The following is a 44,445-nucleotide window of genomic DNA, read 5'->3' as shown; positions in this document are numbered from 1 at the left end:
GCGACGCTCAGCCATGTCGATGTGGCGGTAATGATGGCCCAATGTTATATCTCGCTTTTGAAGAGGCGACTGATTTGGTTGATCATTCGCACTTCAAAATAGAGTCCACCGCGCTACACGTAAAATACGCATAATATATGTTATGGGAAATAATGCGTAGGCACTAAGGGCGCGTGCCGGGTCACGCACACCGTTTAATCAGATGATGGGTCAATGCCTTAAGCGGGACACCGGCTCTGACAGTTTGAGCGCCGCCTGCATATGGCCGGAGGCAGCGCAGGCCGCCGCATCAACCACGGCATCAAACGCATCGGCCAGCGCCATTTGTTTTGCCGCCAGCGCCTTGAGCATCTGACGCACATAATAGCCGATGACGGCCATGGCATAGTCGGTCTTGCCGTCAATCTGGCTGGCGATGATTTCCACCAGTTCAAGCTCGGCTTCTTCAGGCGGCAGGTCCCGGCGCGTAAAGGCGCATAGCGTGGCACCGACCGCACGTTCAATCAACGACGGATGGGTCTGCATGGCACTCACTCGAAAACAGAGTGAAATTATGCCACTGTTTTTATAAAAAATCTATCCACAGGCGCGTTTACCCTGTGGGGCTCACCCGATGTGAGTCAGCCCGCCCATATAGGGTTGCAGCACGCTCGGAACAGCGATGCGACCGCCCTCGTCCTGATAGTTTTCCATGATGGCCACCAGGGTGCGGCCGACCGCGAGCCCTGAGCCATTCAGCGTATGCAGGAAGCGCGTGCCCTTTTCGCCGGCCTTGCGCGTGCGGGCGTCCATACGGCGGGCCTGAAAATCCCCGCAGTTGGAGCAGGACGAGATTTCGCGGTAGGTGTTCTGCGACGGCAACCACACCTCAAGGTCATAGGTCTTGCGCGCACCAAAGCCCATATCGCCGGTGCACAGCAGCATGGTGCGGAAGCTGAGGTCGAGCTTTTTGAGGATGGCTTCGGCACATTCGGTCATGCGCTCGTGCTCCGCCGTTGACTGTTCCGGCGTGGTGATCGAGACCAGTTCGACCTTCTGGAACTGATGCTGACGGATCATGCCCTTGGTGTCGCGGCCCGCCGAACCGGCTTCGGCACGGAAGCAGTTGGTCAGGGCCGTCAGACGCAACGGCAGTTCCTCTTCCGCCGTGATGGCTTCGCGGACAAGGTTGGTCAGGGACACTTCGGCGGTGGGGATGAGGTAGTGGCCATTGTTGATATTTATATTTGAAAAATGCTGTCTTGCACTGAACAATTCATGCATAGCAGATTGAAAATTAGCCTCTTCTTCGTGATTCACGAGTTGCTGCGTGCGATTTTCATACAAAGATTGAAATTGCTGATCCGCGTTAGCTAAATTACGATACGCCTCGGCGTATGCAGAATGATCAAGGCTTTCAGTCTTAAACAAATCTTCTTCAAATTTGGGCAATTGGCCCGTGCCAAACAGCGCATGATCCTTCACCAGAACCGGCGGATTGACCTCGGTATAGCCGTGCTCGCTGGTCTGGGTGTCGAGCATCCACTGACCGATGGCGCGCTCAAGCCGCGCCAGTTGCCCCTTGAGCACCACAAAGCGTGAGCCGGACATTTTGGCCGCCGCTTCGAAGTCCATCAATGGGCCAGTTGGCCCTTTGAGCGCTTCACCCAGATCGGCGTGATCCTTGGCCGGGAAGCTGAGGATATTCGGCGCGCCGTGTTTGCGGATTTCGACATTGCCCGCCTCGTCTTCACCCAGCGGCACGTCGTCAAACGGAATATTGGGCAGTGAGGCCAGCAGGGTGCGCAGATCCTCTTCGGTCTGACGCTCGGTTTCCTGTGCCTCGGCAATCGCGCCTTTCAGGCCCTCGACCTCGGTCATCAGTTCCGCAGCCCGCGCCTCGTCCTTTTCCGCCTTGGCCTTGCCGATTTCGCCGGACAGCTTCTTCAACTGCGCCTGATTGGTCTCGAACGCCGTCTTGGCGGCGCGCAAGGCCTTATCCAGAGCGAGCAGCGCATCAACATCCGCTTGTGCCGACTCGCGGCCCCGCGATGACCAGCCCTTGACATAGGCTTCAGGTGTTTCGCGTAAGGCTTTGATATCGTGCATGGAAGTGTCCTCAAGGTCTCGATGGACAGGTCGCCCCACCCACCTCTTCGCGGTCCCCCTTCCCCGCTGCGCCGGGAGGGAGGAAAAATCCTTCCCCGTTTACGGGGAAGGTGGATTTCTCGTCAATGCTTCATTGACGAGAAAGACGGAAGGGGGATGGGTTAGCTTACGATCGACGGCTCTTTACGCCGCCATTCGATCACCCGCACGCACAGGATCGAGATTTCGTACAAGAGCACGATCGGGATGGCGAGCATCATCTGAGAGATGGGGTCCGGCGGCGTGACCACGGCGGCGACGACCACGATCCCCAGAATGGCGTAGCGGCGGCCGGACGACAGCATTTTGGACGTCACAATCCCCGTCAGGCCCAGAAGCGTCAGAATGATCGGCAACTGAAAACACGCGCCGAAGGCCAGCATCAGGGTGGTGACCAGCGACAGATATTCCGACACCTTGGGCATCAGTTGCACCGTCACGGCCCCTGCCCCCAGAATTTGCTGGCTTAAGGAGAACCACAGCACCATCGGCAGGATGATGAAATAGACGAGCAGCGCCCCCAGAACGAACAGCACAGGCGCGGCGATCAGGAACGGCAGAAAGGCCATGCGCTCGCGCTTATAGAGGCCGGGGGCCACGAAGCGATAGAGGTGCCAGGCGATCACCGGAAAGCTGAGGATCACCGCGCCAAAGCCCGCCATCTTCATCTTGGTGAACAGAAATTCCAGCGGCGCCGTGGTGATCAGCGCCACGCTGTTCTTGGCCTGCGGCACCTCTTTGAGGCCCAGAATAATCTCGATCAGATCGAACGGCCCGGCCCCATGCCCACCGTGGGCGCGCGACGCCTCGAACATGCGGTTGGCCATCTCATAGGGATGGGTCAGGAAGATGTAGATGGGCTCGGCAAAGCCAAAGCACAGCAGAAAGGCCGCCACAAAGGCCACGACCATCCAGATCAGGCGCGAGCGAAGCTCGATCAGGTGGTCCATCAGCGGCGCGCGCGACGCCTCGATTTCGGCCTCGTCCGGGTGGAGGTCGTCTTTGGTCACCAGATCGTTCATGACGGGAGAGTCTCAGTCGTCTTCTTGGCGCGGCTGCGCCTGGGCTTGGCCGCAGGTTCGTCTGTCTCGGCAATAACCGGTGCGTTTTCAGAGGCTTCGACGGCTTTCTTCGCGCGCGATCGGCGCGGCTTTGCTGCTGGCTCCGCCGTGGTCAGGTCAGGCGCGGGATTGGGCACTTCGGGTTCGTCGATGTGCGCGGGCTTGCCAAAATCCGCCGGCGTTGGGGCCTGATAAGGGTTATGATCGTAAGCATCCGGCGACGGCACATCGGTGCTGCTGCTGTAATAATGCCCCTTGGGCGGGATCGTCTCGTTGATCTCGCCCTCAATGCGGCGCATGTCTTCGCGGATGTCGTCGATGACGGGCGTGGTCACATTGCCGGAGCGCAGGGCCTCAACCTCCTTGCGCAGATCGTCGAGTTCCGACTGCCGCGCCATGTCGTCGAAGGAGGTGCGAAATTCGTCGGCCATGGAGCGCATCTTGGCCGTAAAGCGGCCCAGTTGCCGCAACAGCTTCGGCAAATCCTTGGGCCCCACCACGATCAGGGCGACCACCGCAATGACTATGAGCTCAGAGCCCCCAATACCGGGCAGCATTCAAATTACGCCTTAGGGTCAGAACATGAAAAAGCAACCGCCCCTTTTCAATGAGAGGCGGTCACGCAGAAACCAGCGAAAAAGGCTCAGGCCGCGTCTTTATCGGTGACGGTCTTGGCCGTGTCGGCCTTCGGCTCGTCCTTCTTGACGTCTTCGTCCTTGAGGCCGTCCTTGAACGCCTTGATGCCCTTGGCGGCATCGCCCATCAGGCCCGACAGCTTGCCACGGCCGCCGAACAGCAGCAGCGCGACAACCGCGACGATGGCCCAGTGCCAGATGCTCATGCTACCCATGTCAGATCTCCATACGCGCGGCGCTGTCTTTCGACGGCGCATCTTCGGGATACAAGTATTACTCTCTTATAGGCGTATTGTCGGCGTACATCAAAGCGAAAATAAGCCCTTTTTGCTGGACTAGGGTCCAAACCCAATCAGGTTTCGGACGTTACGCGACGTGACTTTTGTGTCCGGACAGGAGATTGGCGCGCCGTGGAGTGACCTCCACAACCGACAACCGACGCCTCCGGGCGCAAAAGTCACCGCGCCCCGAAGGGGTATGGCGCAGATCGCCCCGTTTGGCGTCGCAAAATCTTGAAAGGGGTCACCCTTCCTGTGATTTGCCTCCTGAAACGGAACGATCTGCGCTCATATCACGCCGCAAATCCTGATTGGGTTTGGACCCTAATGCGCTTCGCCCTCGGCGCTTTCGAAGAAATCCTGTGCAAATTCGACCTGTTCCATCTCCTCAAGGCCGATGGGGTCTTCGACCTCACGCGCGCCGCCAGGTTCGGGGATGACAAAATCAGCCGGGACATTGAGATCGAGCAGACCCGCCGCGCGCATATCCGCCGCGCCGGGCAGATCGTGCAGGCTGGGCAGGGAAAACACCTCGAGAAAATGCTCGGTCGTGCCATAGGTGACCGGACGGCCCGGTGAACGCCGGCGGCCACGCAGGCGGATCAGGTTCATCTCATGCAGCACATCCAGAGTGCCGCGCGACAGGCCGACGCCGCGAATCGTCTCGATCTCCGCCCGCGTGACCGGCTGGTGGTAAGCGATGATAGCCAGAGTCTCCAAAGCCGCCTTCGACAGACGGCGCGGGTCTTCGCGTTCTTCGACCATCAGGTAGCCGAGATCGGGCGCGGTGCGAAACTGCCATTTGTCAGCCACGACGTCTAGGGTAACGCCCCGGTCAGCGTAACGGCTTTTGAGCGCCGCCAAAGCCTTGCCCACATCCGCCCCCTCCGGCAGCCGGCGCGCCAGATCGGCCGCCGACAAAGGGGCGGCGGCGGCAAACAACAGCGCCTCAATGGCGCGTTCGATATCGAGTTTGGCAGTCAGGTCGGGGGTCATCGTCCCTCCATCAGCGGCGGGCGGCGGCGAAGGTAAAGCGTGTCGAACGTGCCCAGTTGCTGCACCTGCATCAGGCCTTCTTTCGTCAGTTCCAGCCCGGCCGACAGGGTCGAGGCGACGTAGGAGGCACGGCGCGGACCGCCCTCGCCCACCGGCTGCGGCGCGATCTCATCGAGCGGCGTCCAGTCCGATAACTGCGGCAGCACATCGCGCAGATGGTCGCGGGCATCCTCCAGCGGGAAGGCCTCTACGCGCATGGTTGGGTCGTAATGGCGGGCGATTTCGCGCTGCCTCTGGGTGACGTAGGCCCCCATCAGGTCGAACAGCGACACATCCAGCCGCGACGATGCCAGGATGACCGTGGCCTGCGGATCACCGCGCGCAAACACGTCGCGTTTGAGCTGAGGGCGCGAGGTGATGGCGTCCACCGCCTTGCGGATGGCCTCCAGCTTTTTGAGACGAAAGGCCAGCGCTGCCGCCAGTTCTTCCGGTTCCGGCTCATCGCTTTTCTTACGCTCCGGCACCGGCAGCAGCAGACGCGATTTGAGATAGGCCAGCCACGAGGCCATCACCAGATAGTCGGCGGCCAGCGAAAAACGCAGACGTCGTGCCTGCTGGATAAAGGCCAGATACTGCTCGGCCAGCCGCGTGATCGAGATTTTCAGAAGATCAACCTTCTGCTGTCGCGCCAGTTCCAGCAGCACGTGCAGAGGGCCTTCGTAGCCATCGAGATCGAGCAGAAGGGCGTCGTCGGCCTCGATCTCCGGCGCGGGCGCGGCATCGGCGGTGAAATCGAGGCGGTGCTGAAACACCTCGTTTTCAAGCCCCGGCAAAGCGCCCCCGCGCCCGTTCACGGCTTAGTAAACCTCCTGATAGGCGGTCGGATCGACGAAATCCTCGTACTCTTCGCGCACGGTGACCGGACGGTGCAGCAACACCTGAAGGCGACCACGCGCCTCTTCGACGTTCAGCGGCTCGACCTTGTGCTTCAGGCGCGCCAGAGCGCGGTCCAGACGCACCTGAACCTTGCCCCTTATCACCGGCACAAAGACCGACACAGCCTTCATTTCCTCAAGGTCGCCGCTGCAATGCAGGACGATGTCGCACCCGGCGCGCAATGCCGCGCGGGCACGGGCCGCGACCAGCCCGTTGAGCGCACCCATACAGATGTCGTCGCTGAGCAGCAGGCCGTCGAAGCCGATATCTTCGCGGATCAGCCTGATCACCTTTTTGGAGGTGGTGGCCGGGTTGCGACGGTCGAGCGCCGTGTAAACGACGTGCGCTGTCATGGCCAAAGGCATATCGGCATTGACGGCAAAGGGCAGGAAATCAACCTTGTCCAGTTCCTCACGGCGCGCCTTTACGACCGGCAACTCATGATGCGAATCGACCTGAGCGCGGCCATGACCGGGGGCGTGCTTGATAACCGGCAGGACGCCACCCGACAGTAAGCCCTCGGCGGCGGCACGCCCCATGACGGCGACGGTTTCGGCGGTCAGACCGTAGGCGCGGTCACCGACCACATCGTGGGTACCGGCCTGCGGCACATCCAGCACTGGCGCACAATCGACATTGACGCCCAGCGCGCGCAGATCGTGCGCCATCAGTTGCGCGCCAAGGCGCACATACTCGCGCTGCTCGAACGGCGAATTGGCCACGGCCTCATAAGCGGCGGCGGGTGGATAGGACGGCCAGTGCGGGGCTTTGAAACGCTGCACGCGGCCGCCTTCCTGATCCACAAGGATCAGCACGTCGGGGTGCCCGGCGGCGGCTTTCAGCGCATTGATCAGGGCGCGGACCTGCTCCGGCTGGTCGATATTGCGCTTGAACAGGATGAAGCCCAGCGGCTTTTTGGCGGCAAAAAATGCCTGTTCAGCGGCGGTCAGCTCAAGCCCGGCGCAGCCATAAATGGCGGCGGAAACCTTGGCTTTCTGTTTGATATTCAGCATGTTTTACCGGACTCTTACTTCACGAAACAGGTCTTGCCAGCCGATTTCAGCGCATTGCAGAACTGCTGCGCCTTATCCTTGGAGGCAAAGCCGCTAAAGGAGGTTCTGTAAAAAGTCGATCCGTCGCGATCGACCTTTTCGACCACCTTGCGCGTCCCGCCGACGAACAGGCCGTAGGAGGAGGCGAGCGCGGAAAATTCACGGTCGGCAATGGCCTGCGACGAGAAGGCGCCGATCTGCACCGATGCGCCGCCGGAAGCGGTCGCAGCGGGCTTCGGTTCAGGCTTGGCCTCGGCGGTCTTGACCGGTTCGGCGGGCTTCGCGGCCACGGGTGCCGGTTGCGTTGGCTTGGCCACCGGGGCTGGCTGTGCGGCCGGCGGGGCGGTGACCTGACTGGTCTGGGCAGGCGGCAGCAGGTTTTCGTTGGCGGTGGCCGGCGACGGTGCCACCGCAGAGGCCGCGTCACGCGCCTGCGGGGCCTCGGTATCATTGGCGAAGACCGGCGCAGTGGCAGAGGCATGAGCCTCCTGATTGACCGCCGGGTCGAGCAGATCTTCGTCGCTCAGCGGCTTGGCCTCTTCGATATTGCCATCCTTATAGGCCGTGAGCGGGTCGCCCACATCGGTCACCTTGCGGGTATTGAGGCCCGAATTATAGAACAGCACGACCGCCAGCAGTAGAACGACCAGCACGATAAACGACGCGATCAGGGTGATCGGGGTCTGATCCCGCTTGGGTGCGGGCCGACGATTGTCGTAGCTCAGATGATCCTCGGTCGGCGGCGTGTAGGTGCCGCGTTCGTTGTCTTCCACCATGACCTCAAAAATCCTGTAGTTGCGCGTTCACGAATCGTGGGCAGCGAAGCACGCCATTTTGGCAGGCTTAAGTCCATACGAAAAGGGAGAGCGGTCTAAAAAGCGCTCTGCGGCATTTATACACAGATGTTTGCGCGCACGGCGGGCCACCGACACCGGCGATAACCGGAGCGTGACGCCACTATCGGTTGTGATTTGATAACTATTTTCATGTTATACCAACCGGCGGAGGATAGAATGGCGCAGTCCACGGAAAGGGAACGGCTGATCTTCATGGCGCGCAGCGATTTGCGCGTGATGATCCTGCGTCCAATCGGTCGGGTGGCGGCAGAAGATCTTATCGAACAGTTTTTTACGTCTCTCTCGCGCGTCGAACAGCCGTGGCTTTATCACCGTCTGGTGGATGTGCGGCGCTATGAAGGCCATTTCAGCGCGGAACACGTTGCCACGGTGGCCAAACGTTGGCAAACGCTGCGGGGGCGCCATGCCAGCTATGCCCATGTGGCGCTGGTTTCGCCACACAGATGCGATCGCTGGCACGAAGCGAGTCCCCTGCCCGGCTTTCCGAATGAAACCCTTTGCCGGTTCACCAGCTATCCGCACGCCTTCAACTGGCTCACTGCTGCGGACCGTCATGCCTATCTGGCTCAGATCACCAACGCGCCAGCCGACAACGGGGAGAAGCTGCGTCCCTCGGCTCTGTCGGGCGATATCCTTCTGGATTGAGATCAGGCGGCGGTCTGAGCCATTTCGGCCGCGAAGGGCTGAGGCTTCAGGGCCCCCTTGCGTACCAGATAGACGATACCGAGGATCAGCACGAGCGATGTTATGACGCTGCCTTCCGGGCCGAACTTGCCACCCGTGATCCACCAGGCAGCGCCTGTCGATTTGAGATCGGTGACGAGCGGCAGGACATCAAGGTTTTGACCGCTGACTTCGACGCCGAACCCGGCCCCCAGCAGGAAATTCCATGCGCTATGCCACGCACAGACGCCCCAAAGCGAGCGTTCCTGAATGGCGTAGAGGCTGAAAAAGATACCCACCAGAACGATATTGGTCAGACCCAGCAGCAGTTCCTTCGACGGCGGGATATTGGCGGCGTGCAGCAGCGAGAAGACCAGCATACTCACGCCTATGCCCCAGTAGATGCCGTGACGCGACGCCACGACCTGCATCAGATAGCCCCGCATGGCGACTTCTTCGGTCGCGCCCTGCACCATAAAGCCGATAAACACGGCGGCGATGGGAACGAAGGTCATCAGGCCGGGCTTGCCCCACGCGCCGAGACTTTCGACGGTATAGCCTCCGGCCAGCCAGATACCGGCAATGGCCGCAGCGGCAAAGCCGAAGCCGATAACCAGCCCCCTCAGATAGCGTTTCAGACCATCCCGGTTGAAGCCGAGCGCGGCTATCCCTCGCCGCTCGAACACAAAGGTCCAGAGGAAAAAGATCAGGGCTATCGGCGCAAAGAACACCAGCATCAGCGCGTCGGCGCGCCAGTCGATCCCCGTCTCCAAAGGCATCTTCAACCACGTCATCGCTATCACGACGGGGATCTGCCCCAGAATGATGAAGACGATCGTGAGCACAATCGCCGCCCACGTCCAGGTACGGCGCGCCTTTGCCGGACGCGGCGCGTAAAGATCAATTCCGGCCATGTTGCCCCCTCTGATTTGCAACAGACAGTCTCATCAAATGAAACTTTCGACAAGACTCATCTCACCGCAACGAGGGCCTCCAGCGCGTCCAGCCTATCGGCCTCCTGTGCATGCTTGTCCCAACGGATGCGGTTGATGCGCGGAAAGCGCAGGGCGTAGCCGGACTTGTGGCGTTTGGAAGGATTGACCGCATCGAAGGCCACCTCGAACACCAGTTCTTTTTTCACCTCGCGCACCGGCCCGAAACTGTTCAGCGTGTTGTGGCGCACCCATTTGTCGAGGTCTTTCAACTCGGCGTCGGTAAAGCCGAAATAGGCCTTGCCGACGGGCAGGAGTTGATTGCCCGCCCACAGGCCGAAGGTAAAGTCCGAATAGAAGCTCGACCGCTTGCCCGATCCGCGCTGCGCGTACATCAGCACCGCATCGACCAGCTTGGGGTTGATCTTCCACTTGTACCACGGTCCGGTCGGCCGACCAGCGACATAGGCGCTGTCGCGGCGTTTCAGCATCAGGCCCTCGATGACCGAGGCGTTATCGACGCTGGCGCGCAAGGCCTCCAGTTCGGCAAAATCGCCATAGGGCAGTTGCGGCGACAAACGGATGCCTTCGGGCCGATGACGCTCCAGCGCGGCCTGCAACAGGGCGCGGCGCTGGTCATAGGAGCAGGCGCGCACATCCTCACCCTCCAGAAACAGCACGTCATAGGCGACAATCGCCGCCGGATAGTCGGCCATATATTTTGCCGAAGGGGCCTTGCGCCCCAGCCGCTGTTGCAGATCGTTGAACGTCCCCGTCTTTTCGCCGCGCTGCACCAGCAGTTCGCCATCCAGCACCGCATGAAAATTCAGATGCGCCAGAACGTCCGGAAATGAGCCGGAAATATCGTCACCTGTCCGCGTAAACAGGGCACGACCGATACCCGAATGCACGACCTGCACGCGGATGCCGTCATACTTCCATTCGGCGGCATAGGTGTCGGGCATGATCAGGGCGTGGTCTCTGGCCTCCAGCGGATGGGCCAGCATGACCGGCGTAAAGGTCAGGCGCTCGGTGACGACCGGTTCCGGCCCCCGCCCTTCCAGCCAGTCAAACAGGGGGAGATAGGGTGGGTCTATGCCGTGCCACAGGCTCTCGATGCGCTCGACAGGCTGATCGCCGAATTTCGCCAGTACCTGTTTAAGCAGGCGCGCCGACACGCCGATGCGCAGGGCCCCGGCCCCGATCTTGAGCAGGGCCCAGCGTTCGGGCGAGGTCATGCGATCGAGCAACCCCGCCACATAGTCAGGCAACTGCGCTTTGGGCGTATGGCGCAAGGCCTCAACCACTTCATGCAGCCGCGGCAGGTCGCTCTGTTCGGCTTGCGGCGCGGGCCACAGATGGGCGACGGTTTCCGACAGTTCGCCGACATAGTCGTGGCTGAGGGCCAGAAGCGTTGAATCGACGCGGGCGCGGATCAGCTCCAGCACCATTGCGCGCCGGAAATTGGGCAGGGACAGGTCTCCCGCGATGATCGCCACCGCATAGCCGCGGTCGGGATCGGGCGTGGTGCGCAGATAGTCGAGCAGCAGCCGCGTCTTGCCGAGCGTCGAGGGCTCGTAATAGAGGCTTTCCAGCAGACGGGAAAATGCTTTCATTCTGCGTCATCCTCGTAACCGATCAGGTGCAGGGCTCGGGCCTTAAGCCCCATCTGTGTCGCCTGATGCACCAGCGCGTCGTCGCGGCCGTGCGTCACCCACACCTCCGGCGCGCCGACATCGGTCAGGGTCTGGATCAGTTCGTCCCAGTCGGCATGGTCGGAAATCACCAGAGGCAGTTCAACGCCCTTCTGTTTGGCGCGCGCCCGTATCCGCATCCAGCCGGAGGCCGCCGCCGTCAGCACCTCCGGCAGTCGCCGTGACCAGCGGTCCTTGAGCGCCGAAGGCGGGCACAGGACGATCCGCCCCGCCAGAGTCCGGGCGTTTTCCGCCGTCACCGGCTCCAATGCCCCCAGATCGACCCCAAGCGATTGATAAAGCTCGCACAATCGCTGCATGGCGCCGTGCAGATAGACGGTCTCAAGATAGCCCGCCGCGCGCAGGGCGCAGATCACGCGCTGACACTTGCCCAGAGCATAGGCCCCGACGAGGTGGCAGCGATCCGGAAACTGCCGCAGCGAAGCCAACAGGCGCGCAATCTCGTCTTCCAGCGGCGGATGACGAAACACCGGCAGGGCAAAGGTTGCCTCGGTGACGAAGACATCGCACGGCACCGGCTCAAACGGCACGCAGGTCGGATCGGCCCGGCGCTTGTAATCGCCGGAAAAGACAATGGTGGCTCCGTCGTATTCGAGCCGCGCCTGCGCCGAACCTAGGATATGACCCGCCGGGTGCAGGCTGAGGCGCACGCCGTTGATGTCAACGCTTTGCCCATAGGTCAGCGGGTGTTCGGCGTCGCTGAAATGGTTGTCGCCATAGCGGCTGCGCATAATAGCGAGCGTTTCCGGCGTCGCAAACACATGCCGGTGACCGGCGCGCGCGTGATCGGCGTGGCCGTGCGTCACAACGGCGCTTTCGACCGGCTGCATGGGGTCGATAAAGAAGTCACCGGGCCGGCACCATACGCCTTCAGGCCGCACTTCGATCCAGTCACGCGGGTGGGTCACTGATCACCCCCGCGATCCTGAACGTAACAGGCGGCATAACTGCCTTTTTATGACCGTTCACGTTAAAAGCGTCCCATGACGATACCTGATGCCTTCCAGTCCTGGTTTACCTCGCAAGGCTGGACCCTTTTGCCGCATCAGCGTGAGATGACGGCGCGCTTTGCCGCAGGGCGCTCGACGCTTCTGACCGCGCCTACCGGCACCGGAAAGACGCTGGCGGGGTTTTTGGGGTCACTCATTGATATTACGCAGACGCGGCCAAACGGTTTGCATACCCTGTATATTTCGCCGCTGAAGGCGTTAAATTACGATATCGAACGCAATGTCACGGCGATGATTGAGGCGCTCAGCCTTACCGTGCGTGTGGAAAGCCGCACGGGGGATACGTCGCAATATCGCCGCCAACGCCAGCGCGCCAAACCGCCGCATATTCTGCTGACGACACCGGAGTCGCTGATGCTGCTGCTCTCCTATCCGGAAGCGGCACAGATGTTCGGCACGCTGAAGGCCGTCATTATCGACGAAATCCATCAGGTGGCGGCGTCACGTCGCGGCGACCTTATCGCGCTGGCGCTGGCGCAGCTTGAGGCCTTCAGTCCCGGCTTTCGCCGCATCGGCCTGTCGGCCACGGTGGCCGAGCCTGAGCGGTTCTGCGACTGGCTGGGGCGCGAGGCTAACGCCGTTGACCCTCTCGACAGCCGCACCCTGGGCATGGCCGAGGCCGCCCCGGAGGTCACCATATTGCCGACGCGCAAAGCGCCGCCCTATAACGGTTTCATGGCGCAATACGCGGTGCCGGAAATCCTGTCCGAGATCGCAAAGGCGCGCACCGCCATCGTCTTCGTCAATACGCGCGCACAGGCCGAACTGTTGTTTCAGTTCCTGTGGGAGGCCAATGAAGAGTCCCTGCCCATTGCCATCTACCACGCTTCGCTGACGCGCGAGATGCGCCTGAAGACCATCAGCCTGATGGCGGCGGGCAAGCTCAGGGCGCTGGTCGCCACCTCGGCCATCGAACTGGGCATCGACTGGGGCGATGTCGATTTGGTCATACAGGTCGGGGCCCCCAAGGGCGTCAGCCGCCTCTTGCAACGCATAGGTCGTTCAAACCACCGCGTCGATGTGCCGTCGAAGGCCTTTCTGTGCCCGGCCAACCGCTTTGAAGTGCTGGAATGCGAAGCGGCCATTGCCGCTATCCGTGCGGGGAAACTCGACGGCGATGTGCCGCAGCCGGGGGCGCAGGATGTGCTGGCGCAATTCATCCTCAATGCGGCGTGCAGCGCGCCGGTGACGCCCGAAGCCCTGTATGCCATTGTCCGCACCGCGTGGTCCTATCGCGACCTGAGCTATGAACAGTTCGAGACCCTGTTCCGCTTCGTCGTCGATGGCGGTTATGTGCTGAGAAACTACGACCGCTGGCACCGCCTGAGCGAAACCGAACAGGGGTGGATACCGGCCTCCCCCCAGATCGCCCGCCGCCACAGGCAAAATATCGGCGTCATTATCGAGGCCGGAAAGCTCAAGGTGCGGCGCCTGCACGGGCGCGGCGGCAAATATCTGGGGGAAATCGAGGAACAGTTCGGACAGTCCATGCGACCCGGCGACACCTTCTTCTTCGCCGGTGAGGTGCTGGCCTTCGAGCGCATCCACGACATGACGCTGGATGCCCGCCCCAGTGCCGCTAAGGAGCCATTATTGCCCACCTATTCCGGCGGGCAGATGCCGCTTTCGACCTTCCTCGCCGACGGAGTGCGCGGCCTGTTGCAGTCGGAGGACACGAGGGGCGAATTGCCCGCTGAGGTGCGCGACTGGCTGAGGTTGCAAACGCGCTTTTCGCGTCTGCCCGACCGTCAGGACCTTTTGATCGAGAGTTTTCCGCGCGGCAAGCTCTATACGCTGGTCCTCTATACGTTTGAGGGCCGCCGCGCTAATCAGACGCTGGGAATGCTGCTGTCGCGACGCATGGAGCGCTATCAGCTTCATCCCTTGAGTTTCACCGTCACCGATTACGGGCTGGCCATCAACAGCGTCGAACAGGTGACCGACGGCATGATCCATGACCTGTTTTCGACCGATATTCTGGCCGACGAGCTGGAGGAATGGCTGGCGGACTCGCCCATGCTCAAACGCTCCTTCCGCCGCGTGGCGACCATTGCCGGTCTGGTCGAACAGAACAATAATGCGGCGCGCAAGACGCTGAAACAGGTGACCTTTTCAACCGATCTCATCTATGATGTGCTGCGCAAGTACGAGCCCGGTCATGTCCTTTTGCGGCTGTCGCGCGCCGATGCCGAACGCGAACTTCTGGACCTCGACCGTTTGACCGACCTCATCCTGACCTTCCGCGAGCGGATCGCCTTTTGCGACCTGCCGCGTCCCTCGCCCCTGTCCCTGCCCGTTATTCTGGATGTGCGGATCGAGCGCCTGCCCGGTGGCGGTATCGAGGCCCTGTTGCAGCAGGAAAGCGCCGAAGCGGCGGCCGAACGCCTGATGCAGGAGGTGGTCGATGGCCTCGACGGCTGAGGTAGAGTTTGCGGGCCACCGCATGGTGCTCGATGCCGACCTTGCCCTGTGGTGGCCGGCGCACAGCCTGCTGGCCGTATCGGACCTGCATTTCGAGAAATCGACCTTTCTGGCGCAGTTCGGATCGGCCATCGCGCCTTACGATACGCTGGACACGCTCAAGCGCCTCGAAGCCCTGATGGTGCGTTATCAGCCGCGTACCCTTGTCCTGCTGGGCGACAGCTTCCACGATCGCGGTGCCTGGCAAAGGCTGGAGCCCAACACGCGCACCCATTTGCTCAGCCTGTGCGGCACGGTCGAGTCGTGCCTGTGGGTCGAAGGCAATCACGATGTCGGCCTGATCCGCGACGACTGTCTCACCTTTGTGGACGATCATGTGGTGGAGGGTATCGCCTTCCGCCACGAGGCCGAGCCGACGGATTATCCGCAGATCATCGGCCATTTCCACCCCAAGCTGACGACGCGGGTACGCGGTCACAAGGTCAGTGGCAAATGCTTTGCGCTTAACCGCAATCGCCTGATCCTGCCCGCCTTCGGCAGCTTCACCGGCGGCCTCGATATCCAGCACGCGGCCCTGACCGAAGCGGCGCAGGGCGAGCCCTTCACCCCTTATCTCATCTATGGACGCACCATCCTACCTATTCGCACATGAACATCCTGCGCCGCCGGATCGTATCTTTACACGTGCACCGGCAAGCTGATCACAGATATGGAGACCTGCATGAAACCGCGCGACTACGCCCTGCCCCTCGCCCTCGCCTCTGCCGCCCTTCTGGCCCTCAGCGCTCAGGCCGTCACCGCCATGCCGGTGGGTAATCCCAACGTGCCCCAACCGGCCAAGCCGGTGGAACTGACGCGCTATCTGGGCCTGTGGTACGAACTGGGGCGCTATGAGAACCGCTTTGAGAAGGACTGCGATCAGGTCACGGCGCAGTACAGTCTGGCCGAAGACGGCAAGATCAACATTCTCAACACCTGCGGCTGGCGCAAGGGCGAACCCGGTAAAGCCTCCAAAGGCAAGGCGAAGATCGTCAGCGACAGCGGCAATGCCAAGCTGAAAGTCTCCTTCTTCGGGCCTTTCTATGTCGGCGATTACTGGGTGCTGGATCACGCCGACGACTATAGCTGGTCCATCGTCGGTGAGCCGTCGGGCAAGTATCTGTGGATCCTGACCCGCGCGCCATCACCCGCCTTCAAGGTGCGCGAAGACCTGCGTAACCGCGCGCGGGAATTGGGGTACAATACCGATCTTATACGCTGGACGTCCCAGACGCCGAATACTGCTCAAAAGCCATAAGGGCGTCGGCGGCGTACATCAGGGACGGTCCGCCCCCCATATAGATGGCCATGCCAAGCAGCTCTTCGATCTCCGTCTTACTGGCCCCCAGCCGCACCAGTGCCTCGGCGTGATAGCCGATACAGCCGTCGCAACGCGTAGCCACCCCAATGGCCAGAGCGATGAATTCCTTCATCTTCTTGTCCAGCGCGCCGTCTGCGGTTGCGGCCTTGGCCAGAGCCGAGAAACCCGCCATGGTTTCGGGAATATCCTTGCGCAAGGTCTTGATATTGGCCGAAAGGCGCGCGGTAATCTCAGGGTAGGGCTTGCTCATTTGAACACCGCCCCCGCCCTGGCGCCCAGGGCGCGGAAGACCATGGCCGCCGGACAGAAACCGGTAAAGGCCAGTACGATGAGATTGGCGCCGGCAAAGACGGTCAGCCACATAAAGTTGGGATGCACAAAATGCGTCAGGGCCACGGACACCAGTACGACGGTCCCCGCAAAGGCCAGAACGAGACGTTCAAGAGACATGCTCTTACTCCATGATAGGGACAAACCTAAAAAAGGCTTGCCCGTAATTGCCTATTATCTTAAATACGAAATAGTCAAGCCTAAAGTTTTCGAGGTTGCCCCATGTTCGGCCTGTTCAAACCCCAAACACCCATCACCAACCTGAGCCCGGCCGAAGTGCACACGGGGTTACAGACCAAAACACTCCTGCTGATTGATGTACGCGAACCGTCGGAATTTGAGGCCGAACATATTGAGGGTGCCGTCAATCTGCCGCTGTCTCGCCTGTCGTCTGAGGCGCTGCAAACCGCGATCGTCGCGGCAGAGGCGCGCACGGTGGTCATGCAGTGTCTGGCGGGCGGCCGCTCGGCGCAAGCGGTTAAGGCCTGCCGCGACTTCGGGGCGGCGGTCGATCATCACCTTCAGGGTGGTATCAATAGCTGGAAGAGCGCAGGCCTGCCCACGATTCGTTGAGACAATCGCGCCATCCTCGCCGGGTATTGTCCCGCTTGCGACGTCACCGTCTTTTGTCTCGACCGGATTGACCCTATTGGCTATGTCTTTTGCCCTTACAGACGACGCCCGTGAAAGTGTTGAGTCATGACCGTCACCGCCCAGGACCTGCAAAACCTGAAGCCGAACGTGCAGCGCGCGACGCGAATGCTGAAACTTCTGGCCAGTGAGCATCGGCTGATGATTCTCTGCCGCCTGTTCGAGGGAGAGGCCAGCGTCTCCGATCTGGCCGACTATCTGGGGCAGGCGATTGCCGGCACGTCACAGCATCTGGCCAAGATGCGGGCGGAGAATCTCGTGACCACCCGCCGCGACGGTCAGACCATCTACTATTCCATCAGCGATCCGGCGGCGCAAAGACTGATGGAGACCCTGTGTAAGATATACAAGGCATAGGCGCGAATCTCCGTATAGACCGTTGATACACCGACCAAATACCGATAGGTTTTGCGTCATGAAACGGGCTGCGCGATGACAGACACCCCTCCTGCCAAAGTCAAGATGACGGATATCGCCCGTCTGGCGGACGTATCTCTGGCCACCGTATCGCGCGCTCTGGCCGACAGTCCGCTAGTACCGGAGCCTCAGAAGCGGCGCATCATCGCCATCGCCGAAGCGCACGGCTACGCCGTCAATCAGGCGGCGCGGAACCTGCGGATGCAAACGACGCGGACCATCGGTCTGGTCCTGCCGCTGGGGCACGAAACCGGTCAGCAGATGACTGATCCCTTCCTGCTCGAACTGGTCGGCTATCTGTCGGAAGAAGTGTTCCGGCGCGGCTACGACCTGCTGGTGTCGAAAAATCTGTCGCCGCAAAGCGGATGGCTGAACACGCTGGTCAAGTCGCACCGTTTCGATGCCATGCTGGTCCTGGGGCAAAGCGATCAGCACGAAGAGATCAACGCCATCTCGACTCACTATAATCCGATGGTGGTGTGGGGCGAGCGGCTACCGGATCAGGGCTATTGTTCGGTCGGCGTGGACAATGTGCATGGCGGGCGTCTGGCGGCGGAGCATCTGCTGAGTAAGAGCCGCAAGCACGTCCTGTTCCTTGGCCCGGCTCAGGTGCCCGAGGTGGCGGCGCGTCTGAAGGGCTTTGGCGAAGGGCTCGCTCAGGCGGGGCACAAACTGACGCCCGCGCAGATCATCGAGACGCACTTCACGCCGGATTCGGCCTATGAGACGGTCAAGGGCCTGATCGCCTCGCGCCGGCGCTTCGATGCCATATTTGCGGCGTCGGACGTCATCGCCCTGGCCGCTATTCATGCCCTGAGCGATGCCGGGCGGCGCGTGCCGGAGGATGTGGCTGTTTGCGGTTTCGACGACGTGGCCATGTCGAAGACTATGTCCCCGGCCCTGACGACCGTGAAGCAGGACTTACGGCTGGGGGCGCAACTGATGGTCGATCTGCTGTTCCGGCGACTGGCGGGAGAAAAGACCTCGTCCGCCGTTCTGGCCGCCGGACTGATCGAGCGGGCCTCGACCTGATCAGTACTCGGAATTGAGCGCCTTAAGCCGGGCGCCCGCCGGGTCATGACGGTGGTTGAAGATCAGCGCCACAAACAGGATCAGAGCCAGACCGGTGGCCAGCACAAACCCGTACTGCGCGCCGCCAAACAGGTCCGACACCGCGCCCATGGCCAGAGGGGCGACGACGGCGCTGAGACAGGTGAAGAACAGGATCACGCCGCCGGCCGCGCCGTGCTGCGCCTTGCGGAAGCCCGATATGCCCTTGGAATTGATCGTCGGGTACATGACCGACATGAACAGGCCCGACAGGGGCAGGCTATAGACCGCCACCGCCTGCCCGCCGATCAGGGCCGCTACGAAGCAGGCCAGAATGGCCCCGGCGCACAGCAGCAGGACCAGCGTCCATTTCAGACGCGCAAGCATCCACACCCCCAGAAAACGCCCCGCCGCGCGCAGCACAAAGAAGACGCTGAGTGCATAAAGCGCCAGCCACACGGCCGGCCCCTGATACCCCTTAAGCAAGGTTGGCATCCATACATAGATGGCGGTTTCCACCCCGACATAGAGCATGGCGAGAGCCGAAAATGAAAGGGCATAGGGATCACGCACCAGACCCAAAGAGGCCTTAAGACTGAAGCCTTCGCTGGTCGAAGTCTGCCGTTCGGGGTAGCGCACCACAAAGGCCGTCAGGATAAGCAGGCTGCACAGCGTCCCGGCAATGACGTAGAGCCACTTCCACGACGCGCCCGACACCAGAAGCTGCGTAACGATCAGCGGGCCGATGATGGCACCCACGCCGAAAAAGCCCTCGACCATATTCATGACGCGCGTATGGCTTTCGGTCGAGGTGGAGATGTCGCCGATAAGGGCCAGCGCCCCGGTTTTGAACACCCCGATGGCCAAACCCGAGATGAACAGCAGACAGGCAAAGAACAGAAAATCATTGCCAACGGCAAACAGGAAGGAGTTGAGCGCAAACAGGCTCAGGCCCAGAATGATCGTCCATTTGCGCCCCAGACGATCGGCCAGAAACCCCAGCCCCAGACCGGCAATGGCGATGCCCCCCATGGTGGCATAATGGAATGCCCCGGCTTCGGTCATGCTCAGGCCGTAGTCGCGGATGACTTCGGGGATGATGACGCCCACCGCATCCGTCGTCATGGCGAACATCATGAACATCAGATAGGTCAGCCCGGTGATCAGGGCGATATTGGCCGGCCGGGTCAGACTTGGCGAAGATGTCGTCATGGAGCGGTTCTCTGTATTTTGTTGTTATACGTTCAGAAGCCGTAGGCGAGAAAAAAAGAACGGGAGCGGGCCGCAGAGGGGATGCGACCCGCTCCCGATGCCTTCACGCCAAGGCATTTTTTGACGCCTCATGTGTATCCCAAAAGTGGTGTCCACTTTTTGGCATGAGGCTTTTTTCACGCCTCATGTGTATCCAAAAAATGGCGCCCACTTTTTGGTATGAGGCTTTTTTCACGCCTCATGTGTATCCAAAAAATGGTGCCCACTTTTTGGCATGAGGCTTTAGAACCGATACTTCAGGCTGATCGTCGAGGTGCGGCCATTGATAGCGCGGGCGCGCACGTAGTTGGTCGCATTGTCCGTGATCGCGCCTTCTTCGACCTCGGTGATCCCCAGAACGTCAAAGGCATTGTTGACGTTCAGCGAGACCGTCAGGTCCTCGGTCAGGCTGTAGTCGGCAAACAGGTTGGTCTGCACATAGCCCGGCATGACCAGCTTGTTGTCGTCCTGCGCGTAGGCGTCGGTGGTGCCAACAAAGTTCGCGCCGAATTCCAGCTTGTCTATCTTGTAGGTCGGCGTGAACTGGAACACCCACTCGGCCTGACGGCGCGGACGCTTGCCGACCGCAGTCGGGCTCAGGGCGTCCTTGGTGATTTCGGCCTTGGTGTAGGTGGCCCCACCATTGAGGCTGAGATTGCCGATACGATAGGCCCCTTCAAACTCGATGCCCTTGGCTTCGTACACGCGGTCAAAGAACTTCTGCGAGGTGGCTTCGAAATTCTGCTCCTCGGTCGTGGCGGCAAACGCCGTTGCAAACAGGCTGAGCGGACCGCTGCGGTACTTCACACCGGCTTCGGTCTGCTTGACGAAGTCGATGGCGTCTTCACGCGACACCGAGCCGTCGTCGCGCACCTTGCCGAACAGCAGACGGTCGGCATTGGCGCGCGCGCCCTTCGAATAGCGGGCGAAATAGGACAGGTTGTCCGTGGCGCGGTAATTGGCCCCCAGCGAGTAGGAGGTGTAGCTCCAGTTATAGTTGACCGGCTTGGCCGCTGCATAGTTGACGAAGGAGACGCTCTTTTCCGGATTGGAGATCACGCCGTCGCCATTGACGTCGAAATTGGCCATCTGGGTCGAGGCGGCATAGGTGCCGCGCGCCTTGCCTTCGTCCTGACGCACCGAGGCTTCGAGCGTCAGCTTGCCCCATTCGCCGCTGGCGATCACATAGGGAGCCACGATGTCGTACTGCACATCATAATGACGGGTGCAGCAGTTGCCCCACACCGGCACGCCATAGGCGAACAGGCCGTTCTGCGACAGGTTGGTGTTGCCGGCATAGAGGTTGAGCAGGCGCGCATTGTCACCGGCCACTTCCATGGCATAGCTGTTCCACACCCAGTCCATATTGATCGTCTGCGACGAATTGTAGAGACCGAAGGTCAGGTCGATCTTCGAACCCATGGCGTCAAACGTCTTTTGCAGCTTGAGGTCGTTGGCCGAATTGTCGAGGCTGTTCAGGCGGGTGTTGAAGGTGTGCATGATCATAGCCAGACCCGTGTAGGTCGCACCGGCGTTCGGTCCATTGGCCACCACAAGGCGCGTCCCCGCCGTGCCCAGAGCCGCGTTGATGCCCGACACGACGTCTGCCGAGGTGCCGACCGTCGCCGGGAAGGGCGCGATAAAGTTGGCTTCGGTCTTGGCGAAGCGGAACTTGTCGTTCAGCGTCCAGCCGCCGCCGACATCGAACTGCGCTTCGCCATTGAAGACGAGGCTTTTGGGGGCCATACCGTCGCGCACATTGGTCACAGAGCGATTGTTGCTGCCGTTCAAACCGGCGTCTTGCATGAAATAGACCGAGTGGATGGTGTCAGACTTGGCATCCAGACCCGGTGCCGATGACCATTTCGGATCGCCATTGGTGCCCGTCACCTTCATCGGCATGGGCAGGTAACCAATCGCTTTATCGTTCAGATATTTGACGCCCAGACGCAGGAAACCGTTATCGAACTTGCGCGTGATATTGGCCTTGATCTGCCCGCCCTGATTGGCGGTATAGCCCGCCTTGCGCGGCCCTTCACCGGAGCGGTAGAAGCCGCCGATATGGAAGTCGATCTTGTCCGACAGCGCGCCACCAAATTCGAAATCGCCGCGCGTCTGACCGAAGTCGATGCCCTGCGTCAGTTGCAGCGTGCCGCCTTCCTTCGCGCCGGTCTTCGAGATGATGTTGATGATGCCACCCGGCGAATTGGAGGCCAGGGTCGAGGCCGTACCGCCGCGGATGGCTTCGACGCGACCGACGCTCAGATCGGTGCGCAGGAAGATGTCGGCATTACCAAAAGCAATATCGCCGAACTCCAGAATGGGCAGCCCGTCTTCCTGAAGCTGGAGGAACTTGGCGCCGCCAGCCGCGACCGGCAGACCGCGCACGGCGATGTTGGCATTGCCTTCGCCGCCCGTCGATTCGGAGCGCACGCCGGGGATGTTGCGGAAGACTTCGGCGGCCGAACGCGGCGCAAACTTCTGCATTTCCTCTACCTGAATGGCGCTGACCGAGATCGAGCTGTCGAGCTTGTTGGCCTTGCGCGCCACACCGGTGACGACCACTTCGGTGACCCCCGAATCGGCGGCCTGATCCTGCGCCAGAGCGGGAGCGCCCACCACGGCCATGAGTGCCACCAACGAAACGCCGCCGGTCGTCCAGATCGACTTAGACATATCAATTCCTCCTGATGAAGCGCGCAGCTTCCTGCTTTTTTGCTTACGCCGGAGCGACGACGAGTCAGCTCCTGACTTGGATAACAGGACATCACCAAATGTAATCGATTACAAGTTAATTATTGGACTTGGGACACAGAAGGACTGGATTTTTTGCCAAAAATGACTTTTTTGCCACACAAAATGCCACGGCGGCGTCTAAAACCTTCCCTTTTTGATAGATTTTTCTTGTAATCCTTTTCATTTTCGATTTATCTGAAGTCGGAACGCTCTGCGATCCAATCTTCCCTATCCTTGCCTAGTGCCGGGCCGCCCGCGTTACGGCGGCCCGCCTTTTTCATCGGGACCCTGGAGCGCGTTTCGTTCATATTAACACGAAGTATCGCTCTAAATTTTTGATGTTCACGCGCTTTTTCATCTGAAAAGTGCGTCAAACTTTTCGGAAAGCGCTCTGATGGCCGATACGATCCATGCCTCTGCTGATCTGTCCTGCGACCCGTTGTGGCGTCAGGCGGAGGCCTGCCTGCGCACGCTTTATGGCGATGATCACCGCTTTGAACACAGCCTCATCGATCTGAAAGCCCGCGTGGCCGATGCGTGCAGCGCGCGTCCGACCGCTCTGCGTCACCTCGATATGACGCGCGCCAATACGCCCAACTGGTTCCTCAAGCCCGGCCGCCCGGCCTATTGCACCTATATCGACCGTTTTGCCGGGACACTGGAAGGCACGGCGCAACATCTCGATTATCTCGAAGGGCTTAAGGTCGGCATCTTCCACCCCCTGCCCCTGCTGAAACCACGCGAAGGCAATTCGGACGGCGGCTTTGCCGTGGCCGATTACCGTGAGGTCGATCCGCGTCTGGGGACGATGGAGGATCTGCGGGCGCTGGCGGCTGAGCTGCGGGCGCGCGATATGTCGCTGGTGCTAGATATGGTATGCAATCACACGGCGCGCGAACACCCCTGGGCGCAAAAGATGCTGGCCGGTGACCCCGCCTTTGCCGACTTCTATATCGTGCTCGACTCAGCGAATGAGGTCGCCGAATGGGAAGCGGCGCTTCAGGACGTCTTCCCGGACACCGCGCCGGGCAGCTTCACCTATGACGCCGGAGCCGGTGGCTATGTGTGGACGACCTTCTATCCGTTTCAGTGGGACCTGAACTACGCCAATCCGCGCGTTTTTGTCGAAATGGCTGACAGCCTGTTCTTTCTGGCCAATGCCGGGGTGGAAGGTTTCCGTCTCGATTCGACGGCCTATCTGTGGAAGCGCAAGGGCACGATCAGCCGCAACCTGCCGGAAACGCACCTGATCCTTCAGGCCCTGCGCGCCCTGCTCACCCTTGTCGCGCCTTCGACCTTCCTGCTGGCCGAAGCCATCGAATCGCAGGCCTCGGTCCTGCCCTTCTTCGGTACGCCGCAGGCGCGCGAATGCGATCTGGCCTATAATAATGGCGTCATGACCGCCCTGTGGGGGGCTCTGGCCGATCAGAAGGCCGGCGTGCTCAAGACCACGATCGCGCGCGCCGGGGAAAAGCCGGCGCATGGCCACTGGCTGAACTATGTGCGCTGCCATGACGACATCATCTGGCTGGCCCTGTCCGATACGGCCGCGCCGGAACGCCTCACACACTGGTCCGATTTCTTTGCGGGTAAGGGCTCCTATGCGAAGGGCGAGGCGTTTCAGGCCCCGGAAGGCTTCCCGGCCTCCGGTTGCGGCATGGCGGCCAGCCTGTGCGGCGGCAAAGATGACCCGCAGATGCCCGCGCGTCTCAAGCTGCTTTACGGTCTCACCTACGCGCTGGAAGGCGTGCCGCTGCTGTATATGGGCGATGAAATCGCGCTGGAAAATTTCGACGCCTATCGCGACGATCCGGACCTGAAGGACGAGGTGCGCTGGTTGCATCGCCCGGTGATGGACTGGGACACGGCCGGGCGTCGCCATGCGCCCGGCTCCGTCGAACACGACATGTACGCCTTCCATCGGCAACTGGCCGACACCCTGTCGGCGATTGATTTCAAGCCCGGACAGTCCGTGTGTACCGAGGCCGAGGAGCGGCTTGTGATCATCGAACGCCCACTCGCGGCGGGCCGTTTTGTCTGCGTCGCCAATCTGAGCGCCGAACCCGTCATCCATAAGGTCGCGGGCCGCGTACTGATAGGGTCGGATAACGACACCCTCCCGGCCTACGGGCTGCGCTGGTTTATCGAAGAGTCCTGATCATGCCCTATTTCGCAGCCCTTGAGGTGGGCGGCACCAAGGTCAATGTCGCCGCCGGTTCCGGCCCCGACGACCTTCAGACCCTGCGCATCCCCACGCGCGCGCCGCAAGAGACGTGGCCGGAAGTGCTGCGGGCGCTGGAAACCCTGTCGCAAGGGCGCGCCTTCGACGCCATCGGCATAGCCAGTTTCGGTCCCATAGACGTCAATCCCCAGAGCCCCACCTTTGGCCGCTTTCGCAAGACGCCCAAGCCGGGCTGGAGCGGCTTCGACCTGCTGAGCCCCCTAACCGAGGCCTATCCCGAAGTACCGATTGGCCTCGATACCGACGTTAACGGCGCGGCCCTCGGCGAAAAGCGCTGGGGCGGGGCCAAGGACCTTGACACCTTTGTCTATGTGACGGTGGGCACGGGTCTGGGGGTCGGGCTGGTCGTTGCCGATCAGCCGGTGCATGGCCTGTTGCACCCCGAAGCCGGGCATATCCGCGTGCGCCGCCACCCGGACGACACCTATGCCGGCCATTGCCCCTTCCACGGCGACTGCTGCGAAGGCTTAAGCTCTGGCCCGGCCATCGAAGCGCGCACCGGGCAGAAGGCCGAAACCCTGCCGCCAGTCCATGGTGTCTGGGGCATGGTGGGCGACTATCTGGGGCAGTTGTTCTGCAATCTGGCCCTGATTACCTCGGCTCAGCGAATTCTGGTCGGCGGCGGTGTCGGGCTGAACGAACCGGTCCTGCGGGCGTCGCGTCAGACCTGCCACCGGCTGCTCAATAGTTATCTGGAGGCGCTAGAGTCTGCCGAGAGTATGGACATTTATATTCAGGGCGCACATCTGGGCGATCGCGCCGGGATGCTGGGGGCCATCGAACTGGCCCGCCGGGCATTAGACTAAGCACATCCTTACGCCTGACCTAAAGGCGCGCAGTGCGGTCTTACGCGGCCTCGTACTAGGCTGACCTCCTGATCCGGAGGTCCGTTATGGCGCTTCGCCCCTACTGGAGCGGCAATCTGCGACTGTCGCTCGTTACGCTGCCTGTCAATGTCTATTCGGCGCTCAACCGTTCGCGTCAGATTCCGCTGAAAGAAATCTATCGCAAGACGGGCGAGCGCGTGCACCGGCTCAATGTCACCGAAGACGGCACCGAGGTCGAACGCGACGAGATCATCAAGGGGTATGAGGTTGAAAAGGGCGAGTACGTTTTGATCGAGCCGGACGAGATCAAGGACCTGAAAATCCCGTCATCGCGCACACTTGATATCGTGCAGTTCGTCCCCGCCGAAGAGATTGACGACCTCTATTTCGACGCGCCATACTTCGTCGCGCCGCAGAAAAACGCCGATCAACAGACCTTTGCCGTCATTCGCGACGCGCTAAGGCAATCAAAGACGACCGGCATAGGGCAACTGGCTATCGCCGGGCGTGAGCGCCTGTGCACCATCCGGCCGTGCGGCTCAGGCCTGATACTCCAAACCCTTCGCTACGAAAATGAGTTGCGCGACTCCGACCCCTATTTCGACGACATCACGAAAAAGGCGGCGGCCTCCGAGGAACTTGATCTGGCGCGCGAACTGATCAAGCGCAAAACCGCGAAGTTCGATCCGGGTCGCTTCCACGACAACTACCGTGAAGCTTTGCAAGAGCTGATCGAGGCCAAGGTGGAAAACCGCGAGCCGGTCGCTGTTGAAGAGGACCGGCCGGCAGCCAAGGTCATCAACCTGATGGATGCCCTGCGCAAGAGCCTGAAAGACCCTGAACCGGCGCCGCCAAAGGCCGAAAAGGGTACGCCCAAAACTTCTGCCAAACGCAAAAAGACCCTCGCAAAGACGGCCGCCCGCGAGAAGGCCAGCTAGATGGGTCTCGACCTTTACAATCAGAAGCGCGACTTTGCCAAAACCGCCGAACCCGAGGGCAAGCCGGGGCGCAAGGGCGGCAACCGCTTCCTCATCCAAAAGCACGATGCCACTCGTCTGCACTACGATTTCCGGTTGGAACTGGACGGCGTGCTGAAATCGTGGGCGGTAACGCGCGGCCCAAGCCTCAACCCGCAGGACAAGCGGCTTGCGGTCGAGGTGGAAGACCATCCCGTCGCCTATGGCACCTTTGAGGGCACCATTCCCAAGGGCCAGTACGGCGGCGGCACGGTGATGATGTGGGACGAAGGCACCTGGGAGCCGCTAGACGATCCGCATAAGGGGCTGAAAGCGGGCAATCTCAAATTTCGAGTACATGGCAAACGGCTCGGAGGCGAATGGGCATTGGTGCGTATGAAGCCGCGACCCCAGGACGGCGGTCGCGCCAACTGGCTCTTGATCAAGCACGACGATGCGGCGGCGCGCGAGGATGCGGCCGAGGCGTGGCTGGAGACACAGGCGACCAGCATCACCACGGGACGCCGCATGGAAGAGATCGCTGCCAATACGCACAGCGAGTGGCGATCACGACCGAGGGACACGCCACCCAATCGCCAAAAGATCAAATCAACACTTGAATTTATTGAGCCAGAACTGGCGACACTGGCGTTATCGCTGCCCAGAGGCAAGAATTGGGTGCATGAGATAAAGTTCGATGGCTACCGCACGCAGGCCCTGATCGAAAACGGCGAGGTGCGGTTCCTGACGCGCACGGGTCTCGAATGGACGCACCGCTTCCGCCCCCTGCCCGACTATCTGGCGCAGATGCGGGTCACAAGCGCCATACTGGACGGCGAGATCGTCGCGGTAGACGAAGGGGGCCGCGCAGATTTCAAGAGCCTGCAGGCCACCCTGTCCGGTGAAGCCGACGTGCCGCTGCAATATTATGTCTTTGATATTCTGCACAGGGATGGCGAGGACCTTCGCGGCCTGCCACTGATGGAACGCAAGGCTCAATTACAAAAGCTTTTTAAAGGCAGGGATTTCGGCGGACGTATTCATTACAGCGAACACTTTACGGAGGACGCCGCTGACCTGAAAGACCGGCTGTGCGCGCTGGATCAGGAAGGCCTGATCTGCAAACGTGCCGATGCCCCTTACCGCTCCGGGCGCCATCGCGCGTGGCTGAAGGTCAAATGCCACAAACGGCAGGAATTCGTCATCGGAGGCTTCACCCTGTCCAAGGCGGGGAGGCAGGGGATGGGCGCTCTGCTGATCGGCTATTATCAGGAGGGACGCCTGACCTATGCCGGTAAGGTCGGGACGGGCTTTACTCAGGACAGCGCCATCGACCTGCGCCGCAGACTGGACTTGATTGCTCAAAAAGACAATCCGTTCAGTGATATTCCGGCGGAATTTAAACGCGGTGCCCACTGGGTCGAACCCCACCTTGTGGTCGAGGTGCAGTTCGGCGAATGGACCTCCGACGGCCGCCTGCGCCACCCCTCGTTTCAGGGGCTGCGTGAAGACAAGCCCGCGCAGGACATCCACCGCGACCGCCCGCTCAGGCCAACCGAAGTCCGCAAAACCGAAGACGAACCGACGGCGCGTAAGCCCAGACGCCGCGCGCCGGTCTCGAAAACATCGGCAAAAGACGAGGTTGATGGGGTCGCCATCTCGTCACCGGGTCGTGTCGTTTTTCCGGGCTCCGACATTACCAAGAAGGATGTGGCGGAATACTATCTCAGCGTCGCCCAACAAATCCTGCCGCACATTGCCGGGCGTCCCATCTCGATGATCCGCTGCCCGGAAGGCATTGGCGGGCAGTGCTTTTTTCAGCGCCACCTCACCCAGGCCGCCGTTCCTCACGTCAAAGACACGGGTATTCAGGTGAATGGCCGCGAAGACGACTTTGTGATGATCGAGGATGAACGCGGCCTGATCAGCCTGACCCAATGGGGCGTGATGGAGATTCACCCCTGGGGCTGCCTAGCCGCCACGCCCGACCGTCCGGACCGCCTGATTTTCGATCTCGACCCCGATCCCGAAGCCAACTGGGCCGATGTGGTGGCCGGAGCGGCGGAGGTGCGCGAACGTATGGCCGAGTTCGAGCTTCAGAGCTTCCTCAAAACCACGGGCGGTAAGGGCCTGCACATCGTAATCCCAATTCAGCCTGAGCACGACTGGGACGCCATAAAGGCCTTTACGCGCGCCGTGGCCGAGTCCATGGCGCACGACAGCCCGCAACGCTTTGTGGCGCAAGCCTCAAAAGCCAAGCGTAAAGGCCGGATTTTTGTCGATTATCTGCGCAATGACCATACCGCCACCGCCGTGGCCCCCTATGCTGTGCGCGCGCGTCCCGGTGCGCCCGTGGCCATGCCCGTAGCTTGGGGCGCCCTCAGCCCCGACCTCGATCCGGCGGGCTTTACACTTGAAAACACGCCCGCGCACCTGAAACGGCGCAAGGCCGATCCGTGGGCCGATATGACAACCTTGAATCAGCGCCTGTCGGGCCACATTCTCAAGGCCTTGAATATTCTGTAGGTCTGACGCGCATAACCGATGCGGTTTTAAATTACCCTGCGAAACGCCCTGCCCCTTCCCGAATGTCGAAAATGCGGTTAGCGTTACGGCAATATCAAAAAACAAGGGGAGTAAACACATGCGTTTAAAGTGGATGGCGGCGAGCGCCCTTCTGCTGACCGGGGTGTCGAGCGTCGCACTGGCGCAAACCCAGGCGTGGTTCGATAAGTCAAAGTCGGCCGATGAGCGCGCCAGAGCGGCCGTTGCGGCCATGACCCTCGACGAAAAGCTGACCCTGATCCTCAGCTTCACCGATCCGGAGCAACTGGCCAAACAACCCGACTCCATCGTGTCGCCTGAGGTCAAGGCCATGGTGAACAAGGAACATATCCGGGGCTCGGCAGGCTATGTGCCGGGCATTGCACGACTGGGGATTCCGGCCCAGTGGCAAACCGACGCCTCGATCGGCGTGCGGGTGCAGGGCATGGCGCGCACGGCGCTGCCCTCGTCTCTGGCCACCGCCGCCAGCTTTGATCCGGCTGTCACCGAGGCCGGGGGCCGCATGATCGCGCAGGAAGCCCGTCTGTCGGGGTTCAACACCTTTCTGGCTGGCGGCGCCAATCTGGCGCGTGAACCACGCAATGGCCGCAATTTCGAATATGTCGGTGAAGATCCCTGGCTGGCCGGGCAGATGGCCTCTGGCCTGATCAATGGTATTCAGTCGCAGCATATGGTTTCGACCCTGAAGCATTTTGCCGTCAACGATCAGGAAAGCCAGCGCACAACGGTCAATGTGACCATCGCCCCCGAAGCCATGCGTCAGTCGGACCTGCTCGCCTTCGAATTCATCCTTGAGCAGTCCAATCCCGGCTCAGCCATGTGCGCCTATAACCTCGTCAACGGGCGGTGGGCCTGCGAAAACGAGTACCTGCTGAACAAGACGCTGAAACAGGACTGGGGCTTCAAAGGCTATGTCATGGCCGATTGGGGCGCCGTCCATTCCACCGTTGACTCGGCCAATTACGGGCTCGATCAGTTCACCGGCTTCCCCTGCTGCGGCGACCGTCAGCCCTATTTTGCGCCGGTGAATGTCAAGGTGGCGCTGGACAAGGGCGATATTTCACAAAAGCGCCTTGATGATATGGCGCAGCGCGTCCTGTGGCCGCTGTTCTCCACCGGCGTTTTCGACAACCCGGCCAAGGTCGGGCCGATCGACTTCAAGGCCAATGCCGCCGTATCGCAAAAGGCCGCCGAAGAGTCACTGGTGCTGCTGAGGAACGAGGGCAATCTGCTGCCGCTCAGCGGCGTGAAATCGGTGGCGATGATCGGCGCGCACGCCGACAAGGGCGTCATGTCCGGCGGCGGTTCATCCGGCGTGACGCCGGTGGGCGGCAACCCGGTCGAAGGACAACTGGAACCGAAATCCTGGCCCGGCCCGGTCAGCTATATGCCCTCGTCTCCGGTCGAAGCGTTGAAGGAGGAACTGCCCAAGGCGAAGATCGCCTATGCCGGCGGTGAGGATATTGCCGCTGCCGTGGCTCTCGCCAAATCCTCGGAGGTCGCCATCGTCTTTGTCACCCAGTGGATGGGGGAAGGCATGGACGGGACGCTGGAACTGAAAGGCAATCAGGACGCGCTGGTGGCAGCGGTCGCGGCCGCCAATCCGCGCACCATCGTGGTGGTGCAGTCCGGCGGGGCCATTTTCATGCCGTGGAAGGACAATGTGGGGGCCATCCTTCAGGCCTTCTATCCCGGCATCCGCGGCGGGCAGGCCATTGCGCGCATCCTGACCGGTAAGGTCAATCCGTCCGGCCACCTGCCGATCAGCTTCCCGGCGTCGAATGCGCAACTGGCGCACGACACCATTCCGGGCTTCGGCAAGCCGGATGGCGTGGCGGTCAACATCACCTATCACGAAGGCGCGGCGATCGGCTATAAATGGTATGATGTGAAGGGCTACACGCCCCTGTTCGCCTTCGGGCACGGCCTGAGCTACACCACGTTTGCGGTGTCTGACGCCAGGGCCACGGTCGAAAAGGGCGAACTGACCATCTCCGCCGCCATCCGCAATACCGGCAAGACCGCCGGTAAGGGCGTCATTCAGGTCTATGTTGCCCCTGCCGACTATAAGGCCGTGGGCTGGGAAGCCCCCAAACGTTTTGTGGCCTTCCGTAAGGAAGCCGTCGCGCCCGGGGCCACATCAGGCACCTTCATGCAAAAGATCGACCCGCGCCTACTGGCCACCTATGAGGTGGCGGACAATAGCTGGCGCATCCGGGCGGGGACCTATCAGGTCCTTTTCGGTCAGGCGGCAGACGACCTGCCGCAATCGGTGACGATCACCCTGTCCGACCTCACCTGGAGCGCGGCACACAAGTAAAACCCCTATATCCGATGAACGCTCAACGCCTCCGCCCGCAAGCGGGGGCGTTTCTTTGAGCCTATGGCCTTGCTGCTTCCGGCGAAGGCCATATGGTGGACTTATCTCCGCCTTGATAGAGCTTTAGCGTCCGTGCGTGAGCCCTTACGTCGAAGAGAATCCCGCCATGCGTCTTGTCCCTGCCCTCCTGCTCGCTCTGATGGCGGTTGCCGCCCCCATTCTGGCCACACCGGCTCAGGGCTTGCGATCCAGCATTTCCCGTACCCGCGCCGCCAGCTCCTCGATACTGAACGGCTTACCGATCAGCTCGACTCCGGCATCGACCACCCCATTATGCACGACGGCATTGCGGGTATAGCCAGAAGTAAATAGGACCTTCAGATCAGGTCTTACCTTCTGCGCGGCATCGGCCAGCTTGCGCCCGTTGATTTCCGGCATGACAATATCGGTGAACAGCAACCGGACCTCCGGATGCTCGTCCAGCAGGCGCAAGGCCGTCGCCGCCGAGTCGGCTTCCAGCACGCGATAACCCAGCTCGGTCAGGGCATCGCAACTGAAGCGACGCACCACGGCTTCATCATCAACGACCAGAATGACATCGCGCGCCTCTCCGGGCAGCAAAATGCCCTCGGACGGCCCGTTATCGGGGGCCACCGCATCGGCGCCGGTGAGGCGTGGCAGGTAGATCTTGACCGTCGTTCCCTGCCCCGGTTCCGAATAGATGCGCACGTGGCCGTTCGACTGCTTGACGAAGCCATAGACCTGACTGAGGCCCAGACCGGTCCCTTTACCGACGCCCTTGGTCGTAAAAAAGGGATCGAAGGCGCGGGCCATGACGTCCGGCGGCATGCCGCAGCCCGTATCGGTGACGGCGATCAACACATACTGACCGGTCGCCACACCGATCTCTTCGGCAACGTAGCGCGAATCGAGGTGAGCGTTCTGGGTTTCGATGGTCAGACGCCCGCCGTCAGGCATGGCGTCGCGCGCATTGACCCCCAGATTGAGCAGGACGTTCTCAAGCTGGTTCGGATCGACGTGCACAGGCCACGCCCCGGCGGCCAGCACGGTCTCAAGCTGAATGGCCCCGCCCAGCGAATGGGCCAGAAGCTCCGACATACCGCCCACCAGACGATTGACATTGACCGTTTCTGGCCGCAGCGGCTGCTGACGCGAGAAGGCGAGCAGGCGCTGGGTCAGGTTGGCGGCCCGCTTGGCCCCCTCCAGCCCCTGAGTCACATAGTGGCGGGCGCGCACGTCTTCAGGCCCGATGCGCCGGTTGAGGAGTTCCAGCGAGCCCATCACCACGGCCAGCATATTGTTGAAGTCGTGCGCAATGCCGCCGGTCAGTTGCCCCACGGCCTCCATCTTCTGCGACTGTCGCAACTGTTCTTCGAGCTGGCGCTTGGCGGTTACGTCGATACCGACGCCGATGCGGCGCACCGGTTTGCCATTTTCGAAATGGGTATGGCCGCGCGACAGCACCCAATGTACCGAGCCATCCGGGTGGATCAAGCGGTATTCCAGCTCTATATCGCCCTGCCGGGTCAGGCCTTCGGCCATGGTGGCGCGCAAGGCGTCGCGGTCTTCGGGATGCACATGCGCCAGAAACGCCTTGCGACCGATCCCGCTCAACCCCGCCTTCGGGTCGAGCGCGTAGACGCTGGCAATGCCCTCATCATAGTGGAACAGGTCGCTGGCCACATCGTAGGTCCACACCCCGATGCCATCGACCGCGCCAAGGGCAAGACGCGCAAAGTCGCGGCTGTCCTCCAGTTCGCGAGCCCGTCTGATGTCCTCGGTAATGTCGCGAGCCACGCAATAGAGGAGGCCGTTTTCCTCATTCGCCGTCCACGAAAAGGTGCGATACTGGCCTTCGCGGTCACGCAGGCGGTTTTCAAAACGCCAGGTGTTACCGCCGGCAGACAGGGAGCGCAGCTCGATCCGGGTCTTTTCGTGATCGTCGGGATGTTCGAGCCAGTGCGAGGTTTTCCCAATCAGGTCTTCGGCTGTCCAGCCCAGAAGCCGCGTCCAGGCGCTGCTGACCTTGAGCCAGCGCCCGTCGCTGTTGGCAATCAGGAACGGGTCCTGCGACAGCGACCACAGCCGGTCGCGCTCCTCAAGCTCGCGCACGGTTTGTAGCAGGATAGCATCCTGCTCCAAACGCTGGGTGACGTCATAGGCGAACTGATAGGCGCCGATAATCCTGCCCTCCGTGTCGTAGAGGGGAGCTATGCGGATTTCATAGGCCCGGCGCTCCCGCCCTTCGCCACCAAATTCGTCTATTGTGACAAGATTTTCGCCAGCAAGGCCGCGGTCCCACAAGGCGCGTACATGACTAACCGCGTCGGGGTGCGCGGACAGAACCTCAAGAAGGTTACTCCCTACGCGCGGCGTGACCCCAAACAGGTGCTCAAATTCGGCAATGGTCGCGCGGTTGATGGCCCGCCAGTTATAGTCGGTGTCGATCACGTGGATAAAGGCTTCGGTCGCTTCGACCACATCGGCCAGAATCTTGCGTTCGGCCAGAGCCTGCGTCACCCGTTCTTCGAGGGTCGCATTGAGCGCCTTGAGGGCGTCTTCGGCGCGTTTGTGTTCGGTAACGTCATAGCCCCCGACAAAGATGCCCGTTACCGCGCCCTTGTCGTCGAACACCGGCTGATAGATGAAATCAATATAGCGCGTTTCCGCCTGATTGGAGAGGTCGAGGGGGAAGCTGCGCGATACGAAGGGTTGTCCGCTGTGGTACACCTGATCCAGCAGTTCATAAAAGCCCTGACTGGCCACATCGGGGAAGATGTCCCGCACCGTATGGCCCAGATAGTCGCGTGCCCCGGCAATGGTGCGGTAGGCTTCATTGACATAGGTGAAGACGTGATCCGGACCGTCCAGCGTCGCAACGAACCCCGGCATGTGGCGAAGCGACCGCGCCTGACTTTCGCGTTCGGCAGCCGCCGCGCGCTCGACAAGCACCTTGCGCGTCGTCTCTACGACAATGGCCAGAATACCGACCGCCGCCCCGTCGGAATCGCGCACCGGGGAATAGTCGATATCAAACCACACCGACTCGGGCGTGCCCGATCGGTTGAGCGTCATTTCCAGATCGCGGAAGGCCAGGGTCTGACCGGAGAGCCCGCTATGGATAACGTGATCGTTGAAGTCGGACGCTTCCGGCCACGCCTCTCGCGCGCCCATCCCCAGAATCTCCGGATGACGCCCGGCGGAAATTTCGGCGTAGCCGTCATTATAGATCAGCAAGCCCGACTGGCCCCACAGCAGGGTCATCGGCACGTGCGACGCCACGATCAGGCTGACGCAGGTTTTCAGGCTGGGGGGCCAGTCTTCGATGGGCCCCAGTTCGGTCTGGGACCAGTCTTTTTGCGCGATCAGGCGACCGCAGGCACCGCCGACGGTAAGAAGACTGCGGGCATAGCCGCCATCGGATCGGGGCGCAGGGTGTGCGTCATCGCAGGCGGGCATTCAGACCTTGGAGGGGAAGAGTAAGGAAGCCTCATTGCTAATATGGCGTGCATAAATTTTCAATCATGCCTGAGAGGGGAAAATCGGCGGAAAAGGTTTCGCCCTTCATCTTGATAAGGGACAGTCTCTTTCGGAGTTTTTTCATGACCGCTGCCCGACCGCTGCGCGCCCTTCCTGCCGCCCTGCTGCTGATGCTGGGCGTTATGCCCGCTGCTGAAGCGCGCGAAGCCCGCACCTACTATTTCGGCAGCGACCTGTCCTATGTGAATGAGATGGAGGATTGCGGGGCGACCTACAGCCGCGACGGCAAGCCAGAGGACGTCTATGCGCTGTTCAAGTCATCCGGGGCCAATCTGGTGCGCTTGCGGCTGTGGAATGATCCCAAATGGACGGCCTATTCCAATCTGGCCGACGTGACCAATGCCATGAAACGGGCCAGGGCCGCCGGTCTGCCCGTCCTGCTCGATTTCCACTATTCCGACGACTGGGCCGATGGCGACAAGCAACTTGTGCCCGCCGCCTGGGCCCATCTCAGCACCGATCAGCAGGTCGAAGCCCTGTATAAATTCACCTACGACACGCTGATGACCCTCAACGCGCAAGGGCTGATGCCGGATCAGGTACAGGTCGGCAATGAAACCAATGGCGAGATGATGGGCTCGGTGACGTGGAAACAGGGCGATCCGGTCAAGCCGATCAACTGGGAGCGCAATGCCCGCCTGTTCAACGCCGGTATCCGTGCCGTCAAGGACGCAGGCGCAAAGGCCGGTAAGACGCCGCGCATCATGATCCACATCGCTCAGCCGGAAAACGTCGAAGACTGGTTCCTCAAGGCGACGAGGGCCGGGATCGCCGGTTATGACCTGATCGGCATCAGCTATTACAAAAAGTGGTCGAAAATGGACATGGCGGGCCTTGGGGCGGTTATCAACCGCCTGCGCCACACCTATCCGGGCAAGGATATTGTGGTGGTCGAAACCGCCTATCCCTATACCGACAAGCATATGGACGAAAACGTCAACCTTATGGGCGAGGATTCAACCTTCCCCGCCTATGGCTTTTCGCCCGAAGGTCAGGCGCGCTACCTGCACGACCTGATGCAACTGACGCTCGACAACGGCGGCGCGGGCGTTGTCTATTGGGAACCGGCGTGGGTGTCCACCCAGTGCAAAACGCGCTGGGGCAGCGGCTCCAACTGGGAAAACGCCACCTTCTTCGACTTTACGGGCAAGGCCCTCCCCGCGCTGGACTGGCCCAAGGCCCAATACGTCTATCCGGTCGAAATGACCTTCCGGGTGAAGGACGAAGGCCAATCGGCCCTGTTCGTCAGCGGCGACTTCACCGGCGGTCTGGCCGTGCCCATGACACGCGAAAAAGGCTGGTTCGTCTATCGCAGCTGGCAGCGCCCCGGCACGTCCCTGCTGGCCGGGGCCGCCGAAACGCCTGAGGCCCTGAAAGACGCCCCCGCCTCTGAAATCACCGTGCCGACAAAGGCCGCCGTGGCGACTCTATCGACAAAATAATCACACAAGGCGCTTCGCGCGCTTATTATCATACAATTATCTGGCCAAACAGAGCCTGACGTGCTTACTCTGTGAGACAACCTCGCCTATAGACGGGGACCCAGGGAGTGCCACAGTGTTCATGCGAGTCGCCATTTGCCAAAAAATGTGCGCTGACGCGGCGGAAACGCGCCGCTCGTGCATTTTATACCGTAGAGACGTTTGCCGGGCGGGCCTTGCATGAGCGCGCACGACGAACGTCTGGCTTTCATCGGGACGCACATCCTGCCGCATGAGGCCGGGTTGCGGCAGTGGTTGTCACGCGCGGGGCTTTCGCCGTCCGAGCGCGACGATCTGGTTCAGGAGGTCTATTACCGCCTGCTGCGCCAGACCAGCTACGCCCATATCACGGACCCGCGCGCCTATCTGTACCGGATGGCGCGCAATCTGATGCTGGAGCAGATCAGGAAAACCCGCGTCGTGTCGATCACCACCGTTCATAATCTCGATGAGCTGGGCCGGGCGGACCTGTCGCCCACACCGGAGCAGGCCGTATCAGCGCGTCGCGAATTGTCGCGCGTCATGGCCTTCATCGAAAGCCTGCCCGCCCGCTGCAAGGCGGTGTTCGAGTTGCGCAAGGTGCACGGCCTGTCTCAGGCCGAAACCGCCGCGCGGCTAGGCCTGAGCGAGAACGTGGTGGAAAAGGAAACGGCACGCGGCCTCACCCTGATCCTGAAGCAGGTCGCCGAAGGCGATGCGCCCGCTCTGGCACCGATTCAACCCGCCCGGACCCGGCATGTCGGCCATTGACGAACAGGCTGCGGCCTACATAGCGGCACGCGCCGCCGGGGGCTGGAGTGAGGCCGATCAGGCCGGGCTTGAGGCGTGGCTGGCGGCCGATACGCGGCATCAGGGCGCCTTTTTTCGCGCCGAAGCCGCCTGGGCGATGCTCGACCGCGCCAGTGTGATGGGCGCGGGCGTCGCCGCCGACACCGTTTACAGATCGCCGTTCGAGCGCCTTGCACCGCAACCCCGCAACCCCACCCGTCGCCAGTTGCTGGCGGGTGGCGGCCTGATCGCCGCGTCCGTGGCAGGGGCCGCGCTGATCCTGCCCGCATTGACGCACCAGCGGCTTCAGACCGAAGTGGGCGAACTGCGCAAAGTACCGCTGAAAGACCGCAGCGTGGCCAGCGTCAATACCGACACCGCGCTGGACGTAGCGCTGGGGGCGAAACGCCGCGATATCCGCCTGATCCGGGGCGAAGCGTGGTTTCAGGTCGCCAAGGACAAGGCCCGTCCCTTTGTGGTGGAGGCCGATACGGTGCGTGCCCGCGCGGTGGGTACCGCGTTTGGCGTGCGCCGCTATCCCGACGGGGCCGAGGTCATGGTGAGCGAGGGCGTGGTCGAGGTGTGGAACACGCAGGCTCCGGACACCCCGGTGCGACTGGAAGCCGGGGGCCGGGTCTTTGTGCCCTATGCGCCGCAGCCGATCCGCGCGGAATATGCCCCCGATGCGGTCGATCGCCGTCTGGCGTGGCGCGAAGGGCAGATCGCGCTCGATAATGACAGCCTGACCCACGCGGCGGCCGAGTTCAACCGCTACAACAGCCGCAAGATCGTGATTGCCGATCCGGCTTTGGGCGAACAGAAGCTGGTAGGCTGGTTCCGTGCCGATCAGCCGGACACCTTTGCCCATTCGGTACATCTGGCGCTGGATGTCCCCGTGCAGATCGACGACCAGCGCATCGTCATCGGCAAAGAATAAATAAGATAAAAATATCGAATGAGGCGGCGGAAAGCGTTTTCAGCTTCATCTTGGATAGCAGGAGGGGTGAATGCCGCCAGACCGGCACACCCGATAAAAAGCAACCGCAGTCCGACTCCACGGCGCGGTCCTACGGGAAACACCACCATGATCCAGTTCTCCGGTGCCTCACAAGCCGCCCTGATCGCCGCGCTCAGCGTGAGCGCCGCCTACACCGCCCCTGCCTTTGCCCAGAGCAAGGCCTTCGCCATTCCGGCGCAGCCCGCCGCCAGAGGGGTGCAGGCCTTCGCCCAGCAGTCCGGCCTTCAGGTGCTGGCCAGCGCCGATGACCTGAACGGTCTGCGCACCAATGCCGTCGAAGGCACGCTGGCCGTCGATCAGGCCCTCAACCAGTTGATCAGCGGCACGGGCCTCAGCATCAAATCGAACGATGGCCGCGCCGCCGTACTGATACGCGCCTCTGCCGCCAGTATTGAACGCACCGCCGACACCGCACAGGCCGAAGTGGCCAATAGTGAGCCCGAAGAAGTCACCGTCGTCGGTATCCGCAAGTCGCTGCGCGACGCCATCGACCAGAAGCGTTCCAGCGCCGGGGTTGCGGAATTTATCTCGGCCAAGGAAATCGGCGTGCTGCCCGACGTCACCATCGCCGAATCTCTGGCGCGTCTGCCGGGCGTGACCACTTCGCGCGATCGCGGCAACGACAGTCAGGCCTCGATCCGTGGCATCGGTCCGCGCATGGTGCTGGGCACGGTCAATGGCCGGGAAGTGGCGACCTCCGAGCCCGACCGCAACGTCCGCTGGGAAATCTATCCGTCGGAAGTGGTCGCCGGGGCCGCTGTCTATAAATCCTCCGAAGCGCGTCTTCTGTCGGGCGGCATTTCGGGCACGGTCGATCTGCAAACCATCCGTCCCCTCGCCTATTCGGGACCGCAGTTCGTGGCCCGCGCCGGGGCCGTCTATTACGACGGCGGCAAGGCGTTTCCGGGCTATGACGGTCTCGGCTGGCGCGCCTCGGGCTCATGGGTGAAGAAGGTCAATGACCAGTTCGCCTTTGTCCTCGGCCTGACGGGTCAGAAGCAGAAGAACGGCTATGAGAGCTTCCGTGGCTGGGGCTTCAACGACGACTCGATCCGCGCCGGTAATTCGACCGGTCCGGTCGTCGCCGGTGGGCCCAAGGTGCCGACGCCGTGGGGCGCGGGGTCCGAAGCCAAATTCCTCGATGCCGACCGCTATTCGGCCTCGCTCGGCGCGCAATACCGCCCGAACGCGCAGTTCGAGCTGACCTACGACCTGCTCTATTCGAAATACAAGATCAAGGAAGACCAGAACCAGACCTGGTACGGCGAAAACAACTGGGGCAACTGGGCCGGCGGCAATACGGGCAGCTTCAGCAATCCGGTCATCGTCAATGGCGATCTGGTCGGGGCGACGAACGCCTGGTCGCGTCTGATGCCGGTCGTGGCGCGCTATGCCGAAGACAAGTCGCTGCTGGTCACCGGTCTGAACGGCAAGTGGACCAGCGAAAAGTGGACCGTCACCGCCGATCTCTCCTACTCGAATGCCGAGCGTGAAAACACCTGGCGCGCCATCAAGATGGAATATTATCCGTCCAGCATGACGTGGCTTTTGAGCGAAGACCCGTTCATCACTGTCACGCAGCAACCGGAAACAGCCACCCTGTCCACCGTGGCCGGGACCAATGATGTGGGTAAGGTCAAGGACGAACTGACCTCGGGTCAGCTGGATTTCCGCCGGGAATTCAGCGGTGACTTCTGGACCTCGTTGCAGTTCGGCGCCCGCTATGCCGACCGCACCAAGTCGGAGGCCACCGGCTATACGCAGGCTGCGGGCCCCGTTACGGCCAGCCTGAACGCCTCGACCCTGACCGCCTACAAGCTGGAGAATTTCAACATTCCGGCCATGCTCAAGGGCAGTTTCGACGCCCTGCGCACGCAGGTCTATGGGCCCAACGCCTTCAGCCTGTCGCCGGATCAGATCGCCTACAATTCCGAAGTCTCGGAAAAGGTTGGCGAAGCCTATGTGCAGGGCAATTTCGCCTCGACCGTCATCGACGCCCCGGTCACGGGTAATGTCGGCCTGAGGGTCGTCAATGTCGATAGCCAGTCGTCAGGCGATTCGCGCACCAGCGTCTGGGTCGAAGCCACCCCCGGCAACTGGGTTGAGCGCGTGACCCTGACCCCCACCACGGGCGGCGTCAGCTACACCAAGCTCCTGCCCTCGGCTTCGGTCAAGGTGCAGGTGATCGACAACGGCTTCCTGAAGCTCGGTCTGGCCCGCGTCATGTCGCGCGCGCCGCTGAATGAGCTGAAGGCCAATCGCGCCATCTCGACCTCAGCCCCCTATACGGGATCGTCCGGGAACCCCTATCTGAAGCCGTTTGAGGCCGATCAGATCGACGTCTCTTATGAATACTACTTCCGTCCGGACTCGCTGTTCGCGGTGGCGGGCTATTACAAGACCGTCAAGAACTATGTCGGCTATAACCAGCGCACCGAAACGATCAACGGCAATGTCTATACCCTGACCTCGCCGGTCAATTCGAGCAAGGGCGGCTTCATTTCGGGCGTCGAATTCACCTTCCAGACGCCGTTCGACACCTTCCTGCCGAACGTGTCGTGGCTGGACCGCTTCGGCATCTATTCCAACCTGGCTCTGGTCAATTCCAACATCAAGGAATTTGTCCCGGCGGGTAACCCGCTGCCGATGAACGGCGTGGCCGACACCACAGCCATTCTGGATCTGTGGTATTCGGACAAAAAGTTCGAAGCGCGTCTGGGGGCCAAGTACCATTCGGAATACACCGCCATCCTCGGCTGGGATTCGACCAATCTGGTGCGCGTGATGCCGGAAACGACGCTCGACTTCTCGGCGGGCTATAATATCAACTCCAGTGTGTCGCTGCGCTTCCAGGCGGGCAACCTGCTGGATACGCCGATGAAGGTCTATACGGACTATAAGTCAAACCGCGTGGGCGACATGTCCTATTATGGCCGTCGCTTCCTGTTCGATCTGACCTACAAGTTCTAATCGATTTCACAGGATTAAGGGGCCGGGTTTTCACTTGAAGACCCGGCTTTTTTATTTGTAAGATAATTTCAAAACCAGAGGAAACCGTCATGACCGATCTCAACCGCCGTCGCCTGCTGCAAACCGCTGCCGTCACCGGGGCGGCCCTGACGGCAGCGCACGCCGTAGCGGCCCCGAAGGCGACCGAGCCCGTCATCGACTTTTTCCCGAAAGACGACCTCGGCCCGCGTGAGCGTCTTTCGCTTGATCTCGACTGGCGCTTCACCTTTGGCCACGCCAGCGATATGAGCCGCGATTTCGATTACGGGCTGGCGCTACGTACCCACGCCAAGCAGGGCGCGCGGGTCGCCACCTGCGTCGGTGCGGATTTTGACGATTCCAAATGGCAAAAGATCGACGTGCCCCACGACTGGGCGGTCGCCCTGCCCTTTGCGCAAGGCGTCAAAGGCCCCATCGCCAATGGCGAGGATGAACCCGACATGCTGGCGGCGCACGGCTATAAACCCATCGGACGCGACTTCCCCGAAACCTCTATCGGCTGGTATCGTCGCGTGGTGCCGGTGTCGCCGGCGGATAAGGGCAAGCGTCTGTGGATCGAGTTCGACGGCGTGTTTCGCAACGCGCTGATCGTCTTCAATGGCTTTATCCTGAAGCGTCACGAAAGCGGTTACACCTCGTTTCAGGTCGATATCACCGACTTCATCAATACCGACAGCACCCCGAACATCCTGACCGTGCGCGTCGATGCGACCGAAGGCGAAGGCTGGTTTTACGAAGGCGCGGGCATCTATCGCCACGTCTGGCTCATTAAGACTAACGCCGTACACGTCCCGCAATGGGGCGTCTGCGTGCGCGGAAAGACCGACGGGACGGTCGAGATTGAAACCACGTTACGCAATGCCTCCGCTCAGCCGCGCAGCGTCAAACTCACCTCGGCCATCGGGGACAAGGCGGCGCAGGCCTCGGTTACGACCGAGGTCGCGGCGGGCGAGTCCGCCACGGTGCGCCAGACGCTGAAACTGAGCGATCCTGTCCTGTGGTCGGTGGATAGACCGCACCTCTACCGGCTGGAAACAACGGTTGAGGCAGACGACGGCGCTCAGGACAGGGTCGTGACCTATTTCGGCCTGCGCGATATCCGCTTTGACGCCGAAAAAGGCCTTCTGCTCAATGGGAAGCCGGTCAAACTTAAAGGCACCAACAACCATCAGGACCACGCCGGGGTCGGCGCCGCCATCCCCGATGCTCTGCAAGTCTGGCGGTTGCAGCAACTTAAAGACATAGGCTCCAACGCCTATCGCTGCTCGCACAATCCGCCGACGCCCGAAGTGCTCATGGCCTGTGACCGGCTGGGCATCCTCGTCATCGACGAAACGCGCAAAATGTCGTCGTCGGAAGACGGTCTCTATCAACTCGACGCCATGATCCGCCGCGACCGCAACCATCCATCGGTCATCGCCTGGTCGATCTGCAACGAAGAACCGCTGCAGGGCACCGAACGCGGCATCGAAGTCGCCAAAACCATGAAGGCCCTGTGCAAGCGCCTTGACCCCACCCGTCCGGTGACGGCAGCACTCGACAATTCCTACGGCAGGGGCATCACTTCGGTCGTCGATGTGCTGGGCTTCAACTACCGCCACAAGCTGATGGAAACGTTCCACGCCGACTATCCGACCATTCCCATCTATGGGTCGGAAACCGGTTCAACCGTTTCGACGCGCGGCGAATACGTCAACGACCCGTCACGGTCGGTTATTCGCGCCTATGACACCGAGCATCCGTGGTGGGCTTCGACCGCCGAAGACTATTGGCCGCTGTTTGATGAGAAGGCCTTTATTGCGGGTGGCTTTATCTGGACGGGCTTCGATTATCGCGGGGAGCCCACGCCCTATAACCGCTGGCCGGCCATTTCGTCGCAGTTCGGCATCCTCGACACCTGCGGCTTTCCGAAGGACAATACCTTCTATTACCGCGCCTGGTGGAAGAATGAGCCACTTCTGCACCTGTTCCCGCACTGGAACTGGGAAGGCAAGGAAGGGCAAAACATTCCGGTCTGGGTCCATTCCAACCTTGATGCGGTCGAACTGTTCGTCAATGGGCGGTCGCAGGGCAAGAAGACCTTCGTCAAAAACCGCCACCTCGAATGGGATGTGTCCTATCAGCCGGGGAGGATTCAAGCCTTCGGTTATAAGAACGGCAAGGTCGTTATGAAGGCGGTACGTGAAACCGCCGGACTGGCGACAAAACTGGTTCTGACAGCCGATCGCACCACGCTCAAGGCCGATGGCCGCGATGTAGCGGTGTTCAAGGTCGAAGCCTTTGACGCTAAGGGCCGCCCGGTGCCGAAAGCCGATAATCTGGTGACATTCTCTCTGTCGGGCGGCGGTAGCGTGATCGGCGTGGGTAACGGCAATCCCGCCAGCCACGAGGCGGACAAGGCGTCTGAGCGTCGGTTGTTCAACGGCCTGGCTCAGGCCATTGTGCAAAGCCCGCGTTCGGCCGGGCGTGTAACCGTCACGGCCTCCGCCGACGGCCTGAAAGCCGCCAGCGTGTCGCTGAATGTCGGCTAGGCCAGCAGCGCCAGCAGGCCCCACATGGCGGCGGAGAAGATCGACACCATCAGCAGTCCCTGCGCCCGCTCGTGCAGGGACTCGTCAGGGCTGTGATCGGTATGAAGGGCGACGCTTCTCATCTTTGCCTCCTTGGGCGGTTCACTGTTTCAGATCTGACTTTTGACCTGTGAGTCAAATCATACGCCGCGTCGGGCAAGGGCGCGACGCGCAAAAGCCTGGAAATTGTCAGGGCCGCATCAGCGTCCGCCCTCTCTTGCCCTCGCAGCTTGTCTGACCTTTCGTCCTCACCTATCCCAATCGGTCAGATGAAAAACGCCACAAAGGGCGCGCCTCGCCATTTTTCAGTCCCCTTTTGGTCTTTTTTACTGGCCAGACCGTGAGTGTGAGGTCATATTTTATCAGACAAATAATCGGACAAAAAAGGGTAAGGATATGTCTCAGTCGCTCAGAAAGATGGTGATGGGGTCGGTGGCGGCCGGGGTATTGCTGGGCTTGGCGGCGCCCGTACTGGCGCAAACCGCGCCCGTGGCGGAGTGGGAACAGCCTGAGGTGGTGGGGGTGAACCGGGAACCGATGAAGGCGACCTTCTTCAATTTCGAGAGCCGCGATCTGGCGCTGAAGGGCGACACATCGGCGTCAAAGCGCTTCCTGTCGCTGGACGGCACCTGGGATTTCAAATTCTCCAA

Annotated in this window: 36 protein-coding genes; 18 read left to right on the top strand and 18 right to left on the bottom strand. The window is 61.2% G+C overall.

The annotated features are described in order from the left end of the window. Positions 1 to 210: 210 nt before the first annotated feature. From PQU94_RS17745 to PQU94_RS17705, 9 genes are all read right to left on the bottom strand, one after another. A complete protein-coding gene (locus PQU94_RS17745; RefSeq protein WP_272742764.1) occupies positions 211 to 525 on the bottom strand; it encodes a hypothetical protein in 315 nt (104 codons plus the stop codon). Between the two features lie 81 nt (positions 526 to 606). Beyond that, positions 607 to 2,088, bottom strand: a complete 1,482-nt coding sequence (gene serS, locus PQU94_RS17740; RefSeq protein WP_272742763.1) for a serine--tRNA ligase — start codon at positions 2,086 to 2,088, stop codon at positions 607 to 609. A gap of 161 nt (positions 2,089 to 2,249) precedes the next feature. Beyond that, positions 2,250 to 3,149 (bottom strand): twin-arginine translocase subunit TatC, encoded by a 900-nt coding sequence (gene tatC / locus PQU94_RS17735; RefSeq protein WP_272742762.1) that lies wholly within the window; start codon positions 3,147 to 3,149, stop codon positions 2,250 to 2,252. Beyond that, on the bottom strand, positions 3,146 to 3,745 hold the full coding sequence (gene tatB / locus PQU94_RS18265; protein WP_343683900.1) for a Sec-independent protein translocase protein TatB: 600 nt from the start codon (positions 3,743 to 3,745) through the stop codon (positions 3,146 to 3,148). Before tatB ends, tatC begins: the two co-directional genes overlap by 4 nt. An 86-nt stretch (positions 3,746 to 3,831) precedes the next feature. Further along, positions 3,832 to 4,038, bottom strand: coding sequence for a twin-arginine translocase TatA/TatE family subunit (locus tag PQU94_RS17725; RefSeq protein WP_272742761.1), 207 nt, complete (start codon positions 4,036 to 4,038; stop codon positions 3,832 to 3,834). Positions 4,039 to 4,425: 387 nt separating this feature from the next. Further along, positions 4,426 to 5,097: an SMC-Scp complex subunit ScpB gene (gene scpB, locus PQU94_RS17720; RefSeq protein ID WP_272742760.1), complete on the bottom strand. Its 672-nt coding sequence runs from the start codon at positions 5,095 to 5,097 to the stop codon at positions 4,426 to 4,428. Continuing rightward, entirely contained in the window at positions 5,094 to 5,951 is an 858-nt protein-coding gene (locus tag PQU94_RS17715) for a segregation and condensation protein A (RefSeq protein WP_272742759.1), read from the bottom strand. Before PQU94_RS17715 ends, scpB begins: the two co-directional genes overlap by 4 nt. A gap of 3 nt (positions 5,952 to 5,954) precedes the next feature. Further along, the gene (nagZ, locus tag PQU94_RS17710) at positions 5,955 to 7,046 is read right to left on the bottom strand and encodes a beta-N-acetylhexosaminidase (protein ID WP_272742758.1); all 1,092 of its coding nucleotides are present in this window, start codon (positions 7,044 to 7,046) and stop codon (positions 5,955 to 5,957) included. A 14-nt stretch (positions 7,047 to 7,060) separates the two neighbouring features. Then, positions 7,061 to 7,861: an SPOR domain-containing protein gene (locus tag PQU94_RS17705; RefSeq protein WP_272742757.1), complete on the bottom strand. Its 801-nt coding sequence runs from the start codon at positions 7,859 to 7,861 to the stop codon at positions 7,061 to 7,063. A 237-nt stretch (positions 7,862 to 8,098) separates the two neighbouring features. Here PQU94_RS17705 and PQU94_RS17700 point away from each other — a divergent pair, with 237 nt between their 5' ends. Beyond that, on the top strand, positions 8,099 to 8,587 hold the full coding sequence (locus tag PQU94_RS17700) for a hypothetical protein (RefSeq protein ID WP_272742756.1): 489 nt from the start codon (positions 8,099 to 8,101) through the stop codon (positions 8,585 to 8,587). Positions 8,588 to 8,589: 2 nt separating this feature from the next. On the opposite strand, the gene PQU94_RS17695 is transcribed toward PQU94_RS17700, so the two are convergent. Genes PQU94_RS17695 through PQU94_RS17685 form a run of 3 tightly spaced genes read right to left on the bottom strand, consistent with a single transcriptional unit; the run spans position 8,590 to position 12,160 of the window. Then, positions 8,590 to 9,519 (bottom strand): CPBP family intramembrane glutamic endopeptidase, encoded by a 930-nt coding sequence (locus PQU94_RS17695; protein WP_272742755.1) that lies wholly within the window; start codon positions 9,517 to 9,519, stop codon positions 8,590 to 8,592. 56 nt (positions 9,520 to 9,575) lie between these two features. Then, positions 9,576 to 11,153: a cisplatin damage response ATP-dependent DNA ligase gene (locus PQU94_RS17690; protein ID WP_272742754.1), complete on the bottom strand. Its 1,578-nt coding sequence runs from the start codon at positions 11,151 to 11,153 to the stop codon at positions 9,576 to 9,578. After that, the gene (locus PQU94_RS17685; RefSeq protein ID WP_272742753.1) at positions 11,150 to 12,160 is read right to left on the bottom strand and encodes a ligase-associated DNA damage response exonuclease; all 1,011 of its coding nucleotides are present in this window, start codon (positions 12,158 to 12,160) and stop codon (positions 11,150 to 11,152) included. Before PQU94_RS17685 ends, PQU94_RS17690 begins: the two co-directional genes overlap by 4 nt. A 75-nt stretch (positions 12,161 to 12,235) precedes the next feature. Between PQU94_RS17685 and PQU94_RS17680 the strand changes: the two genes are divergently transcribed. From PQU94_RS17680 to PQU94_RS17670, 3 genes are all read left to right on the top strand, one after another. Next, the gene (locus tag PQU94_RS17680; RefSeq protein ID WP_272742752.1) at positions 12,236 to 14,683 is read left to right on the top strand and encodes a ligase-associated DNA damage response DEXH box helicase; all 2,448 of its coding nucleotides are present in this window, start codon (positions 12,236 to 12,238) and stop codon (positions 14,681 to 14,683) included. Then, on the top strand, positions 14,667 to 15,335 hold the full coding sequence (pdeM, locus tag PQU94_RS17675; RefSeq protein WP_272742751.1) for a ligase-associated DNA damage response endonuclease PdeM: 669 nt from the start codon (positions 14,667 to 14,669) through the stop codon (positions 15,333 to 15,335). The genes PQU94_RS17680 and pdeM overlap by 17 nt, the downstream gene beginning before the upstream one ends. 69 nt (positions 15,336 to 15,404) lie before the next feature. Then, the gene (locus PQU94_RS17670) at positions 15,405 to 15,980 is read left to right on the top strand and encodes a lipocalin family protein (RefSeq protein ID WP_272742750.1); all 576 of its coding nucleotides are present in this window, start codon (positions 15,405 to 15,407) and stop codon (positions 15,978 to 15,980) included. On the opposite strand, the gene PQU94_RS17665 is transcribed toward PQU94_RS17670, so the two are convergent. Next, the gene (locus PQU94_RS17665; protein WP_272742749.1) at positions 15,934 to 16,293 is read right to left on the bottom strand and encodes a carboxymuconolactone decarboxylase family protein; all 360 of its coding nucleotides are present in this window, start codon (positions 16,291 to 16,293) and stop codon (positions 15,934 to 15,936) included. The two genes, PQU94_RS17670 and PQU94_RS17665, sit on opposite strands and share 47 nt — an antisense overlap. Then, the gene (locus PQU94_RS17660) at positions 16,290 to 16,493 is read right to left on the bottom strand and encodes a YgaP family membrane protein (RefSeq protein ID WP_272742748.1); all 204 of its coding nucleotides are present in this window, start codon (positions 16,491 to 16,493) and stop codon (positions 16,290 to 16,292) included. The genes PQU94_RS17665 and PQU94_RS17660 overlap by 4 nt, the downstream gene beginning before the upstream one ends. A 102-nt stretch (positions 16,494 to 16,595) precedes the next feature. On the opposite strand from PQU94_RS17660, the gene PQU94_RS17655 reads away from it, so the two are divergent. The 3 genes from PQU94_RS17655 (at position 16,596) to PQU94_RS17645 (ending at position 18,473) form a co-directional block, all read left to right on the top strand. Then, positions 16,596 to 16,946 carry a rhodanese-like domain-containing protein gene (locus PQU94_RS17655; RefSeq protein WP_272742747.1) on the top strand — a complete coding sequence of 117 codons (351 nt, stop codon included), beginning with the start codon at positions 16,596 to 16,598 and terminating at the stop codon, positions 16,944 to 16,946. A gap of 126 nt (positions 16,947 to 17,072) precedes the next feature. After that, the gene (locus tag PQU94_RS17650; protein ID WP_272742746.1) at positions 17,073 to 17,381 is read left to right on the top strand and encodes an ArsR/SmtB family transcription factor; all 309 of its coding nucleotides are present in this window, start codon (positions 17,073 to 17,075) and stop codon (positions 17,379 to 17,381) included. 105 nt (positions 17,382 to 17,486) lie between these two features. Further along, a complete protein-coding gene (locus PQU94_RS17645) occupies positions 17,487 to 18,473 on the top strand; it encodes a LacI family DNA-binding transcriptional regulator (protein ID WP_272742745.1) in 987 nt (328 codons plus the stop codon). Here PQU94_RS17645 and PQU94_RS17640 read toward each other — a convergent pair whose 3' ends face one another. Both PQU94_RS17640 and PQU94_RS17635 read right to left on the bottom strand, forming a co-directional pair. After that, complete coding sequence (locus tag PQU94_RS17640) at positions 18,474 to 19,703, bottom strand: MFS transporter (protein ID WP_272742744.1); 1,230 nt, start codon at positions 19,701 to 19,703, stop codon at positions 18,474 to 18,476. A gap of 282 nt (positions 19,704 to 19,985) precedes the next feature. After that, on the bottom strand, positions 19,986 to 22,418 hold the full coding sequence (locus PQU94_RS17635; protein ID WP_272742743.1) for a TonB-dependent receptor domain-containing protein: 2,433 nt from the start codon (positions 22,416 to 22,418) through the stop codon (positions 19,986 to 19,988). A 454-nt stretch (positions 22,419 to 22,872) separates the two neighbouring features. Here PQU94_RS17635 and PQU94_RS17630 point away from each other — a divergent pair, with 454 nt between their 5' ends. The 5 genes from PQU94_RS17630 to PQU94_RS17610 all read left to right on the top strand — a co-directional run bounded on the left by PQU94_RS17630 (position 22,873) and on the right by PQU94_RS17610 (position 31,388). Next, positions 22,873 to 24,636: an alpha-amylase family glycosyl hydrolase gene (locus tag PQU94_RS17630; RefSeq protein WP_272742742.1), complete on the top strand. Its 1,764-nt coding sequence runs from the start codon at positions 22,873 to 22,875 to the stop codon at positions 24,634 to 24,636. A 2-nt stretch (positions 24,637 to 24,638) separates the two neighbouring features. Next, positions 24,639 to 25,526, top strand: a complete 888-nt coding sequence (locus PQU94_RS17625) for an ROK family protein (RefSeq protein ID WP_272742741.1) — start codon at positions 24,639 to 24,641, stop codon at positions 25,524 to 25,526. An 86-nt stretch (positions 25,527 to 25,612) separates the two neighbouring features. After that, a complete protein-coding gene (gene ku / locus PQU94_RS17620; RefSeq protein ID WP_272742740.1) occupies positions 25,613 to 26,485 on the top strand; it encodes a non-homologous end joining protein Ku in 873 nt (290 codons plus the stop codon). Next, entirely contained in the window at positions 26,486 to 29,029 is a 2,544-nt protein-coding gene (ligD, locus tag PQU94_RS17615; protein WP_272742739.1) for a DNA ligase D, read from the top strand. It begins immediately after the preceding gene. Positions 29,030 to 29,147: 118 nt separating this feature from the next. Next, positions 29,148 to 31,388, top strand: a complete 2,241-nt coding sequence (locus PQU94_RS17610) for a glycoside hydrolase family 3 C-terminal domain-containing protein (RefSeq protein ID WP_272742738.1) — start codon at positions 29,148 to 29,150, stop codon at positions 31,386 to 31,388. Between the two features lie 234 nt (positions 31,389 to 31,622). Here PQU94_RS17610 and PQU94_RS17605 read toward each other — a convergent pair whose 3' ends face one another. Then, the gene (locus tag PQU94_RS17605) at positions 31,623 to 34,868 is read right to left on the bottom strand and encodes a PAS domain-containing protein (RefSeq protein ID WP_272742737.1); all 3,246 of its coding nucleotides are present in this window, start codon (positions 34,866 to 34,868) and stop codon (positions 31,623 to 31,625) included. A gap of 143 nt (positions 34,869 to 35,011) precedes the next feature. On the opposite strand from PQU94_RS17605, the gene PQU94_RS17600 reads away from it, so the two are divergent. From PQU94_RS17600 to galA, 5 genes are all read left to right on the top strand, one after another. Then, positions 35,012 to 36,391: a glycoside hydrolase family 53 protein gene (locus PQU94_RS17600; protein WP_272742736.1), complete on the top strand. Its 1,380-nt coding sequence runs from the start codon at positions 35,012 to 35,014 to the stop codon at positions 36,389 to 36,391. Between the two features lie 219 nt (positions 36,392 to 36,610). After that, positions 36,611 to 37,180: an RNA polymerase sigma factor gene (locus PQU94_RS17595; RefSeq protein WP_272742735.1), complete on the top strand. Its 570-nt coding sequence runs from the start codon at positions 36,611 to 36,613 to the stop codon at positions 37,178 to 37,180. After that, on the top strand, positions 37,167 to 38,135 hold the full coding sequence (locus PQU94_RS17590; RefSeq protein WP_272742734.1) for a FecR family protein: 969 nt from the start codon (positions 37,167 to 37,169) through the stop codon (positions 38,133 to 38,135). Before PQU94_RS17595 ends, PQU94_RS17590 begins: the two co-directional genes overlap by 14 nt. A gap of 147 nt (positions 38,136 to 38,282) precedes the next feature. Beyond that, the gene (locus PQU94_RS17585) at positions 38,283 to 41,186 is read left to right on the top strand and encodes a TonB-dependent receptor (RefSeq protein WP_272742733.1); all 2,904 of its coding nucleotides are present in this window, start codon (positions 38,283 to 38,285) and stop codon (positions 41,184 to 41,186) included. A gap of 89 nt (positions 41,187 to 41,275) precedes the next feature. Then, positions 41,276 to 43,756 carry a beta-galactosidase GalA gene (gene galA, locus PQU94_RS17580; protein ID WP_272742732.1) on the top strand — a complete coding sequence of 827 codons (2,481 nt, stop codon included), beginning with the start codon at positions 41,276 to 41,278 and terminating at the stop codon, positions 43,754 to 43,756. On the opposite strand, the gene PQU94_RS17575 is transcribed toward galA, so the two are convergent. Further along, positions 43,753 to 43,878, bottom strand: coding sequence for a hypothetical protein (locus PQU94_RS17575; RefSeq protein WP_272742731.1), 126 nt, complete (start codon positions 43,876 to 43,878; stop codon positions 43,753 to 43,755). The two genes, galA and PQU94_RS17575, sit on opposite strands and share 4 nt — an antisense overlap. Before the next feature lie 313 nt (positions 43,879 to 44,191). On the opposite strand from PQU94_RS17575, the gene PQU94_RS17570 reads away from it, so the two are divergent. After that, the coding region (locus PQU94_RS17570; protein WP_272742730.1) for a hypothetical protein at positions 44,192 to 44,445 on the top strand (254 nt) is incomplete at its 3' end.

The organism is Asticcacaulis currens (assembly GCF_028550395.1).
In the GTDB taxonomy this organism is placed as follows: Bacteria; Pseudomonadota; Alphaproteobacteria; order Caulobacterales; family Caulobacteraceae; genus Asticcacaulis; species Asticcacaulis currens.
This window is presented reverse-complemented; position numbering and strand designations above follow the sequence as displayed.

Coding starts and splice junctions, on each gene's coding strand:
- PQU94_RS17605 (WP_272742737.1), bottom strand. CDS start 34,868: ATGCCCGCCTGCGATGACGCACACCCTGCGCCCCGATCCGATGGCGGC.
- PQU94_RS17595 (WP_272742735.1), top strand. CDS start 36,611: ATGAGCGCGCACGACGAACGTCTGGCTTTCATCGGGACGCACATCCTG.
- PQU94_RS17655 (WP_272742747.1), top strand. CDS start 16,596: ATGTTCGGCCTGTTCAAACCCCAAACACCCATCACCAACCTGAGCCCG.
- galA (WP_272742732.1), top strand. CDS start 41,276: ATGACCGATCTCAACCGCCGTCGCCTGCTGCAAACCGCTGCCGTCACC.
- nagZ (WP_272742758.1), bottom strand. CDS start 7,046: ATGCTGAATATCAAACAGAAAGCCAAGGTTTCCGCCGCCATTTATGGC.
- PQU94_RS17640 (WP_272742744.1), bottom strand. CDS start 19,703: ATGACGACATCTTCGCCAAGTCTGACCCGGCCGGCCAATATCGCCCTG.
- PQU94_RS17660 (WP_272742748.1), bottom strand. CDS start 16,493: ATGTCTCTTGAACGTCTCGTTCTGGCCTTTGCGGGGACCGTCGTACTG.
- PQU94_RS17705 (WP_272742757.1), bottom strand. CDS start 7,861: ATGGTGGAAGACAACGAACGCGGCACCTACACGCCGCCGACCGAGGAT.
- ligD (WP_272742739.1), top strand. CDS start 26,486: ATGGGTCTCGACCTTTACAATCAGAAGCGCGACTTTGCCAAAACCGCC.
- serS (WP_272742763.1), bottom strand. CDS start 2,088: ATGCACGATATCAAAGCCTTACGCGAAACACCTGAAGCCTATGTCAAG.
- tatB (WP_343683900.1), bottom strand. CDS start 3,745: ATGCTGCCCGGTATTGGGGGCTCTGAGCTCATAGTCATTGCGGTGGTC.
- ku (WP_272742740.1), top strand. CDS start 25,613: ATGGCGCTTCGCCCCTACTGGAGCGGCAATCTGCGACTGTCGCTCGTT.
- PQU94_RS17625 (WP_272742741.1), top strand. CDS start 24,639: ATGCCCTATTTCGCAGCCCTTGAGGTGGGCGGCACCAAGGTCAATGTC.
- PQU94_RS17600 (WP_272742736.1), top strand. CDS start 35,012: ATGACCGCTGCCCGACCGCTGCGCGCCCTTCCTGCCGCCCTGCTGCTG.
- PQU94_RS17725 (WP_272742761.1), bottom strand. CDS start 4,038: ATGGGTAGCATGAGCATCTGGCACTGGGCCATCGTCGCGGTTGTCGCG.
- PQU94_RS17635 (WP_272742743.1), bottom strand. CDS start 22,418: ATGTCTAAGTCGATCTGGACGACCGGCGGCGTTTCGTTGGTGGCACTC.
- PQU94_RS17590 (WP_272742734.1), top strand. CDS start 37,167: ATGTCGGCCATTGACGAACAGGCTGCGGCCTACATAGCGGCACGCGCC.
- PQU94_RS17645 (WP_272742745.1), top strand. CDS start 17,487: ATGACGGATATCGCCCGTCTGGCGGACGTATCTCTGGCCACCGTATCG.
- PQU94_RS17680 (WP_272742752.1), top strand. CDS start 12,236: ATGACGATACCTGATGCCTTCCAGTCCTGGTTTACCTCGCAAGGCTGG.
- tatC (WP_272742762.1), bottom strand. CDS start 3,149: ATGAACGATCTGGTGACCAAAGACGACCTCCACCCGGACGAGGCCGAA.
- PQU94_RS17575 (WP_272742731.1), bottom strand. CDS start 43,878: ATGAGAAGCGTCGCCCTTCATACCGATCACAGCCCTGACGAGTCCCTG.
- pdeM (WP_272742751.1), top strand. CDS start 14,667: ATGGCCTCGACGGCTGAGGTAGAGTTTGCGGGCCACCGCATGGTGCTC.
- PQU94_RS17745 (WP_272742764.1), bottom strand. CDS start 525: ATGCAGACCCATCCGTCGTTGATTGAACGTGCGGTCGGTGCCACGCTA.
- PQU94_RS17670 (WP_272742750.1), top strand. CDS start 15,405: ATGAAACCGCGCGACTACGCCCTGCCCCTCGCCCTCGCCTCTGCCGCC.
- scpB (WP_272742760.1), bottom strand. CDS start 5,097: ATGACCCCCGACCTGACTGCCAAACTCGATATCGAACGCGCCATTGAG.
- PQU94_RS17695 (WP_272742755.1), bottom strand. CDS start 9,519: ATGGCCGGAATTGATCTTTACGCGCCGCGTCCGGCAAAGGCGCGCCGT.
- PQU94_RS17650 (WP_272742746.1), top strand. CDS start 17,073: ATGACCGTCACCGCCCAGGACCTGCAAAACCTGAAGCCGAACGTGCAG.
- PQU94_RS17610 (WP_272742738.1), top strand. CDS start 29,148: ATGCGTTTAAAGTGGATGGCGGCGAGCGCCCTTCTGCTGACCGGGGTG.
- PQU94_RS17700 (WP_272742756.1), top strand. CDS start 8,099: ATGGCGCAGTCCACGGAAAGGGAACGGCTGATCTTCATGGCGCGCAGC.
- PQU94_RS17665 (WP_272742749.1), bottom strand. CDS start 16,293: ATGAGCAAGCCCTACCCTGAGATTACCGCGCGCCTTTCGGCCAATATC.
- PQU94_RS17585 (WP_272742733.1), top strand. CDS start 38,283: ATGATCCAGTTCTCCGGTGCCTCACAAGCCGCCCTGATCGCCGCGCTC.
- PQU94_RS17690 (WP_272742754.1), bottom strand. CDS start 11,153: ATGAAAGCATTTTCCCGTCTGCTGGAAAGCCTCTATTACGAGCCCTCG.
- PQU94_RS17630 (WP_272742742.1), top strand. CDS start 22,873: ATGGCCGATACGATCCATGCCTCTGCTGATCTGTCCTGCGACCCGTTG.